The organism is Rhodococcus indonesiensis (assembly GCF_047782815.1).
GTDB lineage: Bacteria > Actinomycetota > Actinomycetes > Mycobacteriales > Mycobacteriaceae > Rhodococcus > Rhodococcus indonesiensis.
On the sequence record NZ_CP180630.1, the window covers coordinates 3,127,745 to 3,185,415 of the forward strand.

Genomic DNA, 57,671 nt, shown 5'->3' on the forward strand with positions numbered 1-57,671 from the left:
TCATCCGGGCGGTGCCGGGGGCCGCCAGCAGCCGTTCGATCGTGACGAGACCGGCGAGCGTCTCACCGATGAGCACGGCGACGACGGCGGCGCTGTCGAAGCTGTGTTCTCGCATCCGGTCGAGCACGTCGGCGGCGGTGTCGTGCGGCCGGGCCACCGGGACGGCCGCGAAGCTGTGACTCAGCGCGGTGCCGGGGCTGCCCTGCCCCCGCGAAGGTGTGGCGGCAGGTTCGACCATGGTTCACCGTTCCTCCGACCGCGCGCGTCCCGGGTGTCGATCGTGCCACGACCGTCCGGTTCCCGGCGACGGCGATAATGTGCCGGTGACTCGACGCGCGCGCTACCCCCGGCCCGGATCGTCCGCCCCGTGTCCGTGCGGTCGGGGTCTTCCGTTCGGCGAATGCTGCGGACCGTTCCTCGCGGGCGGGGACGCGCCGACGCCCGAGCAGCTGATGCGGTCGCGGTACACCGCCTTCGTGGTCGGTGACGACGGCTATCTGCGTCGCACGTGGCACCCCGGCACCCGCCCGGCGCGACTGGATCTCGATCCGGCGCAGCGGTGGACCGGGCTCGAGGTGCTGCACACGAGCGGCGGGTTCCTGCACTCGGAGGGGACGGTCGAGTTCCGTGCCCACTACTGCTTCGGCGGTCACGAGGACGTGCTGCACGAGCACAGTCGGTTCGTCCGCGAGGGCGGCCGCTGGTACTACGTCGAGGCGCTCGGACGACCCTGACGAGTCCGACCGTTCGGTGTCTCAGTCGAAGAGGGCGAACGCGCGTGCCACGAAGAACGCCGCCACGCCGAGCACGATCAGCGCGATGAGCACGATCGCGAAGACGGGCATCACCCGGCTCGGGTTGGGTTGGGGATGCGACAGGCCGGAGGTCTGTCCGGCGTCGGGTGGGGTGTCTCCGGGCTGCACGCCCCCGCCGGCGTCGAGGCCGGGCGCATCTTCGGGTCGGGGTCCGGGGTCCTGGGTGCTCAAGTGCGCTCCTGGTGTCTGCAGTACGGAAACAGGGCCGAGCGCGGCGTCTCGGCCCCGACCGCATACCCGGTTTCCGGCGGTGCAATCCTCACTCGTCACCGTTCAGCCGAACGGCCCGGGCAGGTGACGGGAGAACCAGACGGCCTCGCCGAGCGGCTCCGTCGCCGCGTCGAGGTGCCCGCTCACGTCGGTGAGAGCGTCGACGAGGCCGGTCACCGCGATCTCGTCGGCAAGCGGCAGGGACTCCCGGTCGAGTGCCTCGGCGGCCTCCACGATCGCGGCGATCTCGCGGGCCAGGTCGAACAACTTGTCGCGAACTGCACCGACCCGGGACGCGAAACTTGCGTGGCTCATGGGGATCCTCTCGGGCGACGTCGTGGGAGCGCGGTCCCCGTCGCCGTCACGGCGACGTATGTCACCGTCCGCCCCCGGGCGGGGCGCGGACGGTGATGTCCTGTCTCAGCTCAACCAGCCGAACAGGTCGCGGAACAGATGCATGAACCAGTTGAACTCAGGTCGGAAGTTCCACATGATCGACTCCCTCCTTTCCGATCTCGACGTCCCGACCCACTGTCTCGGATATCCGGCGGAATATGATGTGAAACACACCCGCACGCCCACAGCCCGAAAATCCTCATGGTTGCGCCGGACCGACGGCCCCGAGGACGGGCAGCGGCTGGGCGTGGGCGCTCGCGACGCCCCGAGGCGCCGGCCCCGCGATCCGGGTCATCGCGATCTGCGCCAGGCCTGGTCCCCCGTGGCGAGAAGGGGCGGACCGCACGAGGTGGACCGCGGTCCCTGGTCGGACCGCGCGCGGTCTCGCGCCGGTCCACGCTCGTCGCCATCCCTTCCGGATGCGGTCTATGTTCCGCACAGCCGGCTTCTTTTTCGAGCTCCTGCCGGGATGCGCCCGCGTCGGGAGGGCGCCTTGTATCGGCGCGCGCTTCGGACATGAAGAATCGAGTGGGTATCGTTCGGTAAATTGTACTGTTCCGTCGGGCGTGGAATACGCGTGTCAGTGACGGTGCCGGAGACGCGGGCTGCGGCACCGTCCCGGCCGCCGCAGCGCGCGGGCTCAGCTCCGCTCCGCCGTAGCGAAATGCTTCTCGAGGTGCTCGGCGACCGCCTCCGGCTGTTCGAGCGCCACGGAGTGCCCTGCGGCGTCGACCGTGACGTGCCGGCCGCCCGCGGCGTCGGCGATGTTCACCGACGAGATCGGCGGCGGGTACGCGTGGTCCTCGCTCCCGGCGACGGCCAGGACCGGCACGCGGCACCCGGCCAGCTCCTCGACGATCCGCCCGCGATGGATGACGCCGTGGGCGGCGTCGCCGATGCGGGGTTCGAGCCGGGCGATCGCGGCGCGCCAGGTGCTCGTCATCGAACTCTCCTGCGCGAGGCTCGAATCGCCGAACATGATGTACATGACCGTGTCGACGACGTCGGCCGTGCCGTGCTCGGTGAGATGGTCGACCAGCGGAGCGAACTCGGCGAGCTTGTATTCCTCCTCCGCCGACGAACCGAGTGCGGCGGCCGTGCGGAGCAGTTCGGGGCGGCGCGCGGCGAGCCGCAGCGCGACGAACCCGCCGAGCGAATTGCCGACGACGTGACACGGGGCCAGATCGAGATGCTCGATCAGGGCCGCGGCGTCCTCGGCGAGGACGTCGACCGCGAGTTCCTCCCGCGGTGCCGGGGCGCTCTCGCCCTGCCCGCGATGGTCGTAGGCGACGACCCGGTACCCGTCGGCGGTGAACTTCTCCGCGAGCGTGTCGAACATCGTGTGATCGAAGAAGAGCGAATGGCTGAACACGATCGGCACCCCCTCGCGCGGACCGGCGTCGACGTAGGCGAGTTCCGTCCCGTTGACCTTTGCTCGCTGCATGAGAAACCTCCTGGATCGGAGCCACCGCGCTCCGGCTGTGGCGTTCGTCACTACACTGCCGACGAGCGTAGGGAGCGGGCTGGACGCGGCACTCGCCGATCCGCGCAGAGCACTGTCCGGCGCGCGCACGACCCGACGAGGAGGTCACGGTGGCAGCGGAGTACGAGGTGCAGTTCACGACGACGGGCCGGGTGCCGGCGCGCGACCGCGCCGAGTTCTGGACCGACCACGTGCGGTTCAACCACGGCACCCTGGACTATTCGTTCCCCCACCCGGACGAGCGTTCGCCGGCCGGCTTCGCCGGAGCCACACACGTGCAGCGCTGCGGCGGTCACCAGCTCGTCGAGTTCTGGTCCGATCGCATCACCTACGCGCGGACCGCCCGGCACGTCCGCGGGGACGACGACCGGAGCATGCGCCTGTTCGTGCCGAAATCCGGCGCGCTCACCGTCGCCCACGACGGGCACGCACTGCCGGTGCCCGTCGGGCACGCGGCCCTGGTGTCGATGGCCCGCCCGTTCGAGCTGGTCCATCGCGCCCAGGCCCGGGCGTGGGTGCTCACCGTCCCCGAGGGCTGCCTGCCCGACCGGGCGGTCGCCGACGGGCCGAGTGTGCTCGACCTGCGCCGCGGCGTCGGGGCGGTGGCGGGGACCATGACACGGGCGCTGGCCCGCGAACGCACGTCGTTGTCCGGTCCCGCCTTCGTCGCGATCAGTGCCCGGGTGATCGAGCTCGTGTCCCTCGCCCTGGCCGACACACACGGTCACATCCGGCCCGGTGGCCTGCAAGCGGTCGCCGCGGCGGCCCATGCCTACGTCGACGAACGTTCGGACGACCCGGACCTGACCCCGGCGTCGATGGCACGCGACCTGGGCTGGTCGCTGCGCCAACTGCAGCTCGCGTTGCGAGCGGCCGGCACCACCCCTGCCGAGCTGCTCCGCAACCGCCGACTGGACCGCGCCCGCAGCCGACTCGAGGACCCGCGCTGGAACGCGGTGTCCGTGGGGGGAATTGCCTTCGCGTCCGGCTTCGGTTCGCTCGGTGCGTTCGGCACGGCCTTCCGAGCCCGTTTCGGGACCACCCCGAAGGCGGTGCGGGCGGCCGGTCCCGCGGCCGCGCTCAACGCAGCAGCGTCGCCCGCAGTGTCGCCGTGAGCCACGCCCGGTATTCGTCCACGTCCCAGCCGCAGTCGCGGCGCAGCAGCGCATGCACCTGCGGAGAACCCAGCGTGTAGAACACGTGCGCCGCGTGCTCGACACTCACGTCGTCGCGCAGCAATCCGTGCCGGCGCAGCCCCTCCGCGATGGTGTGCGCGTTGTCCGCGGTCGCGCGCGCGTCCTCGTCGGCGAACCGGCGCATGTCAGGGTCCGCGCCCGAGGACTCGACCGAGGTCATCAGCAGCCCGCCGGCCCGCTCGAGCAGGTCGGCGCCGTAGCGGACGACCTGCTCGACGATGCGTTCGGCATCCGAGCCCGCGGTTCCGGAGGCGCCGCGTCCCGCGCGTGGCTCCCGGCCCGACCCGGGCTCGTCGGCCGCGGACCCACCCGTGACCGCGGCGTCGAGCGCCTCCCGGAACAGTTCGGACTTGCCGCCGGGGAACGCCGTGAAGACCGTGCGCACCGCCACCCCGGCCGTCTCCGCGATCTGCCTGACCGTGGTGCTGACGTATCCGCGGTCGACGAAGAGCCGGGCGGCGGCGTCGACGATCGTCGCGCGCGTCCGGCGCGCAGCCTCCTCACGCAGCGGCGAACTGTAGGCCCTCTTGGCATGCTGGGACATCGATCTCAGCTTATCAGCATCGGTTGCATCGGAACTGCAGCCGATTTCGGAGGTCTGCAGCGGCAGCGGCGACCGGGCATGCTGGTCGGGTGCACACCTTCGAGGTCTGGGCTCCGACCCCGCAATCCGTCCGGCTCCATGTCGACGGCACCGTCCACCCCATGCGCCGGGACGACCGCGGGTGGTGGCGCGCCGAGGTCGACGCCTCCCCCGGCGCTCGGTACGGCTTCCTCCTCGACGAGGACGAGACCGTGTTGCCGGACCCGCGCTCTCCGCGGCAACCGGACGGGGTGCACGGGTTGTCCCAGCTGCACTCGGTCGACGAGCACGCCTGGACCGACACGTCGTGGACGGGCCGGCAACTCGCCGGCGGGGTGGTGTACGAGCTGCACGTGGGGACCTTCACCGACGAAGGCACCTTCGATGCCGCCGTCGCCCGGCTCGACGACCTCGTCGCGCTCGGCATCGACCTGGTCGAACTGATGCCGGTCAACGCCTTCAACGGCACCCGCGGGTGGGGCTACGACGGTGTGCTCTGGTACGCGGTGCACGAGCCCTACGGCGGCCCGGACGGGCTGCAACGCTTCGTCGACGCCGCCCACGCCCGCGGCCTCGGGGTGATCCTGGACGTGGTGTACAACCATCTCGGACCGTCCGGAAACTACCTGGACCGCTACGGGCCGTACCTGTCCGGTGGGCAGGGCACGTGGGGCGCCTCGGTCAACCTCGACGGCCCGGACTCCGGCGAGGTGCGCCGCTACATCCTCGACAACGCCCTGCGCTGGATGCGGGAGTTCCACATCGACGGACTGCGCCTGGACGCGGTGCACGCTCTCGTCGACCACACCGCCGTGCACCTGCTCGAGGAGCTGGCCGTCGCGACGTACCGGATGTCGGCGCATCTGGGCCGTCCGCTCAGCCTGATCGCGGAGAGCGATCTGAACGATCCGAAGATGATCTCGCCCCGCGCCGCCGGCGGTTACGGCCTGCAGGCGCAGTGGGACGACGACATCCACCACGCCGTGCACGCCGCCGTCTCCGGTGAACGACAGGGCTACTACGGCGATTTCGGTTCGCTCGACTGCCTCGCCCGCACCCTGCGGCACGGGTTCTTCCACGCCGGCACCTATTCGAGCTTCCGCGGGCGCACCCACGGGCGGCCGCTCGACGCCGGACGCATCCCGGCGAGCTCCCTGCTGGCCTACACGTGCACCCACGACCAGGTCGGCAACCGGGCGGTCGGCGACCGGCCCGGTCACTACCTCGACCCCGGTCAGCTGGCCGTCAAGGCCGCGCTGGTGCTGACCTCCCCGTACACCCCCATGTTGTTCATGGGCGAGGAGTGGGACGCGAGCTCACCGTTCCAGTACTTCACCTCCCACCCGGAACCGGAGTTGGCCCGGGCCACCGCCGAGGGACGTCGGCGCGAGTTCGCCGAGCACGGGTGGGACGCCCAGGACGTCCCCGACCCGCAGGATCCGGAGACGTTCCGGCGGTCGACGCTGAACTGGGCCGAGCGGACCGAACCGGCCCGTGCCCGGGTGCTCGAGTGCTACCGGCAACTCCTGGCGCTGCGTCGCGAACGCGCCGAGCTGACCGATCCGTGGCTCGAGCACCTGCACGTCGACTACGACGAGGACGAGCGCTGGATCGTGCTGCACCGCGGCAGCCTGCGGGTGGCGTGCAACCTCGGACCCGACCCGGTCACCGTGCCCTTCGGCGGGGCTCCCCTGGTGTGGTGGGAGCCGGTGGTGGTCAACCGGACCGGGTCCGCAACCCTCGTGCCCGGGCACTCGTTCGTCGTTCTCGACGCCGCCCTCGCACCGCCGGGGGTCAGCGCGGGCGCAGCATCCGCAGGGTGAGCAGGGCAGTGGCCGCCAGAATCACCGCCGTGGCCGCCGCGGCACCGTGGGTGCCCGCGACGAACGCGGACCGCGCCGACTCGAGGAGGATCTCCGCCTCGGCCGCCGGAAGGCGGCCGGCCGCGGCGACCGCGCCGCCGAGGGTGTCGAACTCGTGGCCCGCACCCGGGACACCGAGCCGGGACCGGTAGACGGCGGTGACGACGCTGCCGAGGACCGCGACACCGAGGGCGATACCGAGCTCGTAGGCCGTCTCCGACACCGCGGACGCGGCGCCGGCCCGGTCCGCCGGGGCGGCCCCGACAACCAGGTCGGTGGTGAGTGTCAGCGCGATGCCGACGCCCACGCCGATGAGGACGAAACCGGCGACGAACACGCCGGCTCCGTGCTCGGTGTCCAGCGCCAGCAGCACGGCGGCGCCCACGGCCGCGACGGCCAGGGCACCCGACAGGACGGTCCCCACCGGCAGGCGCCGCACGAGCCAGGCCGCACCGAGTGCAGACAGGGCGCTGGTCGCGGTGCCGGGGAGCATCAGCAGACCCGCCTCCAGCGGTCCGACTCCGAGGACCAGCTGCAGGTACTGGGAACCGAAGAACAGCACCCCGGCGAGGGCGAAGATCGACAGCAGATTGGTCGCGACGGCGGCCGAGAACTCCCGGCGCCGGAACAGCGTGAGGTCGAGCAGCGGATCCGTCGCGATCCGCTGGCGGTAGACGAACGCGACGGCCGCCGTCAGGCCACCGCCGAGTGCGACCAGCGCCGCACTGTGCGGGCCGTGCAGCGCGGTTTCCTTGACCGCGTAGACGATCGGCACCACGGCCAGCAGGGACAGGGCGGCCCCCGGCAGGTCGAAGCGGCCCGGGTGCGGATCCCGTGATTCCGGGACGAGGAACGGTGCGGCGACCACGAGGACCGCCATGATCGGAAGGTTGATCAGAAACACCGACCCCCACCAGAAGTGCTCGAGCAGCCAGCCGCCGACGAGCGGGCCGGCGGCGGCCCCGCCGCCGGCCATCGCGCCCCACACGCCGATGGCGACGGTCCGCTCGCGCGGATCGGTGAACATGTGCCGGATGAGTCCGAGGGTGGCCGGCATGAGGGTGGCGCCCGAGACGCCCTGCAGTGCCCGCGCCACGATCAGCAGCTCGGGGCTCGGCGCCCACGCCGCGAGGACCGAGGCCGCGGCGAACCCGACGGCACCGACCAGCAGGAGCCGGCGTCGGCCGACCCGGTCGCCGAGCACGCCCATCGTCACCAGCAGACCGGCCACGGCGAACGAGTACACGTCGATGATCCACAGCAGCTGGACCCCGCTCGGGGCCAGATCGGCGCTGAGGAAGGGCAGGGCGAGGTCGAGAACGGTTGCGTCGACCGCGATCAGCAGCACGGCGCCTGCGAGAACCACCAGGCCCGCCCAGGTGCGGGCACCGGCCGGCGCATGCTCGGTTCCCGCCTCCGCCGGGGAAGCCGGCGGTATCTGCCCGGTGTTCGTCATCCTTCGTTCCTCCACACTGAACCGTCCAGCCGGTACACAAGTACGGTAGCACCAACCGTCCGGACGGTACAAAGACGGACGGTAGGATCGGGCCATGGCCTCCGACACACGCGACCGGATCCTCGACGCCCTCGAACGCACCCTCGTCGACGTGGGAGTAGCCCAGGTGACGCTCGAGGGCGTCGCGGCGGCTGCCGGGGTGTCGAAAGGTGGTCTGCTGTACCATTTCCCGACCAAGGAGGCGATGCTCGCCGCCATGGTGCGGCGCCTCGGCGAACGCGGCGACGCCCGGCTCGCCGACGCCGTCGCCGGCGGTACCCCGGTCGCGGAGTGGTACCTGGCCGACCCGGACGAGACCGGGGACTCGGCGGAGATGGACCTGTTCCGGTCCACGGTGGCCGCGCTGCGCAGCGCCGACGGCCGGCACGACGACGTGCACCGGGCGGTCGTCGAGGTGCTGCGGTCGTGGGACGAGGGGCTGCGCGCGGAGATCGACGACCCGGTCACCGCCGAGATCGTGCGCCTCGTCGGCGACGGCATCTACCTGGGCGCGATGCTCGGTCTGCCCAAGCCCGACCCGGAACTGCACCGGCGGGTCGTCGCCCGGCTCCTGGGGACGAAAAACCCTTGATTATCGCCGACCGGCGCGAGTACGGTCAAGAGCAGTCGGGGAATCTTCCTGCACACACACGCTTCTCGGGGTGTATCGCCATGAAACTCCGGACTGCCACCGTCGGCGCCCTCCTCGCCGCCACCCTCACCCTCGCCCCGGCCGGAGTCGCGGCCGCGGCGCCCACCGACGCCCCCGCTCCGATCGGGATCACCTGGCAGCAGACCGATCACCGCAACGACTGGGACCGCCACGACCGCCGTGACCACGATCGCGGCTGGGAACGCAACTGGTGGGGTCCACCCGCTCCGTGCTGGTGGTTCGGCCCCTGGCTGGTCTGCGCTCCCTGGCGCTGAGCGGCCGCCGCGGACCTCGGCGGGGGAAGGCATTCCCCCGCCGGGATCCCGTGCGGCTCAGGTGAGATAGCGGTAGGCCGGCGAACCCGGCTCGAGCCGCTGCGCCTCGATCGGCGAGACGTCCATCCGCGCCAGCAGCGACGTCAGACCGTCGGCCGTGCCGAGTTCGATGCCGACCAGCGCCGCACCGAACTCCCGGTTGTTGCGCTTGACGTACTCGAACAGGGTGATGTCGTCGTCGGGCCCGAGCACCTCGTCGAGGAACCGCCGCAGCGCCCCCGGTTCCTGAGGGAAGTCCACCAGGAAGTAGTGCTTGAGGCCGCGGTGCACCAGCGAGCGCTCGATGACCTCCCCGTAGCGGGAGACATCGTTGTTGCCCCCCGAGATCAGGCACACCACCGTCGCACCCGGCGCGACGGTCATCCCCTCGAGCGCGGCGACGGACAGGGCCCCCGCGGGCTCGGCGATGATGCCCTCGTTCTGATACAGGTCGAGCATCGCCGTGCACACGGCGCCCTCGTCGACCTGGGTCATCCCGAACGGCCCGGTGCCCAGTCCGTCGTTGCGCAGCGCCGCGACCAGCGGCAGGTTCGCATGGGAGACGATCTCGGGGCCGAGCCGGGAGACGACGGCGTACGGCACGTCGCCGACCCGTTTCACGGCGGCACCGTCGACGAACGGATCCACCTCCGGGAGGGTCACCGGCCCGCCCGCGACGAGGGCAGCGGTCATCGACGCCGCCCCGGCCGGTTCCACCCCGACGATCGAGGTGTGCGGCGACTTCTCGTGCAGGTACGCCGCGATGCCGGCCAGGCAGCCACCGCCGCCGACCGGAACCAGCACCAGGTCCGGCGCCGCCGGCAGCTGGTCGAGCATCTCCCGGGCGATGGTGCCCTGACCCGCCGCGGTGCGGGCGTCGTCGAACGGCGCGACCATCGTCGCGCCGGTACGCGCGACATCCGCGGCCGCGGCCGCCGCGGCCGCGTCGAAGGTGTCACCCGTCGGGATGAGCTCGACGAACGCCCCGCCGTGCGCACGGATCCGGTCCCGCTTCTGCTTCGGGGTCCGGGTGGGCACGTAGATCCGGCCCCGCACCCCCATCGCCCGGCACGAGTAGGCCACGCCCTGCGCGTGATTGCCGGCGCTGGCCGTCACCACACCCGCCTCGCGTTCCGCCGGAGAGAGCTGCGCCATGACGTTGTAGGCGCCGCGCAGCTTGTAGGAGCGCACGCGGGTGAGATCCTCGCGCTTGAGGTAGACGTTCGCTCCGGTGAGGGCGGAGAGCCGCTCGCTGTACTCGAGGGGTGTGGGAGCGACGACCGCGGAAATTCGCTCCGCCGCGGCATCGATGTCGGCCACGCTCAGGGCGGGCAGGTGCATCGGATCAGCGGTTCGCGAAGTCGTGGTCACCTGTCCATGCTGCCACTACCCACCCGGAACCCCCAACGCGGGTTTCGCCACTGCGCCCGCGCCCCCCGCCCCCGGATCCCGCGCGCTACCGGGGTTCCAGGACGAAGACCGGGATCTCGCGATCCGTCTTCTTCTGGTACTCGGCGTAGTCGGGGAACGCCTCGACCGCCCGCCGCCACCACAGGTCCTTCTCCTCGCCGTGGACCTCGCGGGCGGTCATGTCCCGGACCGTCGGCCCGTCACGCAGTTCGACGTGCGGATCCGCCAGGACGTTGAAGTACCAGACCGGATGCTTCGGGGCACCACCGAGCGAGGCGACCACCGCGTAGACGCCATCGTGCTCGACGCGCATCAGCGGGGTCTTACGCAGCTTGCCGCTCTTCGCTCCGCGGCTGGTCAGCACGACCACCGGGCGGCCGTTCAGGGTCGTACCCTCGGTGCCGCCGGAACTCTCGTACAGCGCCACCTGGTCGGCGGCCCACTGGGACGGACTCGGTTCGTATTCTCCGGTGAGAGGCATGCCCCAAGTCAACACCGCCGCGCACGGGGCCGCAGCGGACCCGGCGGATCCGTCCCTCCGAGTCGGACGTCACCATCCGACGAGCAAAGTTCGGTGGTCCGAACACAAGTCTGCGAGTAACCTGGTGAACGGATTCCCCGAGGCGCACGGAGGTCGAGATGACGACGACGGATTCGCCCACTCGCGTCCGCCGCCGGCCGGCGTCCGTCGACGTCGCCGGAACCGCATGGCCGCTGTACAAGCTCGAGGCGCTCGTCGCGGCCGTCCTGGTGCTGCTGACGCTGTTCGCGATCACCGCCGACGCGCAGACCGCCGTGCTCGCCGCCGCCGGCACCGCCACCGTCGTGTGGTGGGCCCGCCTGCTGCACTACCGCCGCGAGCCCTGACCGCACCGTCCCCGGCGCGGGTCAGATCGCCAGGCAGGCCGGCCCGAGCAGGGCCTTGAGATCACCCATCAGCGCCGACGACGGCTCCACCCGCAGGCTGTCGTCCACCTTCAGCACGGTCACCTTGCTGCCGGAAACCAACCGCACGTGCACATCCGAGGTACCCGGGTGGCGGGTGAGCACGCTCTTGAGCGCACCCACCTTGTCGGGCGTGCACAACCGGGTGGGCATCGACACCGACAGCGGCTTGGCCACCCCCACCTGAGACAGGTCGGGTACGGCGAGATCGTTGGCGATCAACGAGATCCGGTCGTCACGGACCGACACCCGGGCCTTGACCAGCACCACGGAGTCCTCGACGACGTCCATGCCGTACACGGAGTAGGACTGCGGGAAGAACAGCACCTCGATCCCGCCGGCGAGGTCCTCGAGCTGGGCCGACGCCCACGTCAGGCCGTTCTTGTTGATGCGGCGGTTCACCGAGGCCAGGATGCCGCCCACGGTGACCTGGGCACCGTCCTTGATCGCGCCTTCGAGGATGGTCGGGATCGCGGTGTCCGCCTGCTGGGCGAGGACGTGCTCGACGCCGTTGAGCGGATGCCCGGACACGTACAGGCCCAGCATCTCCCGTTCGAGGGCGAGCTTGTGCTTGGTGTCCCATTCCTCCTCGGGGATCTTCACGTTGAACACCGAGGTCACCGACTCGTCGGCGTCCGCGCCGCCGAACAGGTCGAACTGCCCGATCGCCTCGGCCTTCTTGGTGCCCATCACCGCGTCGATCGCGTCGGCGTGCACCAGCATCAGGCCCTTGCGGGGATGGCCGAGCGAGTCGAAACCGCCGGCCTTGATGAGCGACTCGGTGACCTTCTTCGAGCACGCGAGCGCGTCGATCTTGTTGAGGTAGTCGGAGAAGTCGGTGAACCGGCCCTTCTCCTCCCGCGCGCGGATGATGGACGCGACGACGTTGGAGCCGACGTTGCGTACCGCGCCGAGGCCGAAGCGGATGTCCTCCCCCACCGACGCGAAGTCCACCCGCGACTCGTTGACGTCCGGCGGCAGCACCGTGATCCCCATCTTGCGGCAGTCCGACAGGTAGACCGCGGCCTTGTCCTTGTCGTCGCCGACCGACGTGAGCAGGCCCGCCATGTACTCGGCCGGGTAGTTGGCCTTGAGGTAGGCGGTCCAGAAGGAGACCAGGCCGTACCCGGCGGCATGCGACTTGTTGAACGCGTACCCGGCGAACGGCAGGATCGTGTCCCACAGGGCCTTGATCGCCGGCTTGGAGAAGCCGTTGGCGAGCATGCCCTCCTCGAAGCCCTCGAACTCGGCGGCGAGGACCTCGGCCTTCTTCTTGCCCATCGCGCGGCGCAGGATGTCGGCTCGTCCGAGGGAGTAACCGGCCACCTTCTGAGCGATCTGCATGATCTGCTCCTGGTAGACGATCAGACCGTAGGTGTCGGCGAGGATGTCCTTCAGCGGTTCCTCGAGCTCGGGGTGGATCGGCTTGACCTCTTGCCGCCCGTTCTTGCGGTCGGCGTAGTCGTTGTGGGCGTTCATGCCCATCGGTCCGGGCCGGTACAGCGCGAGAACGGCGACGATGTCCTCGAACCCCGTCGGCTGCATGCGGCGCAGCAGATCCCGCATCGCGCTGCCGTCGAGCTGGAACACGCCCAGGGTGTCGCCGCGGGCCAGCAGTTCGTACGTGGGTGGATCCTCGAGCGGCAGCGTGTCCAGGTCGAGGTCGATGCCGCGGTTGTTCTTGATGTTCTCGATCGCGTCGCCGATGACGGTGAGGTTGCGCAGACCGAGGAAGTCCATCTTCAGCAGGCCGATGGCCTCGCACGACGGGTAGTCCCAGCCGGTGATGATCGCGCCGTCCTGCGCTCGCTTCCACAGCGGGATGGCATCCATCAGCGGCTCGGACGACATGATCACCGCACACGCGTGCACGCCCGCGTTGCGGATCAGGCCCTCGAGGCCCAGCGCGGTGTCGTAGATCTTCTTCACGTCCGGGTTGGACTCGATCAGCGCCCGGACCTCGGCGGCCTCCTTGTACCGCTCGTGGTTCGGGTCGGTGATGCCCGAGACCGGGATGTCCTTGGCCATGATCGGCGGCGGCAGCGCCTTGGTGATCTGATCGGCGATGGCGAATCCGGGCTGGCCGAACTGCACGCGGGCCGAGTCCTTGATCGCGGCCTTGGTCTTGATGGTGCCGAACGTGATCACCTGGGCCACGCGGTCGGCCCCCCACCGTTCGGTGGCGTAACGCACCATCTCACCGCGGCGGCGGTCGTCGAAGTCGATGTCGATATCGGGCATGGACACGCGCTCGGGGTTGAGGAACCGCTCGAACAGCAGACCGTGCGGGATCGGGTCGATGTTCGTGATGCCCATCGCGTAGGCGACGAGGGAGCCCGCGGCCGAACCGCGGCCGGGGCCGACGCGGATGCCGACCTCGCGAGCGTGGCTGATCAGGTCGCCGACGACGAGGAAGTAGGCCGGGAATCCCATCTCGTTGATGACGCCGATCTCGTACTCGGCGCGGGTGAGGTACTCCTGCGGCACGCCGTCCGGGAATCGCCGGTCGAGCCCGCGCAGAACCTCCTCGCGCAGCCACGTCGCCTGCGTGTGTCCCTCGGGGACGGGGAAGATCGGCATCCGGTCCCGGTGCGTCCACACCTCCTTGTAGGACTGGACCCGCTCGGCGATCAGCAGCGTGTTGTCGCACGCGCCGGGCACCTCGCCGTCCCACAGTGCCCGCATCTCCGCGGCGGATTTGAGGTAGTAGCCGTCACCGTCGAACTTGAATCGGGTCGGATCCGAGAGCGTCTTACCGGTCTGGATGCACAGCAGGGCCTCGTGGTTCTCGGCGGCGTCCTTGGTGACGTAGTGGCAGTCGTTGGTCGCCAGCGGCGGGATGTCGAGCTTGCGGCCGATCTCGAGCAGGCCCTCACGGACCCGTCGCTCGATGGACAGGCCGTGGTCCATGAGTTCGAGGAAGAAGTTGTCCTTGCCCCAGATCTCCTGCCACTTCGCGGCCGCCTCGAGCGCCTCACGCTCGTGGCCCAGCCGCAGCCTGGTCTGGATCTCCCCGGACGGGCAGCCGGTGGTGGCGATGATGCCCTCGGCGTGGTGGGCGATGAGATCCTCGTCCATGCGGGCCCACTTGCCGAGCTGTCCCTCGATCGACGCGAGCGACGACAGCTTGAACAGATTGCGCAGCCCGGTGGCGTTCTCGGCGACCATCGTCATGTGCGTGTACGAGCCCGAGCCGGAGACGTCGTCGGACTTCTGGCTCGGATCGCCCCACTGCACGCGCTTGGTGCTGAACCGCGACTCGGGCGCGATGTAGGCCTCGATACCGATGATCGGCTTGATGCCCTGCTTCTCGGCGACGTTGTAGAACTCGCTGGCGCCGTACATGTTCCCGTGGTCGGTCATCCCGACCGCCGTCATCCCCAGCCGCTCGGCCTCCTTGAACAGGGGACCGACCTTTGCGGCTCCGTCGAGCATCGAATACTCGGTGTGGTTGTGCAGATGAACGAACGAGTCAGCCACGCGTGCCTCTCCCGGAAGGTCTGTGAGCACCCCGAGTGTAGGCCCCCGCGGCGACGGGATCGGACCGCCACACCGGCCCGGACGGCGTGTCGTGACCGGTGTTACTGCGGTGCACTCGAGGGGACCGGCTCGAGCGTCCCGCGAGCCCGGCGACCCCGGGCCACGGCGTCGGCGGTGAAGATCGCGAGCGCGATCCAGATCAGCCCGAACCCGATCCAGCGGGAGGCGGGCATGTCCTCGTGCAGGACCAGCACACCCCACGCCATCTGCAGGCTCGGGGTCAGGTACTGCAGCATGCCGAGGGTCACCAGGGGAACCCGCTGGGCGGCCGCGCCGAACAGCAGCAGCGGCAGTGCCGTGACGAGCCCGGCCGACACGAGCAGCAGCGAGTGCCCGGCGCCGTGACCGAGGAACGTACCGGTGCCGGTGACGGCGAGGAAGATCAGGTAGCCCGCCGCGAAGGGCACGGCGACGACGCCCTCCCCCGTCAGCGAGGTGCGCGGGTCGAGCGGCACGACCTTCTTGATCACCCCGTACAGGGCGAACGAGAAGGCGAGGGTGAGCGCGATGATCGGCGGCCGCCCGTAATCCACGGTGATCACCGCCACCGCGGCGGTCGCCAGGAGCAGCGCCGCGATCTGGGCGCGGCGCAGCCGCTCCCGGAAGAACAGCACCCCGAACAGCACGCTGACCAGCGGGTTGACGAAGTAGCCCAGCGCGGTCTCGACGACCCGGCCCGAGACCACGCCGTAGATGTAGGTGCCCCAGTTGACGGCGATGGCCGCGGACGCCGCCGCGACCAGCGCCCACACCCGTACCCCCAGCCCCCGCAGCGAACCGAGCCGGCCGAGGACGGCGAGCAGCAGCAGCATCGCCAGCAGCGTCCACAGCACCCGGTGCGCGAGGATCTCCACGGCTCCGGCGGGCTCGAGCAGGCCGAAGAACGCGGGGAACATTCCCCACGTCAGGTAGGCGCCGAGTCCGAACAGGATGCCGGCGTCGGGGCGCGATGCGGTGCTGCTCACCAGTCAACGGTAGGGCGCGCGGATGCGCCGGGGCGCGCCGGGTCGATCAGGTCGGTCAGAACGACACGGTCGGCGGCAGTTCCGTGCCCGCCGGGGCGGTGTAGAACTCGCGCTCGCGCACCCCCGCCGGGCCCGCGAAGAACATCCACGGGATGGTCTTCAGCGACGTGTTGAGCCGGCCTGCGGCGTCGTTGTAGTACTGGCGGGCGAAGGCGAGCTGGTCCTCGGTCTCACCCAACTGACGCTGCAGGTCCAGGAAGTTGGCCGAGGCCTTCAGGTCCGGGTAGTTCTCGGCGACGGCGAGCACGTCGAACACCGCCTTCTCGAGACGCGCGTCGGCCTGCGCCTTCTCTGCCACCGTGCCACCGGAGGCGGCCCGCGACGCGGCGGTGCGTGCGGCGGTGACCTCCTCGAACACGCTCTTCTCGTGCGCCGCGTAACCCCGCACCGTCGACACGAGATTCGGCACCAGGTCGGCGCGCCGGCTCAGTTGCACGTCGATGCCGCCCAGGGCCTCCTGAGCCAGGACGTCGGCGCGGCGCAGCCGGTTGAACCCGACCACGAACACGGCAACGAGCACCACCACCAGCACGACGACGATCACGACTGCGGTCACCATGGGACCGCCCTCCTTCCGCTGCCCGGCACCGGTGCGGGCGCGCCGGTGTCTCGTTCACCACTCGGTCACCAGGAGCCGCCGCCCCCGCCACCACCACCGCCGCCACCGCCGCCACCGCCCGACGACGAGGACTGGGACGCGGTGTACGCACTGATCGACGACGACAGGGCCGACTCGAAACTGTCGAATCCTCCGGCCCCGGAGGCGAATCCGTGCACTCCGACCGGATACGGGTACCACGCCGGCACCGGCGGCTCCGTCCCGGTGACGGTGCGGTACTTCTCCGCCCACTTCTCGGCCACGCCGAAGGCGACCGCGTGCGGAATGTAGCGGGTGTAGAGGTCCTGTTCCGCCGAGAACCGGTAGCGGTCCTCGCTCGACGGTGTCACGAGCATGCGCCGGAACCCGCCGGCACGCGACCACATCTCGCGGCCCTTCGCGGTGCGCCGGGTCCCGGCCTCCGGGCGCAGCAGTTCCCATCCGCCGAATACGAACGCCGCCGCCGGCAGGCCCCACATGCTCGGCCAGACCGGCACGGCGAACCCGACCACCGCGAGCACCAGCGCCAGCACCACCGCCGCCTTGCCGAGGCGCTCGCGCGTGGACGGGGCCACCAGGCCCTCGTTGCGGGCCCAGATCCGGCACTGCGACGCCAGCTCCGTCGTCGCCTTCGACAGCCGTTCCCCCGCCGACTTCGAGCCGTCGGCCCGCAGCACCGCCCCCGGGTACGAGATCTGCAGCGCATCGCCGACCGCCCGGGTCACCGGATCGGTCGCCGCCCACGTGTCCGCAGAGGCGATACCCCGGACCTCCCACACCTCGGACTTCTTGCCGGTCCCGCCGGGGCGCAATTCGACCAGCCCCTCCTCGGCGGCGTACAGCAACGTGGCCGCGAGCGGTGCAGGTCCGGGACGTTCGGAGGCGAGGTAGACGGTCTGCACCGGCCCAAAACCGTCGGGCGGCGCGTACAGCACCGGCAACCCCGGCTCGGGTTCGCGCGCCGTCCAGGCCCACCGCGCGGCGACCCCGAACGCGAGCAGGCTCAGCCCCGCGACCAGCGCCACGATCGGCGGCGACCGTCCGACGATCGGGTCCCAGGCGACCGACCAGGGCACCGTGCTCCGGGCCGGAGCGTCGAGCCCGAGCCCGATGCGCACGTTCACCGCGGTGCGGGGTGCGAGCCCGGTCACGTCGACGGACACGGTGTCGGTGCCGGCCCCGCCGAGGACGCAGGTCGCGCCCGGCGCCGCACATTCGACCACGCCCGACGGCGCGGGCAGCCGCACCGTGATGTCCGCCCGGTCGACGGCCATCTCCCACCCGCCGGGGACCACGCTCCAGTGGAAGACCGATCCGACCGGCGCCGCCGTTCCGGCGGCCGTGTCGAACGTGCCGGAAGCCGCGCCCGGCGGGTCGAGGACCCCGTCGGTCGTGTACTCGATGCGATAGGTGTGGGTGCCCGGCTCCAGGTACACGTCGGGGTTCCCGATCTTCGCGACGACGAATCGGCGGCCCTGCTCCCAGCTCGTCTCGTACGGCTCGGGCGCGCCGTCGCGTTCGACGGAGACGATCTCGGGGATGTGGCGCACGTGCGGGTCGGCGCCCGTGGTGACGTCCCAGTACCGGAAGATGCCGTGCCGGTCGGCCGGGAAGGCGACCGTGACGGATTCGGTGGCGGTGAGCCCGCCGTCGGCGTCGACGGCGTAGTCGACGCTGTAGTTCGTGATCCGCGCCGGATCCGACGCCTCGGACGCCTCGCCGGTGTCGAGCCCGGCGAGCAGCGGCCACAGCAGACCGGCCGCGGCGAGCAGCGCCACCAGCAGGTACCCCAGAACCCGTGCCACGGCGTCACCGTACCCAGTGGCGACGCGCCTGTCCCGCCGATCGGGCTCAGGGCTCGCCGTCGTCCGGTCCCGGAGCGACGACGTCGACGTGCTCGGGCAGCAGGGGGTTCACCGAGAACGCCCCCGCGACGGCGTCCGGCGGCAGCAGTTCCACGCTCCGGACCTCGGATGCCGCGGCGAGCCGGGACGCCTCCGCCGGCGCGACGCGGACGACGACGCCGACGACGCAGGCGCATCCGTCGGCGAGACGCCCGGCCGAGGCGGCTGCGACCCGCACGGCCCGGTCGTTGCCCATCGCCGACCGGAGCCGGCCCGCAGCGACGGCCGGGGCGCGCCGCAGCGCCTCCGGGTGCTCGGACACGTCGACCGCGACCAGCGGGGTCTGCACCCGATCGATCGGCACGCGGAACAGCACCTGGGCGACCCGCGGGTCCCCGGGCAACTCCGCCACCTGTTCGACCGTCACCGGCGGCGCGAACGACACCAGACCCCAGCGCGGGTCGGCGCCGGCGGGGTCGAGACTCGCCGCGGCCCGCGCGAGGTAGCCGGGAACCGGCTCACCGTGGTCCGGACCGAGGGTGTCGGTGCGCACCGTCGCCGTCCGGGGCGGGGTGAGCAGTCCGGCCGCGAGTACCGCCGACGCCAGCACCGCTGTCGCCGCCACGGGCAGGAACGACCGCCGCACGGTCAGGCGCTGCGCAGCACGGCGAGCGCGTGTTCGAGGTCGGCCGGGTATTTGCTGGTGATCTCGATCCAGCGCCCGTCGGCCGGGTGCGCGAACCCGAGCGAGCGGGCGTGCAGCCACTGGCGTTCGAGGCCGAGCCGCTCCGCCAGGCGCGGGTCGGCGCCGTAGGTCAGATCCCCGCAGCAGGGGTGCCGCAGCGCCGAGAAGTGCACGCGGATCTGGTGGGTGCGGCCGGTCTCGAGGTGGATGTCGAGCAGGCTCGCGGCCTGGAAGGCTTCGACGGTGTCGTAGTGGGTGATGCTGGGCTTGCCGTCGGCGGTGACGGCGAACTTCCAGTCGCTGCTGCGGTGCCGGCCGATCGGCGCGTCGATCGTGCCGCTGCTCGGATCGGGGTGCCCCTGCACGAGGGCGTGGTAGCGCTTGTCGATGGTGCGCTGCTTGAACGCCCGCTTGAGCACCGTGTAGGCGCGCTCGGACGTCGCGACGACCATCACTCCGGAGGTGCCCACGTCGAGGCGGTGGACGATGCCCTGCCGTTCGTGGGCGCCGGAGGTGGAGATCCGGAACCCCGCTGCGGCCAGGCCGCCGATCACGGTCGGTCCGGTCCAGCCGACGCTCGCGTGCGCCGCCACGCCCACGGGCTTGTCCACCGCGACGATGTCGTCGTCCGCGTAGAGGATCTCCATGCCCTCGACCGGGGTCGCCTCGATGGTCAGCGGACGGGGCGGCTCGGGCAGTTCCACCTCGAGCCACGAACCGGCGGACAGCCGGTCCGACTTTCCCGCCGCGGCGCCGTCGACCAGGACGGCACCCTCCTCGGTCAGGGCGGCGATCGCCGTGCGCGACAGGCCGAGCAGCCGTGCCAGACCCGCGTCGACCCGCATCCCGTCGAGCCCGTCGGGGACGGGCATCGCCCGGGTTTCTCTCACTGGTGTGCTTCCTTTCTGCTGCCGGCGGAGTCGGTCTTGCGTGAGCCGTCCGGTTCGATGCCGAAGACGGTCAGCGCGACGAGCAGGATCGCGCCGCAGACGATGGCGGAATCGGCGACGTTGAACACCGGCCACCAGCCGACGGACACGAAGTCGACGACATGTCCCTGCAGCGGACCCGGGGACCGGAAGATCCGGTCGACCAGATTACCCAGCGCTCCCCCGAGGACGAGCCCGAGTCCCAGGGCCCACCACCCCGACCGCAGCGTGCGGCCGATCCGGACCACCCCCACCACGACGGCGACCGCGACGAGGGTCAGCAGCCACGTCATGCCGGTGGCCATGGAGAAGGCGGCACCCGGGTTGCGCACCAGCGTCAACGTCACCGTGTCCCCCACGACGGAGATCGGGTCGCCCGGGTCGATGTAGTGGACCGCGAGGATCTTCGTGAGCAGGTCGAGGCCGAAGATCACCGCGGCGAGGGCGAGCAGCGCACTCAGCCGCCGGACCGGCACAGGGGCGTCCTTCTCCGGGGAGTCGGCCGTCGCCGACGCACTCGGTTCCGCGACGGTGTCGGGGTGGGCATCGTGCTCGATGGGGTCGTCGGTCACCCTGCCATCATCCCCCATCGGAGGAGCACGACGGCCACCCCGCCCGCCGTGGCTACCCTGGGGTGCGTGCCTGTGCTGCCCAGATTCGCCCGCCCGAGGGCCCGCTCCCTCGGTGTGGCCCTGTCCCTGACCACCCTTCTCGCCGGGTGCGGCAACTCCGCCGACGGCGCGGCTCCCGCCTCGACGGCGACCTCCACGGAGGTCACGGTGCCCGTCGCCGCGGTCACCGCGGTGGTCCTGGACCCGGGGGCCGAGCCACGCAGCCGGATCCGACTCACCCCGCCCGCCGGCACGAGCCAGCAGGTGGCGCTCACGACGTCCTCGCAGGTCTTCCAGTCGATCGGTGACCAGCCGGAGCAGGACTTCTCCACCCCCGAACTGACGTTGCCCCTCACCGCGACGGTGGGCGAAGCCGTGTCGGACACCTCGCCGAGCAGCCTGGTGGACCTGCGGATCGACGATGCGACGTCGCCGGACGCGGCCCTCGCCGCGGCCCTCGGTCCCGCCGAGGGCTCCGAGGCGGGACTGACGATGGCGCCGTCCGGGGCGGTGAGCGCGCTGCGGCTCGACCCCACCCCGGACTCCGCGGACATCGCCCGCTCCGCCATCGAGCAAGCCTTCTACCAGGCCGTGTACCGGATGGTGTCGTTCCCCGAGGAGGAGATCGGCGTGGGTGCGGTGTGGGAGATCCACCAGCAGGTGATGAGCGGGATGGCGCTCGATCAGGTCGCCACCGCGCGCCTGCTCGAACGGGACGGCGACCGCCTGACCGTGCAGCTGCGCATCACGCAGACCCCGCGAGAGTCCACCTGGGCTCTGCCGAACGGGTCCGGCCAGCTGAACATCGACCGGTACGAGATGACCGGCGAGGGCACGATGACCATCGACCTGGGCCGGCCGCTCCCGATCGCCGGGGATCTCACGGTGGGCGGCAAACAGGCCTACAGCGATCCCGCGGGCACCACGCGCCTGGCACAGAGTCTGGTGGACCGGGTGCGCTGGCAGTCCTGAGCGCTCACCGGACACGACGGCGGCCGGGGCGGATCTCCACCCCGGCCGCCGTGTCGGTCTTCGTCAGGCGCAGGCGGGCGACTGCAGCTGAGCCGTCGCGACGATGGCGCAGGCGTTGTTCTTCGACAGCTTCCACACGCCGTCCTCGGCGACGAAGTCGACGGTGCCGACGGCGGGCTGCTGCGCACCGGCCAGCAGGGTCTCGATACCGGCGGTGACCGTGCCGTTCTGGTTGTCGTTGACGTCCAGGACGGTGATCTGCGCGCCGGCCTGCTTGGCGGCGGCGGCGACCTGGTCGATCAGTGCCGGATCCTGCTCGGCGCCCTGCACGAGGTCCACCTTCTCCTCGGCCGGGACGGTCTCGTCGAACGCCTTGGCCAGCATGGCGTTGAGATCCTCGACGGTCGGCACCGGCGGGTACTGCGCGACGGCCGTCGTGGTGCTGGTGGTGGTCTTCGCCGAGGTCGAGGTCGAGCTACCTCCGTCGTCCGAGCTGCAGGCGGACATCGTGAGGGCGGCGGCCACAGCCACCGTGGCGACAGTGATCTTGCGAAGCTTCAAGTTCTCGTCCTTCTCGTTCTCGATCGTGCACGGATACCGTGCTCGGTTCATCCAGCAGCGGATGCTCCACCGGGACAGCGGATCGCCCGTAAGCGTACCCGGCGGTAGTAAGAAGACCGTGAGAGCGGCGGGGGCACGCGCACTCACCCCAGTCCGGCGAGCGGATCGGCCTCGGCCAGCGCGGGATCGTTCTCGTCGAGGGTGCGGGCCGCCCCCGGTCCGGTCGAGCGGGTCTCGAAGCGGACCGTCACCACGCCGTGTCCGGCGCCCTGCACCCAGCCGTGCCCGAATTCCGGATGCCGCACGTCCGTGCCGGGACGCCACCGCGGTCCCGTCGGCGGCGCAGCCCGCTCCGGCCGGAGCTGCGGCGACGACTCCACCGTGCCTTCCGGGGCCTGCTCGAGCTCGGGAAAGAGCGAGTCCTGCCGGATGCTGGACAACCCGGCGAGGCCGACACCGACGAGGCGGATCGCCCCGATTTCGAGCGGATCGAGCACGAGGCGCTGCGCCGCCGCCGTGAGCGTCGCCACGTCCTCGGTGGCGTACGGCAACGTCGACGAGCGGGTGAGGATGCTCATGTCGGCCTTGCGCAACTTGAGCACGACGGTCCGGGCGGCGCGACCGTCTCGCCGCAGCCGGCGGTGCGCCGCGGCCGCGGCGGTGGCGACGGCGCGTCGCAGTTCGGCGAGGGTGACGATGTCGGTCTGGTACGTCGTCTCGGCGCTGACCTGCTTGGCGTCGGCGCGTTCGACGACCGGCCGGTCGTCGTGGCCGCCGGCGAGCCGGTGCAGCGCAGGACCGACCGTCGCGCCCAGGATCGACGCGGCCTCCGCGACCGGGAGCGCCGCGAGGTCCCCGATCGTGTCGATCCCCAGCCGGCGCAGCCGCTCCTCCGACACCGGTCCGATCCCCCACAGCTTGCGCACGGGCAGACCGTGCAGCAGTGCCAACTCCTCCTCGGGTCGCACGACCAGCGCTCCGTCGGGTTTGGCGAGGCCGGAGGCGATCTTGGCGATCTGTTTGCCGGAGCCGGCGCCGACGGACGCGACGAGACCGGTGCGGTCCCGCACCTGTTCACGCAGCCGCGCACAGAACGCCTCCACCTCCCGGTGCGTGGCGCCGGCGAGTTCGGCGGGCTCGGCGAACGCCTCGTCGAGCGACAGCGTCTCGAGCACGGGGATCTGTTCGCGCAGCACCTCGAACACGGTGTGACTGAGGGTCTGGTAGAGCACGCCGCGCGGCGGCAGCACCACGGCCGCGGGCCCCACCAGCCGGCGTGCGCGGCTCATCGGCATCGCCGACCGCGCCCCGAAGACCCGGGCCTCGTAACTGGCCCCGGCGACCACGCCGCGCGCGCCGAGACCGCCGACGAGCACCGGCCGGCCCCTAAGGGTCGGCCGGGTCAGTTGCTCGGCCGAGGCGAAGAACGCGTCGAGGTCCAGGTGCAGGACCCAGCGCCGAGCGCTGCGAGTCACCACGTCGGGCACACGGCGATCTTCGCCCCTCGCACCGACAGCGGGGCCGTATCGCCGCCGCGGACCCCTCGGCGCGGCTGTGGCCGCGCCGAGGTCACCGGGACGCTCATGCCTTGACGATCGCCGCACGCACCCCTTCGCCGAGCTCGAGCGCCCCGTCGCCGGCGGGCGCCAGTTCGAAGCTGGTGGCCAGCACCTCCGAGGCGATGAGGTCGCGGTGCCGCACCGCCCAGTCCGCGCGGTCGGCCGGCACCTCGAACACCACGCCGATGCGGTCCGAGACCTCCAGGCCCAGGTTGCGGCGCGCGTCCTGCAGTTCGCGGATCCGGTCCTTCGCCCAGCCCTCGGCCTCGAGCTCCTCGGTGACCGTGGAATCCAGCACCACCAGGCCGGCGCCGCCGGGCAGCGCGGCCGTCGACTCCGGCTCCGCCGCGACCAGGCGCGTCGTGTACTCCTCCGGCAGCAGGGCGATACCGGCGGCAGTGACGGTGCCGTCGTCCGCCTCCGACCAATCCCCCGCCTTGACCGCCTTGATGACCGTCTGCACATCCTTGCCGAGGCGTGGTCCGGCAGCCCGGGCGTTGACGACCAGCTCGAAGCGGCCGTGCGCATCGACGTCGTCGGTCAGTTCGACCGACTTCACGTTCACCTCGTCCTGGACGAGGTCGGCGAACGGCTGCAGCCGGTGGGCATCGGGGGCGGCCACGGTGACCTGCGGGAGCGGCAGCCGCACGCGCAGCTTCTGGGCCTTGCGCAGTGACAGCACCGTCGAGCACACCGCGCGGACCTCGTCCATCGACTCGACCAGGGCCGGGTCGGCCGGCAGCTCCCCGGCGGCCGGCCAGTCCGCCAGATGCACCGAGCGACCGCCGGTCAGGCCCCGCCAGATCACCTCGGTGACCAGCGGCAGCAGGGGAGCCGCCAGACGGCTGACGACCTCGAGCACGGTGTGCAGGGTGTCGATCGCGTCGGCGTCCTCGTCCCAGAACCGGCTGCGGGAGCGGCGCACGTACCAGTTGGTGAGGGCGTCGCTGAAGGTGCGCAGCTCGTCGCAGGCCCCGGCGATGTCGACCACCTCGAGGGCGTCGGTGACGACGTCGCGGGTGGCGGCGAGCTTGGCCAGGATGTACCGGTCGAGCACGTGCGGCGAGTCGGTGCGCCACGTGCCGGGCTCGGAGGCGTACAGCTGCAGGAAGCTCCATGCGTTCCACAGCGGCAGCAGCGCCTGCCGGACACCCTCGCGGATGCCCTGCTCGGTGACGACGAGGTTGCCGCCGCGCAGGATGGGCGAGGACATCAGGAACCACCGCATGGCGTCGGAGCCGTCGCGGGCGAAGACCTCGTTGACATCGGGGTAGTTGCCCTTGGACTTGCTCATCTTCAGCCCGTCGTCCCCGAGCACGATGCCGTGCGCCGCGACGGTCTTGAAGGCGGGCCGGTCGAACAGCGCGGTGGCCAGCACGTGCAGGGTGTAGAACCAGCCGCGGGTCTGACCGTTGTACTCGACGATGAAGTCGCCCGGGTAGTGGGAGTCGAACCACCCTTGATTCTCGAACGGGTAGTGCACCTGCGCGAACGGCATGGAGCCCGACTCGAACCAGCAGTCCAGCACCTCGGGGACGCGGCGCATCGTCGACGTTCCGGTCGGGTCGTCGGGGTTGGGGCGGGTCAGCTCGTCGATCATGGGCCGGTGCAGGTCGGCCGGGCGCACCCCGAAGTCGCGTTCGAGCTCGTCCAGGGAGCCGTAGACGTCGATCCGCGGGTAGGCCGGGTCGTCCGAGACCCACACCGGAATCGGGCTGCCCCAGTATCGGTTCCGGCTGATGTTCCAGTCGCGGGCACCTTCGAGCCACTTGCCGAACTGTCCGTCGCGGATGTGCTCGGGCACCCAGGTGATCTGCTTGTTCAGCTCCACCATGCGGTCCCGGAACTGGGTGACGGCGACGAACCACGACGGCACCGCCATGTAGATCAGCGGTTGTCCGGACCGCCACGAGTGCGGGTAGGAGTGCTCGATCGTCTCGTGCCGCAACAGCTTTCCCGCGGCCTTGAGGTCCTTGATGATCACCGGGTTGGCGTCGAAGACCTGCAGCCCCTCGTAGGGCGGGACCATCGCGGTGAACTTCCCGCCCGGATCGAGCGGCTGCACCAGTTCGATGCCGTTGCGCTGGCAGTACTCCATGTCTTCCTCACCGAAAGCCGGTGCCAAATGCACGATTCCGGTGCCGGAGTCGGTGGTGACGTAGTCGGCGGCGAGGATCCGGTGGGCGTTCTCGCGGCCCACGAAGAAGTCGAACGGCGGCTCGTAGGCCAGGCCCACGAGGTCGGCGCCGGAGTAGCGGCCGAGCACCTCGGGTTCGTCACCGAGTTCGCGCGCGTAGTGACCGGCCCGGTCCTGCGCGAGGACGTAGGTCTTGCCGTCGGCGCCGCGCACGCCGATGTACTCGATGTCGGGATGCACCGCGATCGCAAGGTTGGACGGCAGGGTCCACGGCGTGGTGGTCCAGATCAGCGCGCACGCGCCGTCGAGCTCGGAGCCGGGGGCGCGCAGCACCATGTCCACGGTCACCGCCGGGTCCTGGCGCATCTTGTACGCGTCGTCGAGGCGGGTCTCCTGATTCGACAGCGGGGTCTGCTCGTACCACGAATAGGGCAGCACCCGGAAACCCTGGTAGATCAGGCCCTTGTCGTAGAGCTGCTTGAAGGCCCACATGACCGACTCCATGAAGTCCAGGTCCAGGGTCTTGTAGTCGTTGTCGAAGTCCACCCAGCGGGCCTGCCGGGTGACGTAGTCGCGCCACTCCCCCGTGTACCGCAGCACCGACGTCTTGCAGTACGCGTTGAACTCGGCGAGCCCCATCGTGTCGATCTCGGACTTGTCCGTGATCCCGAGCTGCTTCTCCGCCTCGAGCTCGGCGGGCAGACCGTGGCAGTCCCAGCCGAAGCGCCGCTCGACCTTCTTCCCGCGCATCGTCTGGAAGCGCGGGATCAGGTCCTTGACGTAGCCGGTGAGCAGGTGGCCGTAGTGCGGCAGACCGTTCGCGAAGGGCGGGCCGTCGTAGAAGACGAACTCGTCGGCGCCGTCGCGGTTGGACACCGACGCCCGGAACGTGTCGTCCTCCGCCCACCGGTCGAGGACCTTCACCTCGAGCTCGGGGAAGTCGACGCCCGAATCCTTGGCGACCCCGTAGTCGACGAGCGGGTACTTGCCGGTCGGCGCGACCGGGGCCTGCGGGCTGTCGGGGGTGCTCTTCGTCACAGCGTGACTCCTCGTGCCTAGACGTGTCCGGCACGGGGACGATCACCGCGCACTGTGCGCCGGCAACCGCGGTACCACCCCGCTTGCACCGTCCCTCCGGGCGCTGCCGGTGAGACGGGCCTCTCGTTCGGGCTGTGACGGGCCCACCCGTTCGGTTCTACTGAGCAGTGCCGGTCGGCACGGCCGTTCTTCCGAAGGCTCCCCGGTGATGGCCGGATCGTCGCCGTCCCCGGCGGCCGCCGGGAAAGGACTGCAGTCTGTCCTCGGATTATTCTATGCCGCCGCGCTCACTCGCCGGCATCGCGTCCCCCGCGGCGCCGTTCCGGTTCGCCTCCGGCCGCCGTCGGGGGCGCGGTCCGTTTGCCGCTCAGCGCACTGATCAGCAGCAGGACCGCGCCCACCACACACACGACGATGCAACCCCAGGCCCACAGCACGGAGCCCGTCATGAGCGCCACGACGAGCATCCCGAAGCCGACGGCTGCGAGGGAGAGCGTCACCACCAGCACGGCGCACCCTCATCCCCACCCGGCCATCGGACCCCCGCCTCGGTCAGCTGTTGCCCTTGGCGAAGGACGTGGACCCGAACGACGAGTTCGACTGGTTGAACGCATCCTGGCCGCCGTCGACCGGCACGGCAGACCCGCGCTGCTCGAGTTCCTCGAGCTGGGACTCGAGGTAGGACTTCAGGCGCACCCGGTACTCACGTTCGAACGTCTTGAGCTGCTCGATGCGACCCTCGAGCACCGAACGCTGCTGGTTGATCGTCGCCATGATCTCGGTGTGCTTCTTCTCCGCGTCCGCCTGCAGCGCGTCGGCCTTCTCCTTGGCCTGACGCAGCTGCGTCTCCGAACGGGTCCGGGCGTCGGCGAGCATCGCTTCCGACTTCTGCCGCGCGTCCGCGATCATGGCCTCGCTGCGGGTGCGCGCGTCGGAGATGAGCTGCTCGGAGTTGGTGCGGGCATTACGCAGCAGCTCCTCGGCCTCGGTCTTGGCGTCGCCGGTGAGCCGGTCCGCCATCTCCTGGGCCAGACCCAGCACCTTGGCGGCCTGCATGCTCGCGTCCGCGGAGGCCGGCGCGGCCGCGACCGGCGCGGGGGCCGGCGCCGGCGCCGGGGTCGGCGCGGGTTCCGGCGGCTTCGGCGCCTCGACGACGCGCGCGGGTTCCGGTTTGGCGGCCGGGGCCGGAGCCCCCCCGGAACGGGCGCCCTTCTTGGCCTCGGCCAGCTCCTGGTCGAGTTCGGCCACCCGCTGCCGCAGGTCGGCGTTCTCCTCGATCAGGTGGGACAGTTCCTGCTCGACGAGATCCAGGAATGCGTCGACCTCGTCCTCGTTGTAACCACGCTTTCCGATCGGCGGCTTGCTGAACGCGACATTGTGCACATCAGCTGGGGTCAGCGGCATGGAAGGATCCCTTCACGCGTCGTGTGAGCGGTCAAGCAAGCATTCAGTTATATCCACAGTGCGTCACGCGTATCAAACTCACTGTAACTGGCACCCCATTCTGGCACAGGGCGGCTTTCACGCGGATCGTCCGAGCAGGTGTCGGCCTCAGAGCGTCCCACCTCGGGGAATGAACGCCATCAGGAAGTAGACGATGAAGAGCAGCACCATGATGGACAGATCCAGTCGCACTCCGCCGAGATTCAGCGGAGGAATGAGCCGGCGCAACAGTTTGACCGGCGGATCGGTGACCGTGAAGATCGCCTCGAGAACGACGACGACAAATCCCGTCGGCTTCCAGTCCCGCGCGAACGTCCGGATGAACTCGACGATGATCCGGCCGATCAGCAGCAGCCAGAAAATGAACAGCAGGAACCAGAGCACCTCGAATACGGCCACTCGCCCACTCTGCCCGACAACGGCGCATCGAGCCAAACCGAAACGCCCGGCGTCCGGTGTTGCACACCGGGCACCGGGCGTCGACCGTGCCGGGAACCGCCGCCGCGGATCGGGTCACTGCTGGTTGTAGAAGCCCGTCTCCGCGATCCGGCGGCGCTCCTCGGCGGAGACGTCGATGTCCGCCGGGGACAGCAGGAACACCTTCGTGGCGACCTTGTCGAACGAACCGCGCAGCGCGAAGGCCAATCCGGCCGCGAAGTCGACGAGCCGCTTGGCGTCGGCATTGCTCATCTCGACCAGGTCCATGATCACCGGGGTGCCGTCGCGGAACCGCTCACCGATCGTGCGGGCCTCGCCGTAGTCCCGGGGACGCAGCGTGGTGATCTTCGACAACGGGCCTCCCTCGTCGAACAGTGCGCCGCGACGGGCCTCGGACCGTTCCAGGCGGCCCTCGGAACCGAGCGACGACCGTGCGGCGGCACGCGCCGGCGGCGGGGTCGGGCGCGGTGCGCGAGCCGTGATCGGCTCCACGCGGGCCGCGCGCACGGGCGGCTCGTAACGATCGAAGCCGTCCGGTTCGAAGTCGCGGCCGGCATCCTCGCGCCGTGATGCCTTGTACTCGTCCCGGTGCGACGGTCCGTAACCGCCGCCCGCGTACGGCGGCTCGTCGTAATCGCGGTCGCGCTCCCGGCGGGCACTCGCGGGGTCGTCGAGATAGTCGTCCTCGTACTCCTCGAGCGGCACCATCCCGAAGTACGCCTTGAACTTGTGGAGTGAGCTCATGGATCAACCTTCCTCGCGCGGCGGTCGCCACTCAGGCTAACGGCCGCGAGCCCAACACCGCGGTTCCGACACGCACGCACGTCGAACCCCATCGCACCGCCGCCTCGAGATCACCGGACATCCCGGCGGACAGTTCGGTGGCCTCGGGGTGATCGGAGCGCAGCGCGGCGTGGAGCCCGGCGAGCCGTTCGAAGGCGGCATCCGGGTCCCAGCCCAGCGGCGGTACCGCCATGAGACCGCGCAACGCGAGCCCGGCGGTCCCGGCGATCTCGTCCGCGAGCGCGTGCAGGTCGGCGGAACTCACCCCGCCTCGCTGCGGGTCGTCGTCGAGACTTACCTGCAGCAGGACGGCCAGGGGCGTGTCACGATCACCGGCGTCCTGCGCGGCCCGCGCACCGGCGTCCAGTGCGCGGGCCAGCCGGGCGCTGTCGACCGAGTGCACGGTGTGGGCCCAGCGCGCCACGGCCCGCGCCTTGTTGCGTTGCACCCGGCCGATCATGTGCCAGGCGACGGTGGGATCGGTTGTCCGCGAGCGGAATTCGGCAACCTTCGCGGTCGCTTCCTGTTCGCGGGATTCGCCGAAGGCGCGGCACCCGAGGCCGTAGAGGATCTCCACGTCGGAGACCGGGAAGAACTTCGTCACCGGTAGCAGTGTGATCTCCGCCGGGTCGCGGCCCGCCGCCCGGGCCGCGGCGTCGAGCCGCTCGTGTGCCCGGCGCAGTCCGTCGGCTATCTCGGCACGCCGCGCGCCGGCATCCGCTGCGGTCACCGGCCACCTCCGGCGGCGGGGCTCATCGGCCACCTCCGGCGGCGGTGTCCGATCCGGCTTCGAGCCAGATCACCGCCGCCAGCCGTCCGGTCGGCGCCTGCCGGCGATGGCTGAACAACGTCGGATCCTCGATGGTGCACCGGGGATCCTCCGCGACGGCCGTGACGCCGTGCTCGAGCAGTTGCCGGCGCAGCCCGGCCCGCAGGTCCAGCGCGGGCGTGCCCGCGACGGTGCGGGTGGCGCTACCGGGCAGGTGCGCCTCCACGTCGGCCTGCATCGAGGCGGGCACCTCGTACCGGCGCCCGCTCGCGGCGGGTCCGAGGAACGCGCCGATGCGCTCCGGTCGCGCACCGAGTTCGGTCATCGCGTCCAGGACGCGGGGCACGATCCCCACGCGGGCACCGATCCGGCCCGCGTGCACGGCGGCGATCACGCCCGCCTCCTCGTCCGAGAGCAGCACGGGCACGCAGTCCGCGCTCAACGTGACGAGCGCGAGACCGGTCTCGCGCGTGACCAGCGCATCGGTCGCGGGTACCGGGCCGCGGACCGGGCCGTCCACGACGGTGACGTTGCGACTGTGGATCTGCTCCATCCACACGAGGCGCTCGTACGGCAGCCCGATGACCGAGGCGAGCCGGCGCCGGTTCGCCTCGACCGCGGCCGGGTCGTCCCCCACGTGGTCACCGAGGTTGAACGAGTCGTAGGGCGGGGCGGAGACGCCGCCGGCACGGGTGGTGACGACCCGCCGCGCCCGCAGAACCGGCTGTGCCACCGTCAACGGCGCATGAAGATCGGCACGTCGACGTCGTCGTCGCCGTCGTCGTCCGCCTCGACCGGCCGCGCCGGCTGGGCCGACCCGATCGGCGGGAGCGAGCTGCCCGCGACGGGGTGCGGCTCGCGCGCCGGCATCTCCTCGGCCCGCTCCCGCTCCGGGCGGCCGACGTCGCCGGCACGCCCCGCGCCGATGGTGCCGCCGCGCGTGGCGGGGGTCGGCGGGGCCGATTCGACGGGACGTCGCGCCGGGGTGCCGCCGTCGAACCCGGCCGCGATGACGGTGACGCGCACCTCGTCGCCCAGGGAGTCGTCGATGACCGTGCCGAAGATGATGTTCGCGTCGATGTGCGCGGCCTCCTGCACCAGCGAAGCCGCCTCGTTGATCTCGAACAGGCCGAGGTCGGAGCCGCCGGCGATGGACAGCAGCACGCCGCGCGCACCCTCCATCGACGCCTCGAGCAGGGGCGAGTTGATCGCTGCCTCGGCGGCCTTGATGGCCCGGCCCTCGCCACGGGAGGAGCCGATGCCCATCAGGGCGCTGCCGGCGCCGGACATCACGCCCTTGACGTCCGCGAAGTCGACGTTGATCAGACCCGGGGTGGTGATCAGGTCGGTGATGCCCTGGACACCGTTGAGCAGCACCTCGTCGGCGGAGCGGAACGCGTCCATGAGACTGACGGCGGCGTCGCCGAGCTGCAGGAGCCGGTCGTTGGGGATGACGATGAGGGTGTCGCACGACTCGCGCAGGGTCTGGATGCCCGTGTCGGCCTGGCTGCCGCGGCGCTTGCCCTCGAACGAGAACGGCCGCGTGACGACGCCGACGGTCAGCGCTCCGAGCTTGCGGGCGATGCTCGCGACCACGGGCGCGCCGCCGGTGCCGGTCCCGCCGCCTTCACCGGCGGTGACGAAGACCATGTCGGCGCCCTTGAGCACCTCTTCGATCTCGTCCTTGTGGTCTTCGGCGGCCTTGCGGCCGACCTCGGGGTCCGCGCCGGCGCCGAGCCCCCGGGTGAGCTCGCGGCCGACGTCGAGCTTGACGTCGGCGTCGGACATGAGCAGGGCCTGCGCGTCGGTGTTCACCGCGATGAACTCGACTCCCTTGAGTCCCTGTTCGATCATGCGGTTGACCGCGTTCACGCCGCCACCGCCGATACCGACGACCTTGATTACGGCGAGGTAGTTGTGCGGGGGCGTCATGGGCTCTCGCCTTCCTGAGAAATCGGTCACGCTTCGATCATCATCGGTGAGGTACGGACAAACCCTCAACCACAGGTCGATGGTTATGTCAAGTATCTCGACTGGTGCGAAACGCTATGGCACGGTGGCGGCGATCCGCCAGCAGGCGCGCCGACGGCGGGCACGATTTTCGTCCCGGGGCCTCGATCACCGGCCGCGTCGTCATCGCACCGTCGGCAGGTCGGGCGCCGCCACGTCGTAGGTCTGCCCTGGCCGGGTGAGCAACGGCACCACCACCTGTGCCTTGCGATCCGAACGTTCCACCGTGCCCCACACCACGATCCGGCCGTCGTGCAGGGTGAGCGAGACCTCGGATGCCGACGGCGCGTTCACCTCACCCACCTGCACACGCAGCTCGGGCGGCAGCGCCTCGAGCACCTCGATCGCCGCGGCCGTCGCCGGGTCGCCGGGACCGGCGGCGGGGGTGACCAGACGCGGGGTCAGCATGGGCGGCGGCTCGACCGCGAAGTCCACCCCGTCGGCGTCGAGCGAGTGTGTGCCGTCGGGCGCGTCGACGAACACCACTGCCTCCCGCTCGGTCACCGTGACCCGCACGGTGGAGGGGTAGACGCGCTGGACCCGTACGGACGCCGCCCGCGGCAGCGTCGCGACCCGCTGCGCCGCCGCCGCCGTGTCGACCTGCAGCAGCGGCGTGCCCTCCGCGAGGTCGAGACGGGCCAGCACGTCCTCCTGCGGGATCGCCGTCGCCCCCACGACCTCGACGGTCCGGACCGACAGCAACGGCGACAGCCACGCGACGGCGATCAGCCCGAGCACCGCCGCCACCACCGCCGCACCGATCAGCACCGTCCGCACCCGCACGGAGCGGCCCGAGGGCCGGCGCGCGGGTCGTGCCGCCCCGCGGGGGCGGATACGGGTGGTGGCGGCGGGCGTCACGGACCGACCGGCCCCGGACCGGCAGCAGCTCCCGGCCGCAGCCGGCCCGGCTTGCTGCGCAGGGCATCGAGAATCTGGCGCCCGAGCATGGTCACGTCCCCCGCACCCATGGTGATCACGACGTCGCCCGGACGGCTCAGCCGCGCGACCTGGCGTGGCACGAGAGACAGATCCGGCTGGTAGTGCACGGGCTTGGACACCGACTGCGCGACGAGGGCACCGCTCACGCCCGGTCGCGGCTTCTCGCGCGCACCGTAGACGTCCAGGACCACGACCTCGTCGGCGAGGTCGAGGGCCGCGCCGAACTCGGTCGCGAAGGTCTCGGTGCGCGAGTACAGGTGCGGCTGGAAGACGACGATCACGCGGGGGCGTTCGGTGCCCGTCTCGGTGTAGCGGACCGGCTCGCCGGCGACCAGCTCCGCGGCCGCGGCCAGCACCGCACGGACCTCGGTGGGATGGTGGGCGTAGTCGTCGAACACCCGCACGCCGTGTTCGCGGCCGCTGTACTGGAAGCGGCGGTGCACCCCGCCGAAACCGGCCAGACCCTCGACCGCTTCCTCGACCGGGGCGCCCGCCTCGAGGGAGGCGAGCAGCGCGGCGAGCGCGTTGAGCGCCATGTGCCGGCCGGGAACGGACAGCCGCACCGTGCGCGGTGCCGCCTCGTCGGCCAGGTGGAACTCGGCCACTCCCCCGACGTCCTTGGCCTCCCAGTTGAGCAGACGCACCCCCACCGGCACCCCGTCCACCTCGGCACCGTCACCGATCGCCGCCGCCGTGCCGTATCCGGTGACCCGCAGATCGTCCGGGCGACGGGCCGTCGCGCGTCGCGCGAGGGCGGCCGAGCCGGGGTCGTCGAGGCAGGCCACGAGCAGTCCGCCGGGGGCGATGCGGTCGACGAAGTCGTCGAACACCTGCACGTACGCCTCTTCCGTGCCGAAGAAGTCGAGGTGGTCGGCCTCGATGTTGGTCACGATCACCACGTCGGGGTCGTACTGGAGCAGGGAACCGTCGCTCTCGTCGGCCTCGGCGACGAACACGTCACCGCTACCGTGGTGCGCGTTGGTGCCCGACTCGTTGAGTTCGCCGCCCACGGCGAAGGACGGGTCGAAGCCACAGTGCTGCAGTGTCACCACCAGCATCGAGGTCGTCGACGTCTTGCCGTGCGTGCCGGCGACCAGGAAGGTGCGGTGCCCGCGCATCAAGGCGGCCAGCACCGCCGGGCGGAACAGGACGGGGACACCGCGGTCGCGGGCGGCGACGAGCTCGGGGTTGTCCTGGGGGATCGCGGCGTGCGTCGTCACCACCGCGGTGGGGCCGCCCTCGAGCAGGTCGAGCGCGTTCGCGTCGTGTCCGATGCGCACCGAGGCGCCGCGCGCACGCAACGCCAGCACGCCGCGGCTCTCCTTCGCGTCCGATCCGGAGACCTTCCCCCCGCGAGCGAGCAGGATCCGGGCGATGCCGGACATCCCGGCCCCGCCGATGCCTACCATGTGCACCCGCTCGAGCTCCGGGGGCAGCTGCTCGCTCATCGATCACTCCTGTTCGCTTTTACACCTGCGACGTCCAGCACGATCCGCGCTACCTCGGCGGCGGCGCTGCGGTGGCCCGCTCCTGCCGCCCGCCGTCCCATCTCGGCCAGACGGGTGGCGTCACGCAACAGCGGGATCACCGTGTCGGCCACGAACGCCGGTGTCAGTTCCTCGTCCGCCACGATCATTCCACCTCCGGCCGCCACCACCGGCCGGGCGTTGAGTTCCTGCTCTCCGTTGCCGTGCGGCAACGGCACGTACACCGCCGGCAGCCCCACCGCGGACACCTCGGCGACGGTCATCGCACCGGAGCGGCAGATCACCGCGTCGGCGGCGGAGTACGCCAGGTCCATTCGCGTCAGGTAGGGCACGGCGACGTAGGGACAACGGTCGTGCTCGGGACGTGTGGGCACGTCGACGGTGTTCTTGGGGCCGTGGGCGTGCAGCACGGCGATGCCCGCGGCGGCGAGCTGTCCGGCAGCGCCGGAGACGGCCTCGTTGAGGGAGCGGGCGCCCTGCGAACCGCCGAACACCAGGAGCACCGGCCCGTCCGGGGGGAGCCCGAAGTGGGCCCGGGCCTGGGCGCGCAGTGCCGCGCGGTCCAGCCCGGTGATGGACGACCGGACGGGGATGCCGACGATCTCGGCCTCGCCGCGGCGCACGATGCCCGATCCCGGGACCGCGGCCAGGACGCGTGCCGCGCGCAGGGCCCCGATCTTGTTGGCGATACCGGCGCGGGCGTTGGCTTCGTGGACGACGACGGGGATGCGGCGCCGGCGGCGCAGCGGCCCGGCACCGGCGGCCAGGTAGGCGGGCAGCGCCACGTAGCCGCCGAATCCGACGACGACGTCGGCGTGCGCGTGGTCGAGCACCTCGCGGGTCCGGCGAACCGAGGCGAGGACCCGGGCCGGCAGCCGGGCCAGGTCGGCGGTGAGCTTGCGGGGCAGTGGCACCGGGGGGATCAGTTCGAGGGGATAGCCGCGCTGCGGCACGAGGGTGGTCTCGAGACCCCGTTCGGTGCCCAGCGCGGTGATCGTCGCCGTCGGCACCAACTCGCGGATCGCGTCGGCGACCGCGAGGGCCGGCTCGATGTGCCCGGCGGTGCCGCCCCCGGCCACCACCACGGACAGGGCAGACTGCTCGCCGCTCACCTACGATTTCCTCGCTCTCCGGTTCGTCCGTCTCTGCTGTCGGTCGTGCGCGCCGGGCGTCTCGCCCGGCGCGGGGCCTGGTCCTGCGGCGCGGCGGGCTGTGTCGTGCGCCCGCGCGCACGCTCCTGTGGTGCGCGTCCCCGCGGTGCCGGCCGCTCACGGACCGCCGTGCCGCTGCCCCGCTCGGCTCCGGCCCGGCGCGGCGCGGCGCGGCCGGGATCGGCACGCCGATCGAGCCGCACGCCTTCGCCGCGTGACGGGGTGTACTGCTCCGGTTTCGGCAGCCGCAGCAGCCGTCCGAAGCGGCCGTCCTGCCCGGCGTGCAGGGCGGCGACGGCCTCCGGTTCGTGCCGCGCCGCGTTGGCGATCAGACCGAACATCAGCAGCGTCGTCGCAGTGGACGTGCCGCCGGCCGAGACCAGCGGAAGCTGCAGTCCGGTCACGGGCAGCAGCCCGACGACGTAGCCGATGTTGATGAATGCCTGTCCGATGATCCACGTGGTGGCGGTGGCAGTGAGCAACCGCAGGAACGGATCGACCGAGCGCAGCGAGATCCGCAGACCGGCGTACGCGAACAGACCGAACAGGCCGATGACTGCCAGGCCGCCGAGGAATCCGAGCTCTTCACCGATGATGGCGAAGATGAAGTCGTTGTGGGCGTTGGGCAGGTAGCTCCACTTGGCGCGGCTCTGCCCGAGACCGCGGCCCCAGACTCCGCCGTCGGCCAGGGAGAACTTCGCCTGGCGTGCCTGGTACCCGATGCCCTGGGGGTCCGCGCCGGGATTGAAGAAGGCACGCACGCGTGCGGACCGGTACCCGGCGGTCAAGGCGAGAAGCACCGCGAGCCCGGCGGCGGTACCGACGATCGTCAGGAACACCCGTAGCCGCAGACCTGCGAACCAGAGCAGCGCCAGGACGATGATCGCGAGCGAGACGGTGGTACCCAGGTCGGGCTGGAGGATGATCAGCAGGGTGACCACCAGGGTGGCCGGGACCAGCGGAATCATCATCTCGCGGGTACTGGAGCGCTCTGCGCGACGCGACGCGAGCAGGTGCGCACCCCAGACGGCGATGGCGATCTTGGCCAGCTCGGAGGGCTGCAACGACACGCCGGCGACGACGAACCACCCGCGGGTGCCCTGGGACAGCGTGCCGATGCCGGGGATGAGCACCAGGACCAGCAGCACGACGGTGACCGCGAACGCCGGGAACGAGAACCGGCGCAGCACCCGCACCGGCACGATCAGGGCGAGGTAGAAGATGACCATGCCGAGGGCCGCGAAGATCGCCTGCGAGGTGAACAGGCCGTAGGCCGAACCGTTCGTGGCGACGGCTTCGACACTCGACGACGACAGGACCATCACCAGGCCCAGCACGGTGAGCAGCACCGCGATCGTGACGACCAGGTGGAACGAGGCCAGCGGCCGGGCCAGCCACAGCCCGACCCGGTTCCGCGCCGCCCCGTCGGCGGGCTGCGGGGTGTTCACCGCCGCGTCCCGCCCCCGCGCAGTTGCTCGACCGCGGCGGCGAACGCGCGACCACGCTGCGCGTAGTCGGCGAACATGTCCAGCGACGCCGCGGCCGGCGCCAGCAGCACGGTGTCCCCTGCCGTCGCCAGCGACGCCGCCTCGCGCACCGCGGTCCGCATGGCCTCGGGCCCGTCCACCTCCGCGAGCGCCACCCGGCGTGCGGTACCCGGGACCGTCCCCGGTTCGCTCGTGCTCATCTGTCCATCGTCGCGCGTGTCGAGGACGACGACGGGGACGTCGGGGGCGTGTCGCGCGAGCGCGTCGGCGATGCGGCCGGCGTCACGGCCGAGCAGCACCACCCCGGCCAGACGGGGGGCGACCTCCGCCACCAGGTCGTCGACGTGCGCGCCTTTGAGCAGGCCGCCGGCCACCCACACCACCCGGTCGTGGGCGAGCAGCGACGTGCGCGCCGCGTGCGGATTGGTGGCCTTCGAATCGTCGATGTACGTCACGCCGTCGACGGTGCCGACGGGGGCGGCGCGGTGCGGACCGACGCGGTGCCGGCGCAGGCCGTCGTGCACGGCGGAGGCGGGGACGTCGATCGCGCGGGCCAGTGCCGCGGCGGCGAGCGCGTCGGACAGGCCGGCCGGCCCGGCCGGGGTAACGTCGGCGACCGCGGCGAGCACGGCGGAGTCGGCGAACGCGCGGTCGACCAGGACGTCGCCGCTGATGCCGAGCTCACCGGCCTGCGGGTAGCCGAGGGTGAAGCCGACCGTCACGACGGCCCGCGACCGGTCGCGCAGGCTTCCGGCGATCGGATCGTCGAGGCCGAGCACGCCGACGGTGCCGGTCAGCGCCCGCGCCTTGGCGTCGATGTAGCCCGCCATCCCGCCGTGCCAGTCCAGGTGGTCCTCGGCGATGTTGAGGATCACGCCGGCCTCGGGTCGCACGGACGGCGCCCAGTGCAGTTGGAAAGACGACAGTTCCACGGCGAGGACGTCGGCGCGGGGCTCGGTCCGGCGCAGTGCGTCGAGGACGGGCAGGCCGATGTTGCCGCACGCCACGGACGCGAGTCCGGCGGCTTCGAGAATCGACTGCAGCATCGTCGTCGTCGTGGTCTTGCCGTTGGTGCCGGTGACGACGAGCCAGCGCCGCGGCGGGCCGTAGATCTCGGCCCGGTCGATACGCCAGGACAGTTCGATGTCCCCCCAGATCGGCACAGCCGCCCCCGCGGCATGCGAGAGCAGCGGTGCGTCCGGCGAGAACCCGGGGCTCGTCACGACCAGGGCGTAAGCATGCAGCGACGACGCGTCCGCGACGAGGTCGTCGAGATCGACGGTGTCGGCACCGAGTTCGCGGCAGCGCGCGAGGGCCTGCGGGTCGCGGTCGGCCACGGTCACCACCGCCCCGAGGTCGGCGAGGGGCCCGAGGGTGGCGCGGCCGGACATCCCGCCCCCGGCGACGAGCACGCGGGCGCCGCGGAGCCGGTCGAGGCCTTGGCGGCGCAGTTCGTCAGTCACGGTGTCAATCCCCGATCGCCGCTAGGTATTCGCTGTAGAACAGGGCCATGCCGATGGCCGAGGCGATGGCGGCGAGCAACCAGAACCGGATGATCACCGTCGTCTCGGCCCAGCCGCCGAGTTCGAAGTGGTGATGGAACGGCGCCATGCGGAACACGCGACGCCGGCTGGACCGGAACACCGCCACCTGGATGACCACGGATGCGGCCTCGGCGACGAACAGGGCACCGATGACGACCATGAGCAGCTCGGTGCGCGTGGTGACGGACAGACCCGCGAGCATGCCGCCGAGGGCGAGCGAGCCGGTGTCCCCCATGAAGATCTTCGCGGGGGCGGCATTCCACCACAGGAAGCCGATGCACGCGGCGGCGCCGGCGGCGCACAGCAGCGCCAGGTCGAGCGGGTCCCGCACGTCGTAGCAGCCCTTGCCGGGGTCGGCGACGCACGAGTTGCGGTACTGCCAGAACGTGATGATCACGTAGGCGCCGAGCACCAGGCTCATCGACCCGGCGGCGAGGCCGTCGAGGCCGTCGGTGAGGTTGACGGCGTTGGACCAGGCGCTGACGAGCAGGTACACGAAGAGGATGAACACCACCGCACCCATCGAGACCGTGGCGATGTCGCGCACGTAGGACAGGTGCGTGCTGCCGGGGGTGAGCCCGTCACCGTTGCGGAACTGCAGGGCGAGGATGCCGAACGCGACGGCGGCGACGAGCTGGCCGACCAGCTTGGCGGTCTTGTTCAGACCCAGGTTGCGCTGCTTGCGGATCTTGATGAAATCGTCGAGGAAACCGACGCCGCCGAGGGCGGTGGTCAGACCCAGCACGAGCAGACCCGAGGCCGACGGTCCCTCGGCCCCCTCGTAGGCCAGGCCGATGGCGTGCGCACCGAAGTAGCCGGCCCACAGGCCGGCGAGGATCGCCACGCCGCCCATCGTCGGGGTGCCGCGCTTGGACTGATGACTCTGTGGCCCTTCGACGCGGATCTCCTGGCCGAATCCCTGCCGCGAGAACGCCTTGATCAGCACCGGCGTCAGCAGGATCGACACCGCCAGCGCGATTCCCGCGGCGAAGAGGATCTGTCTCACCGTGCGGCCTCCGTTTCCGTTCCTGCCGTGCCCACCGACCCTGCGAGGATCGCCTCCGCCACCGTCCACAGCCGGACGGACTGCGAGGCCTTGACCAGCACCAGGTCGCCGGGCTGCAGTTCGCGCTCGAGGAGCGCGATCGCCGCGTCGGCGTCGGGGACGTGGGTCGCCTCGTCGCCCCAGGATCCTTCCATCACCGCACCCTGGTAGAGGCCGCGGACCGGGCGCGTCGCGCCGACCGCGACGATGCGGGTGACGTCCAGGCGCACCGCGAGCCGGCCGATCGCGTCGTGTTCGACGACCGACTCGTCCCCGAGTTCGCCCATCTCCCCCAGGACCGCCCAGGTCCGGCGCGGGCTCTCACCCGCGCGGGCCATCGTCACCAGCGCCTTGAGCGCCGCGCGCATCGAATCGGGGTTGGCGTTGTAGGCGTCGTCGACGACGGTGACGCCGTCGGCGCGGGTGCGCACGTCCATGCGATGTGCCGATACCGCGCCGGCGCCGCCGAGCGCGGTCGCGACCTGCTCGAGCGTGGCGCCGCACTCGAGGGCGACGGCCGCGGCCGCGAGGGCGTTGCCGATGTGGTGCTCACCATGCACCGCGAGGGTGACCGCGGCGCGACGCTCGGTGCCGCCGTCGCGCACGACCAGGGTGAAGGTGGGGCGGGCGTGCTCGTCGAGGTGGATGTCGGTCGCCCGGATGTGCGCGGCCGGGTCGCTGCCGACGAACACGACACGGGCACGGGTGCGGGACGCCATCGCGACGACCAGCGGATCGTCGGCGTTGAGGATCGCCACGCCGCCCTCCGCGGCGGGCGGCAGGGCTTCGACCAGTTCTCCCTTCGTCTGCGCGATGACCTCCTGGGATCCGAACTCCCCCAGGTGGGCGGTGCCGACGTTGAGCACCGCTCCGATTCGGGGCGGAGCGACGGTGGCGAGGGCCGCGATGTGCCCGGGTCCGCGCGCCGACATCTCCAGGACGAGGAATCGGGTGTCGGTGGTCGCGCGCAGCGCCGTCCAGGGATGTCCGAGTTCGTTGTTGAACGAGCCGGGCGGTGCGACGACGGGACCGAGCGGCGCGAGCACCGCCGCGAGCAGGTCCTTCGTGGAGGTCTTGCCTGCGGATCCGGTGACGCCGACGACGGTCAGTCCGGCCGCGGTGAGCTCGTCGACCGCGGCGCGGGCGAGGGCACCCAGCGCGGCGAGCACCGCGGCGCCGGAGCCGTCGGCGTCGTGCTCGAAGGCCAGCGAGTTGGTCTCGACCGGCGGCACCGGCGGCACCACGACGGCGGGCACACCCACCGGCCGGGCGGCGAGCACCGCGGCGGCCCCGGCGGCGATCGCCTCGGCGGCGTGATCGTGCCCGTCGGAGCGGGCTCCCGGCAGGGCGAGGAACAGCCCGTGCGGGGTGACCTTGCGGGAGTCGAATTCGACGGTGCCCGTCACCTCGACGGCCGGGTCGTCGACGTCGTGCAGTGTCCCGCCGACCACCTCCGCGATGCGGGCGAGTGTCATCGGGATCATGGGGTGCCTCCGTACTGCTCGCTACCTGCGCCGGCGAACCGGTCGATGGCCGCGGCGAGCACCTCGCGGTCGTCGAAGGGGTGCTTGACCCCGTGGATCTCCTGACCGGTCTCGTGGCCCTTGCCGGCCACGAGGACGATGTCGCCAGGACGTGCCCAGCGCACGGCCGCTTCGATGGCCGCCGCCCGGTCGCCGATCTCGCGGACCTGTCCCCGCTGGTGTTCGGGGACGGCGCGGGCACCGGCGAGCACCGCGGCCCGGATGACCTCCGGGTCCTCGGTGCGGGGGTTGTCGTCGGTGACGACGAGCAGGTCCGCTCCCCGAGCTCCGACCTCCCCCATCAGGGGCCGCTTGCCGTGGTCCCGGTCGCCGCCTGCCCCGACGACGACGGCGAGTCGGCCACCGGCCGCCCGCCCGCGCAGCGTCGCGACGACGGCCTCGAGCGCAGCCGGCTTGTGTGCGTAGTCGACGACGGCGAGGAATTCCTGTCCGCGGTCGACCCGCTCCACCCGTCCCGGTACGTCGACGTCGGCGATGCCCGCGGCCGCGGCGTCGACGTCGACCCCGGCGGCCGCGCACACCGCGACGGCGAGGGCGGCGTTGGCGACGTTGAAGTGCCCGGGCAGACGCACCGCCACGCGCCGCTCGACGGCGTCGGGGCCGGTGAGAGTGAACGTCTGGGAGCCGGACGGCTCGGTGCACACCGCCGTGGCGGTCCAGTCGGCCGTGCCGGTGGTGGCGACGGTGCGCACCGCGTCGGGCTCGGCGGGGTGGGCGGCCCGGGCGATCTGCGCCATCCGCACGCCCCACTCGTCGTCGACGCACACGACGGCCCGGTGCGCCCGGACGGGCGAGTCCGCCGCGAACAACCGGGCCTTCGCCCCGAAGTAGTCGTCGAGGTCACGATGGAAGTCGAGGTGGTCCTGGGACAGGTTCGTGAAGGCCCCGACCGCGAAACGGACCCCGGCGACCCGGCCGAGGGACAGGGCGTGGCTCGAGACCTCCATCACCACGGTGTCGATGCCCTGCTCGCGCATGGCCGCGAACAGGGCGTGCAGCTGCGGAGCCTCGGGGGTGGTCAGCGCGCTGGGCACCCGCCGGCCGGCGAGCCGGGTCTCGATGGTGCCGACCAGGCCGGTCACCCGACCCGCGGCGGCGAGTCCCGCCTCGATCAGATAGGAGCTGGTGGTCTTGCCGGACGTGCCGGTGATGCCGACGACCTGGATGTGCCGCGACGGTTCGCCGTAGACGGCAGCGGAGACGAGGCCGAGGACCGACCGCGGATCCGGATGGACCAGCACCGGCACGGGACGGGTGACGACGGCGGCGAGGTGTTCGCATCCGGCGGCGTCGGTGAGGACGGCGACAGCACCGCGCGCCAGCGCCTCCCCCGCGTACTCGGCGCCGTGCGCGCGGGCGCCCGGCAGGGCGGCGAACAGGTCACCGGGCCGCACGCCCTGGGCGCGGAGGTCGACGCCGGTCACGGACACGGGAGCGCCGGCGGCAGTCGGGGCGGCCGCTGCGCCCGGTTCGACGGTGCCGACGGTCGCGCCCACGGCGGCAGCAAGGTCGCGGAGTGGCGTCACCGGTGGATGCTCGGGTCTCAGGCCGCCTCCCGGCGGGGACGGGTCCGGACTCGACGGCACAGGCACCAGGCTCCTCTCGCTCCGCGGCAGTGTCTCTGCCGTTCTTCGTACTCCCGCGGCCGCGATGTGCCCGGGCTCGACCGCGGTGTCACGGTACCGACGTGTCAGGTTACCGACGGGCGGCGGCGGCGCCGACAGGTGCTCGGCGATCGACCGCACCCGCGCGGCTCAGTCCACCTGCAGGATCAGCTTGCTGCCCGGGTCGGCCGACAGCGGCACGCCCTCGCGCTGCAGCAACCACGAGGCGATCGTGTGGAACAGCGGTGCGGCGGACTGGCCGCCGCTGCCGTCGGCGCTGCGGGTGGGCGCGTCGAGCATGATGCCGATCACATAGCGGGGACGGTCGGCGGGTGCGATCCCGGCGAAGGTGATCCAGTAGTTCGAGTTCGAGTAGCACTTGCACGCCGGGTCGACCTGCTGCGCGGTGCCGGTCTTGCCGGAGACCTGGTAGCCCTCGATCGCGGCCGGGGTACCGGTGCCGCGCTGATTGCCGGTGTCGTCCTGCACCACGGCCCGGAACATGTCGCGCACCGTGGCGGCAGTCTGCGGGCTGACCACCCGCACCGGATCCGGCCGGGGTGTGTCGGTGCGGGTGCCGTCCGGGGCCACGACGGCCCGGACGACGCGCGGCGGGATCCGCTCGCCGTCGTTGGCGATGGCCTGGTAGATCCCGGCCATCTGGAGCAGCGTCATGGACAGACCCTGCCCGATCGGCAGGTTGGCGAACGTGCCACCGGACCACTGCTCGCGACTGGGCACGCTGCCGGCGGACTCGCCGGGCAGGCCCACGTCGGTGCGCTGTCCGAGACCGAACAGGTCCAGCATCTGCGCGAACCGGTCCTCACCGACCCGTTCCGCGAGCATCAGAGTCCCCACGTTGGAGGATTTCCCGAACACGCCGGTCGCGGTGTACGGCACGACGCCGTGGTCCCATGCGTCCTTGACGGTGACGCCGGCCATCCGGATCGTGCCGGGTACCTGCAGCACCTCGTCCGGGGTGGTGAGCCCGTCCTCGATCGCGGCGGCCGCGGTGACGATCTTGTTCACCGACCCCGGCTCAAAGGGGGTGCTGACGGCGGGATTACCGAGTTCGGCGTCCTTCGGGTTGTTGCCGACCCCGATCGAGGGGTCGAACGTACCGTCGTTGGCCATGGCGACGACCTCGCCGGTCCGGGCGTCGAGTACGACGGCGGAGGCGTTCTTCGCCCCGGAGAGGTCCTTGGCCCGCTGAACCTGCTGCTGTACGTAGTACTGGACGTCGGAATCGATGGTCAGCTCCACCGCGGAACCGTCGACGGCGGGCTGCTGATCGCGCCAGCTTCCGGGGATCACAGCGCCGTCGGAGCCCCGGTCGTACGTCGACGAACCGTCGGTGCCGGCGAGCACGGAATCCATGGCGTCCTCGAGGCCGAGGAGGCCGTGCCCGTCCCAGCCGGTCGCACCGACGAGATTGGCGGCGAGCGAACCGCCGGGATACAGCCGGATGTCCTGACGCTCGAGACCCACCCGGTCGTACTCGTCGACGATCGCGGTGGCAACCGCCGGGTCGACGCCGCGCGCCAGATAGACGAATGTCTCGTCACTGCGGAGCTTGTCGAGGATCTCGTCCTCGGGGGCGGCCGCCCCCAGCGCCTCGTGGATCGCGGCGGCGACGCCTTCCAGATATGCGTCGGTCTCGGGCTGTGTCGGGTCCTGGGCACGCGCCTCGTCGAGTTCCCGTCGCACGCGCACGGGCTGGAACGTGAGTGCCTTCGCCTCCATCGTGTAGGCCAACGGACTGCCGTTGCGGTCGGCGATGGTGCCGCGGGTAGCGGGCTCGACGAGCCGCGTCGTGCGCTGGCTGGCCGATTCGGCGGTCAGCTGCGGAGCCTGCACGACCTGAACCCACAGCAGTTGTGCGGCCGCCACCCCGAGCGCCAGGAACATCACCGCGCGGCCGTACCGGTAGCGGAACCGGAAGCCGGTGGTGTCGGCCCCGCCGGAGCCCGGGCGGGAGCGGGCCCGCCGGACGGGCACCGGCCGGCGGGAGGGAGCGGGGCGGCCGCGGACCGGCCGGGAAGACGGTGGGGTCCCTCGCCTCACCGGCGCCCGTCCTCGGCTTGCGTCGCAGGGGTCACGGGCACCAATTGTTCCGGCTGACCGGGCGCGGCCCCGGCATTGCCGGGCGACGGCGTGGCGTTCTCGGGTGCCGGGGCAGACTCGGCGGGCGGCGGCGTGGCGTTCTCGGGTGTCGGGGCAGATTCGGCGGGCGGCGGAGTGAGTGGGGATGTCGTCGCGGTAGGAGCCTCGCCGGTGGCGGCACCCGAGGGCGCGGCGGACCGATCGGCGCCGGACGACGGGGTCACCGGTCGCGGATTCTCGCTGCCCGCGCTACCCGCGAGGGGCGGAAGCTGCGCCCGGGCCCGGTCACCGGGGGCCGGCGGGGTCAGCGGCGCGGCCGGAGCCCCCTCCGCGGGTGCGGGCGTTCCCACCACCTGTACCCCGCCGTCGTCCCCGACGACGAGGCGTGCGACCTCGCCGGTGGGGATCATGCCGAGCTTCGCGGCCTGCATCGCCAGCACCGGCGCCGAATTACCGGCCTGGACGTCACGTTGCAGGACGGCGCGCTCCTGGACGAGGCGCTGGTTGTAGTCGCGTGCGGCGCTGAGCTGGTAGGAGTCCTCCGCGGCGCGCGTGGTCAACAGCAGGGTCACGGCCATGCCGATCCCGAGGAGAGCGATGATGGTGGCCACGAACGGAATTCGCGCCGCCACCCGAGCGCTGCGGCGTGCCGGGGCGGGAGTCGCCGGCTCCGCGCCCAGATGCGCCGTACGCCGGCTGCGCCGCTGATAGGCGCGCTGCGCCGCCGTCGATCGCGCCGGCCGGCGAGCAGGTGCTGCCACCTGTACGGTCATCGGTACCTCCTGGCGATTCGTTCCGCAGCACGCAGGCGCACCGGCGCCGAACGCGGATTTGCCTCGATCTCCTGCTCCGTCGCCCGTTCCGCCCCGCGGGTGAGCATCCGCAACTCCGGCCCGGTACCCGGGAGTTCCACCGGGAGCCCCTCGGGACTCTTCGACTTCGTCAGCGGCGTGAGAAGCTGCTTGACCACGCGATCCTCGAGGGACTGGTACGACATGAACACCACCCGTCCCCCGACGGCGAGCGCCTCCAGGGCGTCCGGGATCGCGGCGCGCAGCGAGTCGAGTTCGCCGTTGACCTCGACGCGCAGCGCCTGGAAAGTGCGCTTGGCGGGATGCCCGCCGGTACGGCGGGACGCGGCCGGGATGGTCCGGTAGAGCAACTCCACCAGCTCCCCGCTCGTGCGCAACGGCGCCTTCGCCCGCTGCCGAACGATCTCCGAGGCGATCTTCCCGGCGAACCGCTCCTCCCCGTAGGTGCTGAGGATGCGGGCGAGGTCGCCGTGGCTGTAGGTGTTGAGGACGTCGGCCGCGGTGATTCCCGTGGTGGGGTCCATGCGCATGTCCAGCGGGGCGTCGCGGGAGTAGGCGAAGCCCCGCTCGGCCTCGTCGAGTTGCATCGAGGACACGCCGAGGTCGAACAGGATCGCATGGACGGATCCGACCCGATCCAGTCCGCAGGACGCGAGGGCGTCGGCGATGCCGTCGTAGCGGGTGTGCACGAACCGCGTGCGGCCGGCGTACGGCGCCAGCCGCCGGCGGGCGACGGCGAGCGCGTCGGGATCGCGATCGAGTCCGATCAGGTGCGCGCCCGGATAGGTACGCAGGAAGTGCTCGGAGTGTCCGCCGAGACCGAGGGTGGCGTCCACGTAGATCGCCCCTGCACCGGCGGCTTCGAGGGCGGGGCCGAGCAACTCGTCAGCGCGGTCGAGCAGAACCGGGATATGACCGAAGCTCTCCGGACTCGCGGCCTCCGGGACTGCCGCCGCGTCCTGCCCCTCCGCCATTCTTCCTCCGGTTGTCCTGCTCGGTTCGTGGGCGATCGGATCGTGGCTTCGGTCGGGGCGTCGCGGCTGGGTCCGGAGACGACCGCGGCGAATGCATCGAGGTCTCTGTCCGAACTGGAAACCTGGCGTTGGGGAAGTACGTCAGGGTTCCGTTTCACGAACCTGGCACTGGGGAAGTGTGTCAGGGTCGCTGTCGGGCAGAGGCCTCGCGGCACTCGCCGCGGTGGCGCTACGGTCGTTGCTGCGGTTCCGGTCATAGAATGTCGTGCAGGGCCTCGTCTCTCGCTTCCGAAAATTCTTCCTCGTGCTCGGCGAGGTACTGCTCCCACGCCGCCGCGTCCCAGATCTCCAGGTGCTTGACGGCACCGATCACGACGCAGTCCTTCGTGAGTCCCGCGTACCTGCGGTGGGCCGCGGACAGGGTGATCCGGCCCTGCGCATCGGGACGTTGCTCGTCGGTTCCCGCCGCCAGGCTCCGGAGGAACGCCCGGGCCTGCGGATTGCTCCGCGAAGCCGCGGCGGCACGCTCGGCGAGGGCGGCGAACTCGTCGCGAGGGAAGACGGAAAGGCTGTGGTCCTGACCCTTCGTGATCATCAGCCCTCCCGCCAGTTCGTCTCGGTACTTGGCAGGCAGCGTGAGCCGCCCCTTGTCGTCCAGCTTGGGCGTGTGGGTACCGAGGAACACTCGACACCCCCCGCCACGCCCCGGCCGGACCCTGTCCTTTGCTCGACGGAGGAACCCCTCCGCCGCGACCCACACTACCCCACTTTCCCCCACGTTCAACCGCTTACGCGCCGCCGCGCGGCGCCGTTTTTCGACTGTCCGCAGTTCAGGGCGGGTGGGGCAGAGTGGGCGACGGCGACGAGGCAGTGCCGCCGTGCCGCGGGAGACGGGTCCCCGTCGCGCGACGACGAACTCGGGCCCGGGAGAACACCCTGGTCGCCTCGCCTCGACGGGCGCCTCACCGGATCAGGGCACGACGGTGGGGGGCGGTGGGGCATGACGGTGGGGGGCGGTGGGGCCCGGTGTGCCACGCGCCGGGAAAAGCCGAACGGCGCGCCCCGGCAACCGGGACGCGCCGTTCCTGAGAACTCGCGTGAAGTACTGCGCGCTACTCCTGCTCGAAACGCCGGCGGAAGCGGTCCTCCATCCTCTTGCTGAACCCTCCGCCGGACTTGCGGCCGCCGCGGGGTCTACCTTCCGCGGAACCGCGACCTGTTCCGCGGGGACCGTCGCCGGCGCCTGGACCGCGCTTGCCTCCGAGGAGGAGCAGGACCCCCGCGCCGAACATGACGATGAATCCGACGAGACTGATGATCGGGAACCCGCCCGGCTTCACCGGGAGGGCGACGCCTGCGATCAGCAACGCCAAACCCAGTGCGAACAACGCGCCGGCCTGGAGCCGACGCCGACTGGACGCCATCCCCATCCGGCTTCCCCGGACGGTAGAGGCGAACTTGGGATCCTCAGCATAGAGCGCGCTCTCGATCTGTTCGAGCATGCGCTGCTCGTGCTCGGAGAGTGGCACGGTACCTCCCCCGGCACTAAACGGTGGCCGCCGGATCTGCGGTCCAGATCGACGGGGGGCCGACTTTGACGGCCGCCTGGCTCAATAATACGAGTACATCCCGGCGGGGACCACAAACTGCGGATTCGAGTTCGATCACGGTTCCGAAGGACCTGCGTACGAGGGGCCGACGGACCCGGCCCGGGCCGTCGAACGACCCGGGCTGCGTCCCGCACCGATCAGGCGGTGCGGCGGCTGGCTCCCGACCCCGGGTCTGCGCCCCCCGACCGGTCGTCCGCGCCGGTCAGGTAGTCCTCGACCTCGTGGAGGAAACGGCCCACCTCGTCGTAGAAGCGGCTCGCCTCGTCGGCAGGCACGGAGCGGGTGACCCCCGCCTCGATCGCCGCGCGGGTGTCGGAACGATCGGCGAAGAAGTCGGCCCAGACCGCGAACCCCGGCTCCGCGCGCGCCATGAGCACCCACGCGTTGCGGGTGCGGGGACGACGCACCGGTCGGACCGCCCGCAGCTCGGCCCCGGCGAGTACGGCCCCGGCCCCGCGCAGCGCGGCGAGATACGCCAGATGGAACCGCTCGGACGGTTCCGGGGTGCCGGCGGCGGCCGAGAGCAGCTCGTCCGCGCGGTCGAGCAAGGTTGCGGCGCGCGAGGACACCGGGCGGGCGGCGCAGTCCGGACGGCCGACGGCCCGCGGACCGGTCGCGCCCGACGGTGCAGCAGCCGACTGTGTGGTTCGTGCCGCGATCATCACTCCGAACACCTCCCTGCACCCCGCCGGGCACCGGCCGGGTCACGGCCCCGGCGATCCGGCGATGTTCGCTTCCCTCGAACATCGCCGGATCCCCGGTATCGAACATCCGTTCGACGTATTCAATATAGCTGCACCTACCGACACGCAGTCAAGGGAAGGCGGTCCACTCCCCGTCATGAGTACGGATGCGAGCCCGCGGGGCGCGGCACCGATCGTCGTCGATCTCTCCGCCGCCGAGTTCCGCGCGCGGCTGCCCGAGGTGCTGCCCATCTACGTGGCCGCGATGCGATACCCGCGCGGCACCGAGTACCACCGCGCGCCCATGTGGTCCGAGCACTCCGCCCGCCCGGGATGGAAGGCCGTCGCGGCGGCTCTACCGGAGGAACCGTCGACGCTCGTCGCGATCGCCTACGGCTATTGCGGGTCACCGCATCAGTGGTGGAACCAGCAGGTGCGGACCGGGATGCGCCATGCCGGCTACCCGCCGGAGACGATCGACGCCGTCCTCGGCGACTACTTCGAACTGACCGAGCTGCACGTGCGGCCGGACGCCCAGGGGCACCGTATCGGCGAGGCGCTCCTGCGCCGGCTCCTGAGCGGCCGCCCCGAGCGCACGGTGCTGCTGTCGACTCCCGAGACGCCCGGCGAGGACAACCGGGCCTGGCGGCTGTACCGGCGATTCGGGTTCCGCGACGTCGTCCGCAACTTCCGGTTCACCGGGGACGCCCGTCCCTTCGCCGTCCTGGGCCGGGACCTTCCGCTCGAAGGTCCGTAGCGTGGACGGGGTGATCGATGCCGTCGTAGTGGGTTCCGGGCACAACGCCCTGGTGAGCGCGTGCTACCTGGCCCGCGCGGGCCGGTCCGTGGAGGTGCTCGAGCGGGACACCGTGCTCGGTGGCGCCGTGTCGACCGTGGAACGCTTCCCGGGCCACGCGGTCGACCGCGGCTCGTCGGCCCACGTCATGATCCGGCACACCGGCATCGTCGAGGAACTCGATCTGGCCGCGCACGGCCTGCGCTATGTCGACTGCGACCCGTGGGCGTTCGCCCCGGCCCCGGCGGGCAGCGACCGCCCGGGGATCGTCTTCCATCGCGATCTCGACCGCACCTGCCGATCCGTCGAGGCGGCGTGCGGTCCACGCGAGGCCGACGCCTACCGCCGCTTCGTGACGGTGTGGGGTCCGCGCAGCGCCCGGGTGATGCGCTCGTTCTCGGTACCACCGACCGGCCGGCACCTGCTCTCGTCCTTCTGGGGTCTGGACACCGGCAGCGGCGGCAGTGACCTCTCCCGCCAGTTCCTCGGCACCGGCGACGCCCTCCTCGACGAGTACTTCGACGACGAGCCGCTCAAGGCCGCCCTCGCCTGGTTCGGTGCCCAGTCCGGTCCCCCGATGTCCGAGCCCGGCACTGCGCCCATGGTCGGCTTCGCGGCATTGATGCACACCCTGCCGCCCGGGCGGGCGGTCGGCGGGAGCGGCGCGCTGACCCGGGCCCTGTCCACCCGCCTCGGGTCCGACGGTGGGGCCGTCACCCTCGGCGACGCCGTCACCGAGATCCGCCGCGCCGGGGACGGCTGGGCGGTGCGCACCGACTCCGGACGTGTCGTCACCGCGCGCACCGTGATCGCCGGCTGTCACGTGCTGACCACGTTCGATCTGCTCGAACGCGGCGGATTCGACCGCGCCCGCCTCGACGCGTGGCGGCGCCGGATCCGCGTCGGCCCGGGCATCGGCATGGTGGTACGCCTGGCGACCGACGCGCTGCCCCGGTATCCGAGCGGGCCCGCCGACGCCGCCGAGGCCGTGCGCGGCCTGCAACTGCTCGTCGAGGACCGGGCCCGGCTCCGGCTCGCGCACGGCGCCGCCCTGGCGGGGGAACTGCCGCCGCGGCCGGCCGTGCTGGCCATGAGTTTCACGGCGCTCGATCCGTCGATCGCCCCGCCCGGCGAACACCAGGTGACCCTGTGGTCGCAGTGGCACCCGTACCGGCTCTCCGGCGACCGGCAGTGGTCCGCGCTGGCCGAGCCGGAGACGGACCGGATCGTCGCCGAGATGGAGCGGTTCGCGCCCGGCTTCGCCGGCTCCGTCCGGCACCGGCACATCCAGACCCCGCACGAGATCGAACGCGAACTGGGTCTGATCGGCGGCAATGTCATGCATGTGGAGATGTCGCTGGACCAGATGTTCATGTGGCGGCCGCTGCCGGAACTGTCCGGGCACCGGGTCCCGGGCGCCGACGGTGTCTATCTGACCGGCGCGTCCACCCATCCCGGGGGCGGGGTCTCCGGCGCGAGCGGGCGCGCCGCCGCGCAACTGGCGCTCGCCGATTCCGCGGGTGGCCCTGTGCGCCGCGCGCTGGGGCGGTGGCGTCGATGAATCGGCTGCCCGTCGTTCTCGCCGGTTGTGCGATCGCCGCGCAGATCGCCTACCCGCTGACCTCCGGCCAGGCCCGCGATCTCGTCACCGTCGCCGTGGTCACCCTTCTCGCGGCCGCCGGGCTCGCGCACGCGGCTGCGCGACGCGGCGCGGTCTGGACCGCCGGGTTCTTCGCGATCACGGCAGGGATCGGCTTCGCATCCGAGGTGGTGGGCACGGCGACCGGGTACCCGTACGGTTGCTATGCGTACGCCGCCGACCGGCTCGGTCCCGCGCTGTTCGACGTGCCTCTCGTGGTGCCGCTCGCCTGGACCGCGGGGATGTACCCGGTCTGGTACGTGGCGTCGCTGCTCGCCGCGCGCAGCGGGATCTCGCGGCCGGACGGGAACCGCGAGCGGGTGACTCGCATCGCGCTCACCACGGTGGGCATGGTCGGCTGGGACCTGTACCTCGACCCGCAGATGGTCTCCGACGGCCAATGGAGCTGGTGCAACGGCGGCGGCCTGCCCGGTATCGAGCAGATCCCGCTCACCAACTACCTCGGCTGGATCGTCGTGGCCACGCTCATGGCCGTGGCATTGGACCTGCTCGACCGGACCGGACCGGTGCAGCCGGGCACCGACACCGTCCCCCTGGTGCTGTTCGTGTGGACGTGGCTCGGGTCTGCGCTCGCCCACAGCGTCTTCCTGGGCGCGCCCGAGCTGAAGTACTCGGCTCTCTACGGGTCGGCGGTCATGAGCGTGCTCGGCATCCCGCTGTTGTTGTCCCTGCGGCGACGCGCCGGGACCGGGGCTCGCGTCTGACACGTCACCCCGCTCCTGGCACGATGTCGCTGTGCAGCCGCCCACCTCGCCCCGCTCCCGCCGACGGTCCCTCGCGGCGGCGGCGCTCCTGCTCCTGCTCGTCCCCGCCCTCGCCGGCTGCCTGCGGGTGCAGGCGACGATGGGGGTCTCGGCCGACGACCGTGTCTCCGGGCAGATCGTGGCCGCGACGATCCCCGCCGACGAGAACGACAAGGGACCGCAACTGACGGCTCCCGGCTCTCTCGCCGGCAAGGTCCGCGTGCAGGAATACGACCAGGACGGGTACGTCGGTAGTCAGGTGTTCTTCAGTGATCTGAGCTTCGGGGACGTGCAACAGCTGGGGTCGATGTCGGACCAGACCTCGGGCACCTTCCAGCTCGCGCTGCAGCGCGCCGGTGACCTGGTGAGCGTCAACGGCAAGGTCGACCTCGAGTCGGTGCCTGTCCAGGGCACCGACGTGCAGATCACGATCGCGTTCCCGGCCCGGGTCGCGACGACCAACGGCAACCGTGAATCCGACTCGATCGTCACGTGGAAGCTGCCGGCCGGTGAGGTGAGTACGTTGCGCGCCGAGGTCCGCTACGCCGATCCGAACACCAGGGGGTTCGCCGGCTGGGCGGGAATCGTCGCCGGCGTCACGATCGGTGTCGCGGCGATCATCGGAGTACTCGCCTGGATGAACCGCAACCCCGCGCCCGCGCGACGCAGCCGCGACGACGCGACGGCGTCATAGGCGATGCGGCCGTTGGTCGGCGTCGTCCGCGCCGGGGCCGTCGCCGCGACCCTGGGAGCCGCCGTCGCCGTCGCCAATCGCCTCACCCTGCCCCGGCTCGCCCCCGGCGATGTCGTCGACGAACCGGTGACGGTGATCGTCCCCGCCCGCAACGAAGCCCGTCGCCTACCTCGTCTCGTCGCGGATCTGCGCGCCCAGCGCGGTCTGCGCCGACTGCGGGTGGTGATCTTCGACGACGACTCGGTCGACGGCACGGCCGAGGCGGCCCGGCTGGCGGCCGGGGAGGATCCCCACGTCACGGTGATGCGTTCGACCGCGTCGCCACCACCCGGGTGGACGGGCAAGGCCGCGGCATGCGCACGTGCCTACGCCGCCACCGATCCGTCCGGCGTGGTCGCCTTCGTCGACGCGGACGTGCGGTTGGCCCCCGACGCGGTGGCCTCCGCGGTGACCGTGCTGAGGGACCGTGGGGCCGACCTGCTCACCCCGTGGCCTTTCCAGCAGGCCGGCTCCACCGCCGAGCAGCTGGTGCAGCCGCTGCTGTTCTGGTCCTGGTTCGCGACGCTGCCGATCGCGGTGTCCCACCGCTCGAACCGGCCGTCCACCGCGGTCTCGTGCGGACAGTTCCTCGTGTTCGACGCACAGGCGTACGCCGCGGTCGGCGGGCACGTCGCGGTGGCGTCCAGTCCCACCGAGGACCTCGACCTCGCCCGGGCCCTGCGCCGGGCCGGGCGGCGCACGATGGTGGCCGCGGCCGGCAACGTCGTGTCCTGCCGGATGTACGAGGGCGCTGCGCCCTTGCGGGCCGGGTACACGCGCTGGCTGTGGTCGGCGTTCGGTTCCCCCGCCGGATCTGGGGCGGTGCTCGTCGCTGCCGCGGTGACCTACGTGCTGCCGCCCGTGGCGGCGGTGCTCGGCCGCGGCCCGGCCCGGCGCTGGGGGGTCGTGGGGACCGCCGCGGCGGTCGTTTCCCGGACCGTGGCCCGCGCGACCGAACGCGGCGGCCTCGACCCGTCCGATCTGGCAGCCGCCTGCACCCACCCCTTCGCGGTGGGCGGGTTCGCGGCGCTGACGATCGACTCGCTCCGCGCGCGGCGCACCGGCCGGCTCGGCTGGAAGGACCGGCCCCTGCCCTGAGTCGTCTGTCCTGAGTCGTCCGGCCTGAGCGCCCCGCCCAGAGCGCCCGGGTCAGACCGCCGTGGGCACCGCGATGCCGAGGCGGGCGAGCACCTCGCGGGTAGCCCGCGCGAAGTTCAGGGTGATGAAGTGCAGGCAGGGCGCGCCCTCGGCGATGAGTCGCTCCGCCATCTCGGTGGCGACGTCGATGCCCACTTCGCGCACGGCGGCACGGTCCTCCTCCGGGCCGTTCCCGGCGGCCCGGACGAGGCGCTCCTCGAGGGTGGCCGGCAACTTCGACCCGGACAGCTCCAGGCTGCGCCGCGCCGTGCGCAACGACGTGATCGGCATGATCTCCGGGATGATCGGCTTGGCTCCCTGTTCCGGGTCGTAGGCCACGACTCGGTCCCGCAGCCGCAGGTAGTCCTCGACGTCGAAGAACATCTGTGTGATCGAGTACTCGGCGCCCGCGCGCAGCTTGTGGACGAGATACCGCGTGTCGTGCTCGAGGTCCGGGGAGCGGTGGTGCGCCTCGGGGAACGACGCCACTCCGACGTGGAAGTCACCGAGGTCGCGGACCAATCGGACGAGTTCCTCCGCGTACTCGAGCCCCTGCGGGTGCCGGGTCCATTCGCCCAGCGGATTTCCCGGCGGGTCACCTCGCAACGCCAGGATGTTGGTGATGCCACGATCGGCGTAGGCACCGACCATGGCACGAAGTTCGTCGACGCTGTGCCCGACGGCGGTCAGATGCGCCACCGGCAGGAGCGTGGTTTCCTCCGCCAGCTCACCGGTGACCCGCACGGTGCGGTCCCGGGTGGAACCACCGGCTCCGTACGTCATCGACACGAAGGCCGGGCCGAGGCGTTCGAACTCGCGCACGGCACGCCACAGGCGCGCCTCGGCGTCGGCGTCGCGCGGCGGGGAGAACTCCACCGAGAATGGGATTCGCGCGCCGCGGGGCGCACGGAGACGGTCCACCACCGACGGCGTACGGGATTCTCCACCGCCGACCGGCCCGCTGTCGGAATCGAATGTCACCCGACCAGCATAGGGGCACGTCGGAGCGGGCCGAACGGGGGCGAGGCCCCCGGCCGCCGGATAGGGTGGGCGCGGGTGCACTCGGCGCGTTTCGTTGCGCGATCGGGCCGCACCCGCCGTCGCCCGACGGGCCCGTCCACACACGACCAGGAGGACGCCCTGTTCACCGGATCCGAACCCGTGCCCGCCGCCTTGTTTCCCGATCTCGTGGAGGGCGCCCTGCGCGACTTCTTCGTCTCGCGGATCGAACTCGTCGAACCGATCGGCGGCGGCTACCCCGAGGCCGTCACGGCACTCGAATCCTTCGTGCTTCGCGGCGGCAAGCGGGTGCGTCCGGCGTTCGCGTGGAACGGCTGGATCGGCGCCGGCGGTGACCCCTCCGGTCTCGACGCGCCCGCGGTGCTGCGAGCCTGTTCGGCACTCGAACTGATCCAGGCCTGCGCTCTGGTGCACGACGACATCATCGATGAATCCACCACCCGCCGCGGCTTCCCGACCGTGCACGTCGAGTTCGCCGACCGGCACCGCGCATCGGGCTGGCGGGGCCGGCCCGAGCAGTTCGGCACCGCCGTGGCCATCCTCCTCGGTGACCTCGCTCTGGCCTGGGCCGACGACATGGTTCGGGAAGCCGGACTGGATTCGGCCACGACCGCGCGGATCGCACCGGTGTGGTCGGCGATGCGCACCGAGGTCCTCGGCGGGCAGTTCCTCGACATCGCAGGCGAGGTGTCGGCCGACGAATCCGTGCCCGCGGCGATGCGGGTCAACCGGTTCAAGACCGCCGCGTACACGATCGAACGGCCGTTGCATCTCGGCGCCGCGCTCGCCGGTGCCGACGACGCCCTGATCGCCGCCTACCGGGAGTTCGGCACCGACGTCGGGCTCGCCTTCCAGCTCCGCGACGACCTCCTCGGCGTGTTCGGAGATCCGGAGGTCACCGGCAAACCGTCCGGCGACGACCTGCGGTCGGGCAAACGAACCGTGCTGTACGCGCTGGCCCTGGAATCCGCCGACGCCCGTGACCCCGAGGCCGCCCGGTTGCTGCGCGAGAGCATCGGCTCGGACCTGTCCGACGCGGACGTCGAGAAATTGCGGACGGTCATCACCGACCTCGGGGCCGTGGACCGGGTGGAGCGGCGCATCGCCGCGCTCACCGACGCAGCGCTCGCGACGCTGGACGGCTCGAGCGCGACGGACGAGGGCAAGGCCCGTCTGCGGGCGGCGGCGCTCGACGCGACGCGGCGGGCCGCCTGATGCGCACCGTGAAGGACGCCGAGCGCGTCGTCGTCGTGGGGGCCGGGCTCGCCGGGCTCTCGACCGCGCTGTATCTGCTCGGCGCCGGGCGCAAGGTGACCGTCCTCGAACGCGAGACGACCGTCGGCGGCCGGGTGGGAGTGCACGCCGGACCCGGTTACGAGATCGACAACGGCGCCACCGTGCTCACCATGCCGGAACTCATCGCGGACGCGTTGGCGGCCGTCGGCGCCGACTTCGAGTCCGTCACCCCGGCGGTACGGCTGAGTCGGCTCGCCCCGGCGTACCACGCCCGGTTCGCCGACGGCACGACCCTGGACGTGCACACCGATCCGGACGCGATGGTCGCCGAGATCACCCGGGTGTGCGGAGCCGACGAGGCGCAGCGCTATCTTCGGCTGCGCTCCTGGCTCGCGGAGATCTTCGACGCCGAGTTCGACCGGTTCATGGCCGGGAACTTCGACTCCCCCCTCGACCTGGTCGCTTCCCCCGCGGCGGCGCGCGACCTGGCGACGCTGCTCCGTCTGGGCGGGTTCGGCCGGTTGGGGGCCCAGGTTAACCGCCGGATCACCGACCCGCGGCTGCGCCGCGTGTTCACTTTCCAGGCGTTGTACGCGGGTGTCGCACCCGCCCGGGCGCTGGCGGTGTACGGCGCCATCGCCCACATGGACACGTCCCTCGGCGTGTACTCGGTGGAGGGTGGCATGCGGGTGCTGGCCCGCGCGATGGCCGACGCGATCGTCACTGCCGGCGGGGAACTGCGCCTCGGCACCGAGGTCACGGGTCTGGACTTCGACGGCCGCACGGCCACCGCCGTCCGCACCGCCTCGGGGGAACGCGTGCCGTGCGACGCCGTGGTGCTGAGCCCGGACCTGCCGGTCGTGGACAGGCTGCTGCCGCCACGCCGGCGGCGCCGTGTGCTCGCGTCACCGTCGGCGGTGGTGCTGCACGGGAGCGTGCCGTCCGCCGTTGCCGCGCGTTGGCCTGCGACCCACCACCACACCATCGACTTCGGTGCGTCGTGGGAGGAGACGTTCGCCGAGATCAGCGCGGGACGCGGCCGCGGCCGGCTCATGAGCGA

The 57,671-nt window shown here is 71.7% G+C and carries 54 protein-coding genes (2 of these 54 running past the window's edge); 14 read left to right on the forward strand and 40 right to left on the reverse strand.

Annotated elements, in window-relative coordinates; translation table 11 throughout:
* Positions 1-238 carry the 5' portion of a magnesium transporter gene (locus ACM26Y_RS14370; protein WP_416061234.1) on the reverse strand. Its footprint begins 752 nt before the window's first position, so the window shows 238 of its 990 coding nt (coding positions 1-238); it begins with the start codon at positions 236-238; the stop codon falls past the left edge of the window.
* Positions 239-323: 85 nt separating this feature from the next.
* On the opposite strand from ACM26Y_RS14370, the gene ACM26Y_RS14375 reads away from it, so the two are divergent.
* Entirely contained in the window at positions 324-734 is a 411-nt protein-coding gene (locus tag ACM26Y_RS14375) for a YchJ family protein (protein ID WP_081005337.1), read from the forward strand.
* Between the two features lie 21 nt (positions 735-755).
* Here the strand turns inward: ACM26Y_RS14375 and ACM26Y_RS14380 are convergent, their stop codons facing one another.
* From ACM26Y_RS14380 to ACM26Y_RS14390, 3 genes are all read right to left on the reverse strand, one after another.
* Positions 756-986, reverse strand: a complete 231-nt coding sequence (locus ACM26Y_RS14380) for a DUF6480 family protein (RefSeq protein WP_003938247.1) — start codon at positions 984-986, stop codon at positions 756-758.
* Positions 987-1,088: 102 nt separating this feature from the next.
* A complete protein-coding gene (locus ACM26Y_RS14385; RefSeq protein ID WP_054374662.1) occupies positions 1,089-1,340 on the reverse strand; it encodes a hypothetical protein in 252 nt (83 codons plus the stop codon).
* A gap of 721 nt (positions 1,341-2,061) precedes the next feature.
* Positions 2,062-2,865, reverse strand: coding sequence for an alpha/beta fold hydrolase (locus ACM26Y_RS14390; RefSeq protein ID WP_416061235.1), 804 nt, complete (start codon positions 2,863-2,865; stop codon positions 2,062-2,064).
* Between the two features lie 149 nt (positions 2,866-3,014).
* Between ACM26Y_RS14390 and ACM26Y_RS14395 the strand changes: the two genes are divergently transcribed.
* Positions 3,015-4,019 (forward strand): AraC family transcriptional regulator, encoded by a 1,005-nt coding sequence (locus tag ACM26Y_RS14395; RefSeq protein WP_416061236.1) that lies wholly within the window; start codon positions 3,015-3,017, stop codon positions 4,017-4,019.
* On the opposite strand, the gene ACM26Y_RS14400 is transcribed toward ACM26Y_RS14395, so the two are convergent.
* The gene (locus ACM26Y_RS14400) at positions 3,985-4,644 is read right to left on the reverse strand and encodes a TetR/AcrR family transcriptional regulator (protein ID WP_416061237.1); all 660 of its coding nucleotides are present in this window, start codon (positions 4,642-4,644) and stop codon (positions 3,985-3,987) included. The genes ACM26Y_RS14395 and ACM26Y_RS14400 overlap by 35 nt on opposite strands.
* 89 nt (positions 4,645-4,733) lie before the next feature.
* On the opposite strand from ACM26Y_RS14400, the gene treZ reads away from it, so the two are divergent.
* Positions 4,734-6,506 (forward strand): malto-oligosyltrehalose trehalohydrolase, encoded by a 1,773-nt coding sequence (treZ, locus tag ACM26Y_RS14405; RefSeq protein WP_416061238.1) that lies wholly within the window; start codon positions 4,734-4,736, stop codon positions 6,504-6,506.
* Here the strand turns inward: treZ and ACM26Y_RS14410 are convergent.
* Positions 6,478-8,001 (reverse strand): MFS transporter, encoded by a 1,524-nt coding sequence (locus ACM26Y_RS14410; protein ID WP_416061239.1) that lies wholly within the window; start codon positions 7,999-8,001, stop codon positions 6,478-6,480. The genes treZ and ACM26Y_RS14410 overlap by 29 nt on opposite strands.
* Before the next feature lie 94 nt (positions 8,002-8,095).
* Here ACM26Y_RS14410 and ACM26Y_RS14415 point away from each other — a divergent pair, with 94 nt between their 5' ends.
* Both ACM26Y_RS14415 and ACM26Y_RS14420 read left to right on the forward strand, forming a co-directional pair.
* Positions 8,096-8,632, forward strand: coding sequence for a TetR/AcrR family transcriptional regulator (locus ACM26Y_RS14415; protein WP_003938240.1), 537 nt, complete (start codon positions 8,096-8,098; stop codon positions 8,630-8,632).
* A gap of 80 nt (positions 8,633-8,712) precedes the next feature.
* Positions 8,713-8,967, forward strand: coding sequence for a hypothetical protein (locus ACM26Y_RS14420; RefSeq protein WP_416061240.1), 255 nt, complete (start codon positions 8,713-8,715; stop codon positions 8,965-8,967).
* Positions 8,968-9,024: 57 nt separating this feature from the next.
* Here ACM26Y_RS14420 and ilvA read toward each other — a convergent pair whose 3' ends face one another.
* Together ilvA and ACM26Y_RS14430 are read right to left on the reverse strand one after the other, a co-directional pair.
* On the reverse strand, positions 9,025-10,347 hold the full coding sequence (gene ilvA / locus ACM26Y_RS14425; RefSeq protein WP_416063678.1) for a threonine ammonia-lyase IlvA: 1,323 nt from the start codon (positions 10,345-10,347) through the stop codon (positions 9,025-9,027).
* Positions 10,348-10,462: 115 nt separating this feature from the next.
* Positions 10,463-10,897, reverse strand: coding sequence for a nitroreductase family deazaflavin-dependent oxidoreductase (locus ACM26Y_RS14430; RefSeq protein ID WP_289382375.1), 435 nt, complete (start codon positions 10,895-10,897; stop codon positions 10,463-10,465).
* Between the two features lie 158 nt (positions 10,898-11,055).
* Here ACM26Y_RS14430 and ACM26Y_RS14435 point away from each other — a divergent pair, with 158 nt between their 5' ends.
* Positions 11,056-11,283 (forward strand): hypothetical protein, encoded by a 228-nt coding sequence (locus tag ACM26Y_RS14435; protein WP_003938236.1) that lies wholly within the window; start codon positions 11,056-11,058, stop codon positions 11,281-11,283.
* A gap of 21 nt (positions 11,284-11,304) precedes the next feature.
* On the opposite strand, the gene dnaE is transcribed toward ACM26Y_RS14435, so the two are convergent.
* From dnaE to lspA, 7 genes are all read right to left on the reverse strand, one after another.
* The gene (gene dnaE, locus ACM26Y_RS14440) at positions 11,305-14,841 is read right to left on the reverse strand and encodes a DNA polymerase III subunit alpha (protein WP_416061241.1); all 3,537 of its coding nucleotides are present in this window, start codon (positions 14,839-14,841) and stop codon (positions 11,305-11,307) included.
* A gap of 101 nt (positions 14,842-14,942) precedes the next feature.
* Complete coding sequence (gene rarD / locus ACM26Y_RS14445; RefSeq protein ID WP_003938234.1) at positions 14,943-15,866, reverse strand: EamA family transporter RarD; 924 nt, start codon at positions 15,864-15,866, stop codon at positions 14,943-14,945.
* A gap of 55 nt (positions 15,867-15,921) precedes the next feature.
* Complete coding sequence (locus ACM26Y_RS14450; RefSeq protein ID WP_003938233.1) at positions 15,922-16,485, reverse strand: LemA family protein; 564 nt, start codon at positions 16,483-16,485, stop codon at positions 15,922-15,924.
* Between the two features lie 65 nt (positions 16,486-16,550).
* A complete protein-coding gene (locus tag ACM26Y_RS14455) occupies positions 16,551-18,329 on the reverse strand; it encodes a DUF2207 domain-containing protein (RefSeq protein ID WP_416061242.1) in 1,779 nt (592 codons plus the stop codon).
* Between the two features lie 46 nt (positions 18,330-18,375).
* Positions 18,376-19,014 (reverse strand): hypothetical protein, encoded by a 639-nt coding sequence (locus tag ACM26Y_RS14460; protein WP_040783534.1) that lies wholly within the window; start codon positions 19,012-19,014, stop codon positions 18,376-18,378.
* Between the two features lie 2 nt (positions 19,015-19,016).
* Positions 19,017-19,925: an RluA family pseudouridine synthase gene (locus tag ACM26Y_RS14465; protein WP_193788833.1), complete on the reverse strand. Its 909-nt coding sequence runs from the start codon at positions 19,923-19,925 to the stop codon at positions 19,017-19,019.
* A gap of 14 nt (positions 19,926-19,939) precedes the next feature.
* Entirely contained in the window at positions 19,940-20,554 is a 615-nt protein-coding gene (gene lspA, locus ACM26Y_RS14470) for a signal peptidase II (protein ID WP_003938229.1), read from the reverse strand.
* A gap of 66 nt (positions 20,555-20,620) precedes the next feature.
* Here lspA and ACM26Y_RS14475 point away from each other — a divergent pair, with 66 nt between their 5' ends.
* Positions 20,621-21,565, forward strand: coding sequence for a hypothetical protein (locus tag ACM26Y_RS14475; protein ID WP_416061243.1), 945 nt, complete (start codon positions 20,621-20,623; stop codon positions 21,563-21,565).
* A gap of 63 nt (positions 21,566-21,628) precedes the next feature.
* Here ACM26Y_RS14475 and ACM26Y_RS14480 read toward each other — a convergent pair whose 3' ends face one another.
* The 24 genes from ACM26Y_RS14480 to ACM26Y_RS14595 all read right to left on the reverse strand — a co-directional run bounded on the left by ACM26Y_RS14480 (position 21,629) and on the right by ACM26Y_RS14595 (position 49,265).
* The gene (locus ACM26Y_RS14480; RefSeq protein WP_003938226.1) at positions 21,629-22,177 is read right to left on the reverse strand and encodes a hypothetical protein; all 549 of its coding nucleotides are present in this window, start codon (positions 22,175-22,177) and stop codon (positions 21,629-21,631) included.
* Positions 22,178-22,269: 92 nt separating this feature from the next.
* Positions 22,270-23,613, reverse strand: coding sequence for a DNA polymerase IV (locus ACM26Y_RS14485; RefSeq protein ID WP_416061244.1), 1,344 nt, complete (start codon positions 23,611-23,613; stop codon positions 22,270-22,272).
* Positions 23,614-23,707: 94 nt separating this feature from the next.
* Entirely contained in the window at positions 23,708-26,860 is a 3,153-nt protein-coding gene (gene ileS, locus ACM26Y_RS14490) for an isoleucine--tRNA ligase (RefSeq protein WP_416061245.1), read from the reverse strand.
* Positions 26,861-27,147: 287 nt separating this feature from the next.
* Positions 27,148-27,369, reverse strand: coding sequence for a hypothetical protein (locus tag ACM26Y_RS14495; RefSeq protein WP_003938223.1), 222 nt, complete (start codon positions 27,367-27,369; stop codon positions 27,148-27,150).
* 43 nt (positions 27,370-27,412) lie between these two features.
* Entirely contained in the window at positions 27,413-28,264 is an 852-nt protein-coding gene (locus ACM26Y_RS14500; protein WP_003938222.1) for a DivIVA domain-containing protein, read from the reverse strand.
* 147 nt (positions 28,265-28,411) lie between these two features.
* A complete protein-coding gene (locus ACM26Y_RS14505) occupies positions 28,412-28,702 on the reverse strand; it encodes a YggT family protein (RefSeq protein ID WP_003938221.1) in 291 nt (96 codons plus the stop codon).
* A gap of 114 nt (positions 28,703-28,816) precedes the next feature.
* Positions 28,817-29,485 carry a cell division protein SepF gene (locus tag ACM26Y_RS14510; RefSeq protein ID WP_003938220.1) on the reverse strand — a complete coding sequence of 223 codons (669 nt, stop codon included), beginning with the start codon at positions 29,483-29,485 and terminating at the stop codon, positions 28,817-28,819.
* A 31-nt stretch (positions 29,486-29,516) separates the two neighbouring features.
* Positions 29,517-30,254: a YggS family pyridoxal phosphate-dependent enzyme gene (locus ACM26Y_RS14515; RefSeq protein ID WP_416061246.1), complete on the reverse strand. Its 738-nt coding sequence runs from the start codon at positions 30,252-30,254 to the stop codon at positions 29,517-29,519.
* A 22-nt stretch (positions 30,255-30,276) separates the two neighbouring features.
* Complete coding sequence (gene pgeF, locus ACM26Y_RS14520; protein ID WP_416061247.1) at positions 30,277-31,032, reverse strand: peptidoglycan editing factor PgeF; 756 nt, start codon at positions 31,030-31,032, stop codon at positions 30,277-30,279.
* Positions 31,029-32,225: a cell division protein FtsZ gene (ftsZ, locus tag ACM26Y_RS14525; protein WP_003938217.1), complete on the reverse strand. Its 1,197-nt coding sequence runs from the start codon at positions 32,223-32,225 to the stop codon at positions 31,029-31,031. The genes pgeF and ftsZ overlap by 4 nt, the downstream gene beginning before the upstream one ends.
* Before the next feature lie 201 nt (positions 32,226-32,426).
* Positions 32,427-33,161 carry a cell division protein FtsQ/DivIB gene (locus tag ACM26Y_RS14530; protein WP_289380338.1) on the reverse strand — a complete coding sequence of 245 codons (735 nt, stop codon included), beginning with the start codon at positions 33,159-33,161 and terminating at the stop codon, positions 32,427-32,429.
* On the reverse strand, positions 33,158-34,690 hold the full coding sequence (gene murC, locus ACM26Y_RS14535) for a UDP-N-acetylmuramate--L-alanine ligase (protein ID WP_289380340.1): 1,533 nt from the start codon (positions 34,688-34,690) through the stop codon (positions 33,158-33,160). Before murC ends, ACM26Y_RS14530 begins: the two co-directional genes overlap by 4 nt.
* The gene (gene murG, locus ACM26Y_RS14540; RefSeq protein ID WP_416061248.1) at positions 34,687-35,841 is read right to left on the reverse strand and encodes an undecaprenyldiphospho-muramoylpentapeptide beta-N-acetylglucosaminyltransferase; all 1,155 of its coding nucleotides are present in this window, start codon (positions 35,839-35,841) and stop codon (positions 34,687-34,689) included. The genes murC and murG overlap by 4 nt, the downstream gene beginning before the upstream one ends.
* The gene (ftsW, locus tag ACM26Y_RS14545) at positions 35,838-37,328 is read right to left on the reverse strand and encodes a putative lipid II flippase FtsW (protein ID WP_416061249.1); all 1,491 of its coding nucleotides are present in this window, start codon (positions 37,326-37,328) and stop codon (positions 35,838-35,840) included. Before ftsW ends, murG begins: the two co-directional genes overlap by 4 nt.
* Complete coding sequence (gene murD, locus ACM26Y_RS14550; RefSeq protein WP_416063679.1) at positions 37,325-38,758, reverse strand: UDP-N-acetylmuramoyl-L-alanine--D-glutamate ligase; 1,434 nt, start codon at positions 38,756-38,758, stop codon at positions 37,325-37,327. The genes ftsW and murD overlap by 4 nt, the downstream gene beginning before the upstream one ends.
* Positions 38,759-38,834: 76 nt before the next feature.
* The gene (mraY, locus tag ACM26Y_RS14555; RefSeq protein WP_003934158.1) at positions 38,835-39,917 is read right to left on the reverse strand and encodes a phospho-N-acetylmuramoyl-pentapeptide-transferase; all 1,083 of its coding nucleotides are present in this window, start codon (positions 39,915-39,917) and stop codon (positions 38,835-38,837) included.
* On the reverse strand, positions 39,914-41,440 hold the full coding sequence (locus tag ACM26Y_RS14560; RefSeq protein ID WP_416061250.1) for a UDP-N-acetylmuramoyl-tripeptide--D-alanyl-D-alanine ligase: 1,527 nt from the start codon (positions 41,438-41,440) through the stop codon (positions 39,914-39,916). The genes mraY and ACM26Y_RS14560 overlap by 4 nt, the downstream gene beginning before the upstream one ends.
* Positions 41,437-43,086 (reverse strand): UDP-N-acetylmuramoyl-L-alanyl-D-glutamate--2,6-diaminopimelate ligase, encoded by a 1,650-nt coding sequence (locus ACM26Y_RS14565; RefSeq protein WP_416063680.1) that lies wholly within the window; start codon positions 43,084-43,086, stop codon positions 41,437-41,439. The genes ACM26Y_RS14560 and ACM26Y_RS14565 overlap by 4 nt, the downstream gene beginning before the upstream one ends.
* A 168-nt stretch (positions 43,087-43,254) precedes the next feature.
* A complete protein-coding gene (locus ACM26Y_RS14570) occupies positions 43,255-45,102 on the reverse strand; it encodes a peptidoglycan D,D-transpeptidase FtsI family protein (protein ID WP_416061251.1) in 1,848 nt (615 codons plus the stop codon).
* A 62-nt stretch (positions 45,103-45,164) separates the two neighbouring features.
* Complete coding sequence (locus tag ACM26Y_RS14575) at positions 45,165-45,980, reverse strand: hypothetical protein (RefSeq protein WP_416061252.1); 816 nt, start codon at positions 45,978-45,980, stop codon at positions 45,165-45,167.
* Complete coding sequence (gene rsmH, locus ACM26Y_RS14580; protein ID WP_416061253.1) at positions 45,977-46,993, reverse strand: 16S rRNA (cytosine(1402)-N(4))-methyltransferase RsmH; 1,017 nt, start codon at positions 46,991-46,993, stop codon at positions 45,977-45,979. Before rsmH ends, ACM26Y_RS14575 begins: the two co-directional genes overlap by 4 nt.
* Before the next feature lie 253 nt (positions 46,994-47,246).
* Entirely contained in the window at positions 47,247-47,678 is a 432-nt protein-coding gene (gene mraZ / locus ACM26Y_RS14585; RefSeq protein ID WP_054373681.1) for a division/cell wall cluster transcriptional repressor MraZ, read from the reverse strand.
* A gap of 427 nt (positions 47,679-48,105) precedes the next feature.
* Positions 48,106-48,522 carry a DUF3040 domain-containing protein gene (locus ACM26Y_RS14590; RefSeq protein ID WP_040780784.1) on the reverse strand — a complete coding sequence of 139 codons (417 nt, stop codon included), beginning with the start codon at positions 48,520-48,522 and terminating at the stop codon, positions 48,106-48,108.
* Positions 48,523-48,740: 218 nt separating this feature from the next.
* Complete coding sequence (locus ACM26Y_RS14595) at positions 48,741-49,265, reverse strand: SAV_6107 family HEPN domain-containing protein (protein WP_416061254.1); 525 nt, start codon at positions 49,263-49,265, stop codon at positions 48,741-48,743.
* Positions 49,266-49,443: 178 nt separating this feature from the next.
* On the opposite strand from ACM26Y_RS14595, the gene ACM26Y_RS14600 reads away from it, so the two are divergent.
* Genes ACM26Y_RS14600 through ACM26Y_RS14620 form a run of 5 tightly spaced genes read left to right on the forward strand, consistent with a single transcriptional unit; the run spans position 49,444 to position 54,316 of the window.
* Positions 49,444-50,043: a GNAT family N-acetyltransferase gene (locus ACM26Y_RS14600; RefSeq protein WP_003934149.1), complete on the forward strand. Its 600-nt coding sequence runs from the start codon at positions 49,444-49,446 to the stop codon at positions 50,041-50,043.
* 10 nt (positions 50,044-50,053) lie between these two features.
* Complete coding sequence (locus ACM26Y_RS14605) at positions 50,054-51,643, forward strand: phytoene desaturase family protein (RefSeq protein WP_416063681.1); 1,590 nt, start codon at positions 50,054-50,056, stop codon at positions 51,641-51,643.
* Entirely contained in the window at positions 51,640-52,446 is an 807-nt protein-coding gene (locus ACM26Y_RS14610; protein ID WP_054373680.1) for a carotenoid biosynthesis protein, read from the forward strand. Before ACM26Y_RS14605 ends, ACM26Y_RS14610 begins: the two co-directional genes overlap by 4 nt.
* A gap of 31 nt (positions 52,447-52,477) precedes the next feature.
* A complete protein-coding gene (locus tag ACM26Y_RS14615; RefSeq protein WP_003934146.1) occupies positions 52,478-53,179 on the forward strand; it encodes an LppM family (lipo)protein in 702 nt (233 codons plus the stop codon).
* Between the two features lie 3 nt (positions 53,180-53,182).
* Positions 53,183-54,316: a glycosyltransferase family 2 protein gene (locus ACM26Y_RS14620; RefSeq protein ID WP_416061255.1), complete on the forward strand. Its 1,134-nt coding sequence runs from the start codon at positions 53,183-53,185 to the stop codon at positions 54,314-54,316.
* Between the two features lie 51 nt (positions 54,317-54,367).
* On the opposite strand, the gene metF is transcribed toward ACM26Y_RS14620, so the two are convergent.
* On the reverse strand, positions 54,368-55,336 hold the full coding sequence (gene metF, locus ACM26Y_RS14625) for a methylenetetrahydrofolate reductase [NAD(P)H] (RefSeq protein WP_193788786.1): 969 nt from the start codon (positions 55,334-55,336) through the stop codon (positions 54,368-54,370).
* 207 nt (positions 55,337-55,543) lie between these two features.
* Between metF and ACM26Y_RS14630 the strand changes: the two genes are divergently transcribed.
* Entirely contained in the window at positions 55,544-56,590 is a 1,047-nt protein-coding gene (locus tag ACM26Y_RS14630; protein WP_040780793.1) for a polyprenyl synthetase family protein, read from the forward strand.
* Positions 56,590-57,671 carry the 5' portion of a phytoene desaturase family protein gene (crtI, locus tag ACM26Y_RS14635; protein WP_416061256.1) on the forward strand. The gene runs 451 nt beyond the window's last position, so 1,082 of the gene's 1,533 nt are visible here — the first part of the coding sequence; it begins with the start codon at positions 56,590-56,592; the stop codon falls past the right edge of the window. Before ACM26Y_RS14630 ends, crtI begins: the two co-directional genes overlap by 1 nt.

What these genes read in the sequence shown, in the direction of transcription:
- ACM26Y_RS14385 (WP_054374662.1), bottom strand. Translation starts at nt 1,340, where the DNA reads ATGAGCCACGCAAGTTTCGCGTCCCGGGTCGGTGCAGTTCGCGACAAG.
- ACM26Y_RS14390 (WP_416061235.1), bottom strand. Translation starts at nt 2,865, where the DNA reads ATGCAGCGAGCAAAGGTCAACGGGACGGAACTCGCCTACGTCGACGCC.
- ACM26Y_RS14400 (WP_416061237.1), bottom strand. Translation starts at nt 4,644, where the DNA reads ATGTCCCAGCATGCCAAGAGGGCCTACAGTTCGCCGCTGCGTGAGGAG.
- ACM26Y_RS14410 (WP_416061239.1), bottom strand. Translation starts at nt 8,001, where the DNA reads ATGACGAACACCGGGCAGATACCGCCGGCTTCCCCGGCGGAGGCGGGA.
- ACM26Y_RS14415 (WP_003938240.1), top strand. Translation starts at nt 8,096, where the DNA reads ATGGCCTCCGACACACGCGACCGGATCCTCGACGCCCTCGAACGCACC.
- ACM26Y_RS14420 (WP_416061240.1), top strand. Translation starts at nt 8,713, where the DNA reads ATGAAACTCCGGACTGCCACCGTCGGCGCCCTCCTCGCCGCCACCCTC.
- ilvA (WP_416063678.1), bottom strand. Translation starts at nt 10,347, where the DNA reads ATGCACCTGCCCGCCCTGAGCGTGGCCGACATCGATGCCGCGGCGGAG.
- ACM26Y_RS14430 (WP_289382375.1), bottom strand. Translation starts at nt 10,897, where the DNA reads ATGCCTCTCACCGGAGAATACGAACCGAGTCCGTCCCAGTGGGCCGCC.
- ACM26Y_RS14435 (WP_003938236.1), top strand. Translation starts at nt 11,056, where the DNA reads ATGACGACGACGGATTCGCCCACTCGCGTCCGCCGCCGGCCGGCGTCC.
- ACM26Y_RS14450 (WP_003938233.1), bottom strand. Translation starts at nt 16,485, where the DNA reads ATGGTGACCGCAGTCGTGATCGTCGTCGTGCTGGTGGTGGTGCTCGTT.
- ACM26Y_RS14465 (WP_193788833.1), bottom strand. Translation starts at nt 19,925, where the DNA reads ATGCCCGTCCCCGACGGGCTCGACGGGATGCGGGTCGACGCGGGTCTG.
- ACM26Y_RS14480 (WP_003938226.1), bottom strand. Translation starts at nt 22,177, where the DNA reads ATGAACCGAGCACGGTATCCGTGCACGATCGAGAACGAGAAGGACGAG.
- ACM26Y_RS14500 (WP_003938222.1), bottom strand. Translation starts at nt 28,264, where the DNA reads ATGCCGCTGACCCCAGCTGATGTGCACAATGTCGCGTTCAGCAAGCCG.
- ACM26Y_RS14510 (WP_003938220.1), bottom strand. Translation starts at nt 29,485, where the DNA reads ATGAGCTCACTCCACAAGTTCAAGGCGTACTTCGGGATGGTGCCGCTC.
- ftsZ (WP_003938217.1), bottom strand. Translation starts at nt 32,225, where the DNA reads ATGACGCCCCCGCACAACTACCTCGCCGTAATCAAGGTCGTCGGTATC.
- murC (WP_289380340.1), bottom strand. Translation starts at nt 34,690, where the DNA reads ATGAGCGAGCAGCTGCCCCCGGAGCTCGAGCGGGTGCACATGGTAGGC.
- murD (WP_416063679.1), bottom strand. Translation starts at nt 38,758, where the DNA reads ATGTCCGGCCGCGCCACCCTCGGGCCCCTCGCCGACCTCGGGGCGGTG.
- ACM26Y_RS14560 (WP_416061250.1), bottom strand. Translation starts at nt 41,440, where the DNA reads ATGATCCCGATGACACTCGCCCGCATCGCGGAGGTGGTCGGCGGGACA.
- ACM26Y_RS14575 (WP_416061252.1), bottom strand. Translation starts at nt 45,980, where the DNA reads ATGACCGTACAGGTGGCAGCACCTGCTCGCCGGCCGGCGCGATCGACG.
- rsmH (WP_416061253.1), bottom strand. Translation starts at nt 46,993, where the DNA reads ATGGCGGAGGGGCAGGACGCGGCGGCAGTCCCGGAGGCCGCGAGTCCG.
- ACM26Y_RS14595 (WP_416061254.1), bottom strand. Translation starts at nt 49,265, where the DNA reads ATGATCGCGGCACGAACCACACAGTCGGCTGCTGCACCGTCGGGCGCG.
- ACM26Y_RS14600 (WP_003934149.1), top strand. Translation starts at nt 49,444, where the DNA reads ATGAGTACGGATGCGAGCCCGCGGGGCGCGGCACCGATCGTCGTCGAT.
- ACM26Y_RS14610 (WP_054373680.1), top strand. Translation starts at nt 51,640, where the DNA reads ATGAATCGGCTGCCCGTCGTTCTCGCCGGTTGTGCGATCGCCGCGCAG.
- ACM26Y_RS14620 (WP_416061255.1), top strand. Translation starts at nt 53,183, where the DNA reads ATGCGGCCGTTGGTCGGCGTCGTCCGCGCCGGGGCCGTCGCCGCGACC.